A 57,671-nucleotide genomic window follows, 5' to 3' on the forward strand; every position below is an offset into this window, starting at 1 on the left:
ACAAGCCAGCAACACCGATTCGTATAATAAAATCAAAATCTACACTCACGGGCACTTCCCCCTTTCATTCATTATAGATAGATAAAACAAAAATTATCACAAACATCCATTTATCACCATGAAAGAATACCACTAAAATACACTTAATACTCCGACTGTTTTATGTTAATATTTTAAATATTAACATAAAATAAATAACTCCTGATTTTAAACCTTCACTAATTTTCTAAAAAACCAAAGGTGGATTGCATGAAATTAGGTTGAGAAATTTAAGAAAACGCTTTCATTTCGTTTCATAATTTTTTATAAAAAATACATAAATAAAGGAGCTTACTAACAATGAACGTCTCGTTACTTACACCTACTACTGATTTACAAGAAGAATACTTAGATTTCTATAACGAATGGAAAGATAGCGGTGAAACAATGATCCCGTGGGTTATCTCAAAAAATCCTGCCAACTTCCCAGCTATGGTTCAAGAACTTCTCGATGCGCATAACGGAATAAATATCCCTGAAACTTGGGTACCAGACTCTACATATTGGCTTGTTACAGATGAAAATAAAATTGTGGGAGCTGTTAATATACGTCATAGTTTAACCGAACATTTATTTAACGCTGGCGGTCATATTGGTTATGGCATTCGCCCTTCTGAAAGAAGAAATGGTTATGCTACGAAGTTACTAGCATTATCATTAGAAAAAACGAAGGAATTAGACATCACGAAAGTACTTGTCGTTTGCGACGCAGTGAATACCGCTTCTGAAAAAACGATTTTACATAACGGCGGGCTTCGTGATGATGATTTCACTGAGGAAGATGGGAATGTAGTAAGAAGATATTGGATTGAGCTATGAATGATCACAAATAAGCGAGAAAGTGATTATACACTTTCTCGCTTATTTTACACTGCTTCTATTTCAAACTGCACTGTAATACCACTTGGATCTACCACCACAAACCCATTTGTAGTTTCATTTATTTCATGTTGTTTTTCTATTAATCTTTCTTTCACTTCATCTAACGCTTCTTTATACGGTAGTACAATCGTATACACCTTTAGCCCAGTTGCATGTACTGGTGGGTGTGGATTGTTTACTCCGTTCCACGTATTTGCACCAATATGATGATGATATCCCCCTGCTGAAATAAATAAGCAATCCTCTTCACGCTGTTGTACTTCAAAACCTACTGTTTCCACATAAAATTCATGTGATTTCTCTACATCAGCTATTCGTAAATGTACGTGCCCAACGACAGTATTAGCAGACAAACCATCAAACTCATAATCAACGAGTGTTGCCAATTCTTTTAAATCAAGTGGTGTACTTCCTCCTGGCCCTTCTCCCCATTGATCACGCGGACGGTCTGCATAAATTTCAATACCATTCCCCTCTAAATCTTGCAAATAAAAAGCTTCGCTATATGTATGATCACTTGCACTATTAAACCTTGAAATTGGTAAAATTTCATTTGAATATGTATAACGCCCTTCTTGCTCATCCGGGCTGTCAATTACATTCTTATTACGAAGAACCCCAAATAGCGCAGAAGCAAAAGCTTCACGAGTCGGAACTAAAAAGGCTACATGATATATACCAGTCGTACGCGGTTCTTGCAGTACCCCGTCCTCTAACCTTTCAAGAACAAGTAACGCGTTCTTTCCACCTTTTCCAGATAAATATGCTTTATTCCCCTCTTGCTTAATTACCTCTAATCCTACAACATTCTCATAAAAAGCAATTTGACGCTCTAAATCTTTCACTTTAAATTCAACATGACCAATACGTGTTTTCGGATGAATTTGTACCATGAATAACTTCATCTCCTTATCCCTATATTTTCCCATTACATATAACCGTTACTATGAAGGATACAACTAAAATCATCCTATATAAATAAGAAAAGTCAGAATTCACATACATTTTTATTTTCATAATAAAAAGCCATCTTTTCTAACTTTTAGAAAAGATGGCTTTTTAACTCTTATCTCATTTTATGTACTTCAGCAACTAGCTTTCCACCCTGAATGCCCATATAAAGCTTCACAGGTGCATCATTCGTATTTTCAAATACTAAATCTAAGTATGGATATGCAATTGTAGCATCTCTTCCTTGTGGAACATAACCTACCGTTTTAGAATGTGTAGTTCTCTCCACCATTTTCAGACCAGCTTGATCTGCTGCATTGTATAAAGTTGAAGATGTTTGACAAACACCACCGCCATATCCATCTACTAATTTACCATCAACTATTTCTTTCCCTAATTGATATCCTTTATCTGGTGTTGTATCACCGATTAATGAATTAAAAGAGAAACGGTCTCCTTTTGCTAACACAACTCCATTTATGCTCGCTGCTGACAAACGAATATTCTCAATACGGCCACCTGTTGAACCACCTAAATTCGTTTCATATCTACCAATTACCGTACCATTTCCTTGCGCATCACTTAATGTTGCGACTGGTTTTTTCTCCACGATCGGCAACTGATACGTAGCATCCCACATACCAACATTTAACAATTTATCTACTAATTCTTTTTCCATTAATTCATAAGAAGGTTTTCCTTCTTGCCAACTTCCATCAGGTGCTATACGTGAAGGAACCATTTTTTTGTCGACGCTTTTTCCAACCTCACCAACAACCTTTGTTACAGACTTTTTAAATTTCGCTTCATCTTCAAAATAGCCTAAACTAGATAAATCTAATTTTTTCACTTCAGTACCAGTTCGACCATCAACTAAACTAATAGTATCCTGCACTTCTGCTTTAGCCTCTACAGTATGCCCACCAATATCACTTACCAATGCAACATCACTTACCTTTGCACCACAGCCACTCATTATAGCTACACATAACACCCCAACCAATATACCCTTTACTTTACGGAACAATATACTCTCTCCCTTTCCCCAACATCACTATTATGTATTTATTTCATTTTTATGTATGTTTTGTTACAATCATTTTACAATATGTTTATAAAATGTTACAAGTTATTTTTCACTCTATATAAATTACTCTTTTCTTTTATAAATGTCTATACATATTTACATAAAAGTTTGAGTTTGATAGAATTGTAACTTTTATGTAAACTTTCTCTTTTATCCAGTATATACCATTAAGCAAAAGAAATACAAATCAAAAACCCTCAAGCTATTTTTTATAAAGTGAAACTGTAATCAGTGGGGGTTTTACGGGCATCCCGATCTTCTTTGTTTCTGCTGAATTTTGACATGGGGGTCTTATTGCCCAGCAAATAGCGGGATAAAGAGAAATCCCGTCAACATAAATAGGTATTTGCCGTGCCACCACTCCGCTTTTGCACATACATTATGGTGAATTCAACCTATTTTAAAGAAATGGAGGATGTTATTATGTATCCCTACAATCCATATGATCCATATAATCAATATGCGTACCAACAACCACAGTATGACTTACAAACACAATATCAATCTTATATAGATCAAGCAGAGCACACGAATCCATATGACCAAAATAGACAATTCCAACTTCCAATCTCTTTTCCTGGCACTGGAAATCGTCAATTAGAAAGACGCGTAAATGAGCTTGAACAAAGAGTTCGTCAACTAGAAAATACAGTTGAGCGCCATACACGTAGACTAAACCGCTTAAACCAACGTTTACGCACAGTAGAAAACAGACTAAACATTCCATTCGCAGCATTAGAAGACGGATTTTAATCGAGAAAATAAAGATTATATAAAGGAAGGGGCTTCCCCTTCCTTATATAAATTGACGAAAGTTTTTTCCATCTCTATACTGATAAGAGTTAATGAAATGAAACAAGGTGATAAATATGGATTTTGAAATAAATTATCTTTCCTTTTATGTTGTACAAGTAGAAGGAAAAGGTGAAGCAGTTGATAAACGCTACAAACATTTTCAAACTTTAGACGCTGAAGAATATGAAGATAGTTCCTTAAAAGAATTTTTGAATGGTGAGTTATTAAAAATATCGAAGCGAAAAGTAGAACGTCATGCAAAAACAGAACAAGCCCCAACAAAAATTGGTCGCTTTATTGTAGAAGAAGGGCACGAACTTGATTCAAACCCTCATTACAACCTTTTTAATCGTATTCGCTTTGCAGAAACAAAAGAAAACTTTAAAGATATGAGCGAACCTCTCGTTTATACATATCTTGACACAAGCGCTGTACGTGGTGGTGTATTTTTAATTGCTCAGGCAAAACTACGCAAATACTTTGATGATCCATTCGTATTCGTAATGAAATGCGACTTTGAACCAAAGGTTGCTTCTATTTCTGATGAATCAACACTGATTCGTAACGTTGAAATGGCCATCACAACAAAGAATATGAAATCTATCCAATATCCGTACATGCCTGAAGAAGGTATGGTTGAAGTAGGCGAACTAAAAATACACCAAGCATCACATGCCCGCTACTTTGAAGACTTCTTAAAATTCGTCGAATATGAACGCTCTATGCCTGAAATTATGAAAACACAGGTAATGGACATGGTATACGACCAAATTGAAGATGTATTTGAAGAAGGTACGGAAGAACGCGAACAATTCGACCAAGCGATGGAAGTATGGGCTGCTAGTCCGAAGCGGGAAATTATGGAACAATTTTCAACCGAAGAAGTAATGGAAGCTACCGCTCAAATCGTCGAGCATGCTCCTGAAGTGGAATTAAAACTAAAAGCCGATCATATCTCTGTGAAGGCTTTGCTTGCTGATTTCGGGGATCAAATACATATTGCGAAGGTAAATGACCGATATGTACTTATGATTGAAGCAGACACACTTACATTTGAAAAAGGCTTCTCTCCGATTGAGTTTCTGAAGCCAGATGAGCTGCAGGATGTGATTGAGCGGATTGAGAATAAGCAGCAGTATTCGTTTGATCCGAGCGGTATTGAATAAAATGAAACTTTAATCAGTGGGGTTTTGTTCATCCCCCACTAATTATTACCCTCACCAATCGGGCTTTTACGGGATAAATACTTCCATATAACTGTTGTTACTGGGCGCTTATAATAAGCGCTCTTTTGTTTATATTAAAAACCGATTCTACTAAGAATCGATTTTTCTGCTTTATAATAAAACATGTTTATTTTCAAATTTTTTTGATGCAAGATGACATTTGTTGCAGAATCAAATACATCCCTTCCTTGTTATACAAGCTTATTTCCATTAGAAATATCTACTTCAATATTTCTAGTTGACCAAGACCTTCTATAAGTTGTTAAGATGCAAATTTCACTTTACTACCTCAAATTTATTGTACTCGTAAAAAGATAATTGAAAACGATATTCCGGATGTTCTCTCACCCAATCGTAGGCTTCTTCTAAAATTTCCATTTTGTTTTGCAAGTCATTAAGTTCACTACATTCGTCCCTTTTCTGTTTGCACAGAGGGCAGAATCCATTCACTATTTCCGCACTCGTCGCCCTAATAGTTTTACTTTCTAAATCAACTACTAGACGAAGAATAACAGAATGCTCTTCTTTTGTAGTCACCTTCATTTCAGCAATCCGATCCTCATTCCAAAAGACACCGTTTAATTCCATCTTTACTGTGACATCTTTAATATCCAAGTCTACCACTATCACACCTCCCTTGTACAAAACTCAATCTTACTCTTCTATTTTAAACTTTAATACACCACAACTTAAAGAGATATTAAGTTTTTTCCAATTCTTCTTTACTATGAAAGAAAGTGTAGTTAATGCTAATTGTGTGGTAAATATTATCCCAAAAACTAAAACAGTTAAAATGTTAAAGATCGTTTCCATTAAACTACACTCTTTTCTTTATATATATTTTTATTTTATTAATACGGTTTAAAACTCTTATTACGTCTTAACAATCCCAAAGCAATTATAATGCACAATCACAACAACAAGTTGATGCCTATTTAATATCAATACGCTGTTATTACATGTATGTAGTTAGAGGGGGAGGAGAAATTCATTTAACCTCTGTATTCTCCTCCATCTCAGCCAAATACCTAATCTGCCGTTCCGCTTTTCTCACTGCTGTACGAAAATGTTTTTTCAGGAGTTCCACTGTATTTTCACTTATATAATATCTTTCCGTTATACTTTCCCACGTGTCACCACTTTCAAATGTACTCCATTCAAAAGGGCGTTCTGTATTTTTCTTTAGTTCTTTAAAAACCCATTTTCGCATCTTTTTTTTCGCTTTTTCTGTTAGTTTTCCGTTTTTTACAAGTTCAAGTTCACCATGTCTTTTGTATCGCTTATTGATATCTCTCTCGCTATATACTTTAAGAAGTATATTTGCTGTATTTTCAGCATCTGCTAAAGCACGGTGCTGTTTTCCTTCCCACGTTAAAGCGAGCTGTTCTACCGCAAATTGTAAACTTGGCGTATGTTCAAATAATTCCTCATATGCTTGGAAAACAAATTTTTGCAAATCAATTCTATTTTCTTTTTCTATACTTGGGCATTCAACACCATATAATGTACAATCATGAGATAGAAAGCGATAATCTTCTTTTCCCCATGAAACAAATATAGAACCTTCGCCGATGAACTGAATAAATTTCTCTATAATTTGAGGGAATTTTTCTACACCCATTAAATCTTTTTTCGTAATACCGGTTAATTTTGTTGTATGACGAGTTAATCGTGCACTTGGTTTTACTAACTCCGAAAATTCTTCAATTATCTTCATTGTACCTATTTCTATTTTTACAGCTCCGATATCAACTATTTCTGATGGATCTTCTGATTTATACGGTCTGAAATTCCTTTCAATATCAAACACAATGAAATGTGTAGCGTTTTTCAATTTATTTACCTCTTTCTAAATTCCTTTTCACACAAACACTTTATTTTCAGTATTTATTTATTCATGTACTTTATACAAAAATACTCCGAATAAATAAATGAAAATTCAGTCTTGTTATGATATGTAAGTAGGAGGACATCTATAAAAATGCAAAAAAAAGAAGGGCGAGCCCTTCTTTTTTCAAAAATTACTTCTTGTTTACGTTAGTAGCTTGAGGTCCACGGTTACCTTGTTCTACTTCGAAAGTAACTTCTTGACCTTCTTCTAAAGTTTTGAAGCCTTCGCCTTGGATAGCTGAGAAATGAACGAATACGTCTTCTCCGCCTTCAACTTCGATGAAACCGAAACCTTTTTCTGAGTTAAACCATTTTACTTTACCGTTTTGCATGAAAAAAATCCTCCTACAATGTACCTATATGTACATATTCATTTTCAACCACCTTACAATAATAAGCCAGATATTAAAAAACTGCAACCCCTGAGGAGATTTAACATTGCTATCCTCCTCGGAAGTTACAGCTCATTTAAATCTCTATATTATTAAAAGTAAAATGGTTTAAATATACTATATCATATCAATATAATAAAAGTAAAGTTTTTTTCTTAAATTATTTTTTGTTCCCACTGCATTGCTTTTAATTCACCTGATCCGGCTACTACATAACCATCTTTTTGATTAACAATGCGCCATCCGTGCCCTTTAACTGAATCACATACTGTAACAATACCTTCTTCAAGAAGCACACGGCACACACTACTAATCCCCGCCTTATTTTGCGTTGAAGTTGTATATAAAACATGTTGATCCACACTTAAGTCTAAATAACTACTTGCTTTCTGCTCACTTTGACATGTATGCCAATATATTTTTTCACTTGCAATACTTTCATCTATTTTACAATAAGAAATATTTCCGCTAACTCCCTTGCACGATCCACTTGCCGCTACTAAATAAGAATTGTGTAAAGTCAACGCGGAGATCATTTGATTCATCGCAATTTTAATCCTCTTTAATTTACGTGTCTTCAAATCAAAGAGCCAAACACCACCATATTTAGCATGTATTTTCGTACCAATAAATAAGTAATGTTTATATAAAAATAATGATCGAATAGACGGTGCCGCACTGCCATACTCAAGAAACGGATGAATAGTTTCCCATGTCAAACCGAAATTATTAGAAAGATACAGCGTTTTTTCTCCATGAGCAACAACAGTTCCTTGTACATTGCTACATACATTCCAACTCGTTGCTTTTGTTGGAAAACGCTGAATTGTCCAGTTCTCTCCACCATTCATACTGCGAATAAAAATCCCTTCGTCACCTACACCATAAACTACATTATCTTCGCTATGTAAATCCCTAATTCGTTTTTGAAAACCATTTAAAATTCGTTTCCATTCTCCGTCTTGTTCAACAAATAAGCCATTATATGTAGTAGCTAACAACAGTTTTCCATCTCTTAACTTTGTAATAGCAGTTGCACTTAACATTGTCTCCACGTTGACACTCCCATTCTTAGAACTTCTCAGCAAATGCAATTGCAAAATTACTGCATTTTTCAACATCCTCTTCATCTTCTGGAGCTAATTCAATTTTCAGCCCTTCTTGTACAAGCTCTGCACCGCGTTCCACAAGACGTTCTTCAAATATCGTTACCGCTTCACAAAACAGTTCATACGCTGTATCACCCGATCCGAATACCGCTACCTTTTTCCCAGCTAAATCTATATTTTCTAAGTCATCATGAAAATCTTCCGCTTCAAATGGTAATTCACCATCGCCCCACGTATAAGATCCTAAAATGATTCCATCATAAGCTAATAATTCTTCAGCGTCCATGCCTTCCATTTCTTGCAATACTACTTCATGATCAAAAGCATCTAAACTAACTTTAATTAAATCAGCAATACTCTCTGTATTTCCTGACATACTTGCATAAGCTATTAAAATTTTTGCCACTTTGGCATCCCCCTCTAACAATAAATGATTCTCATTCTCATTATATTAATAATGAGAATCAATTTCAATTGATTTTTTCTACTTTTATTTACATTTCACATTACTTATTTCAAATAAGGTGAAACTTTAATCAGTGAGGGTATTCATCCCCCACCTAACTTCTTTGTTTCCGCTGAATTTTGAGGCGGGGGGGGGGCTTACTGCCCGGCAAATAGCGGGATAAAGTGAAAGTTTAATGAGTCCTCACCAATCAGGCTTTTTCAGACAACCCACAAAGAGCGGAATAAATAAAAAAGCACCGATGACTATACAATCATCTGTGCTTTTTTATTATTTTTTAAAAATACCAAAAGGCTTTCCTACTGGTAAAACAACTTTTCCGAAGTGTGTATTTAACACTGCTGCAGCTGAACCGTAGAAAGATAATAATGAAATAAGAAGTTCAGAATATGCTGCTAAATTATGCATTGCATGCGGCATAACACCTAAAGTACTTAATGAAAGACCGATAAATAAGAAATCAATAAGGACGAAAATCATAAATAATACTTTATGTGTTTCCATTGCACCAATTGTCATAAAGATTGTGAAAATCAAATATCCGATAAAGGCTACACCAAGCTGTTTTGAATCTGCAGCTTGTGCTAATTTTTCGCCAAATACTCCAAGTTGAATTAACCAAGTCATTCCAACACCTAGCCAAAATAGACCGTACGCACCGAATGCTGTTGTACCGAATGTATTGTTATGCTTTGCATCATGAATGCAAGCAAAGATTTGTGCAAATCCTCCTAAAAAGATTGCCCACGGTAATACAAGTGAAACGCCATCTGTTAAGCCTAACTTTTGAGATGATGCTACAAGTGTTACCATCGCTAATCCAAATAGACCAATTCCAGATGGATCCGCTGTTGTCATTTTCACATGATGTGTAGTAGTTTGATTGCTCATATAAACCTCCTGATTATAAACATACTCGAATACAATACTTAAATCAGAAGACTATGTCAATGGTTTTTTTTGTATGTTGTCAGACGTTATATTTTATAATGATTAAATATATTTCTGACCACTTCATAAGGTTTTATATTCACTTTTTCCAACTCGTTTATCGGTAACCATAACGGAATATAATTTCCCCTACCTTCCAGCTGAAATTCCTCAGCTGTTCCGCTTCCGAACACTCCGCCTGTAATATAGGCAGCATAATAATATTCATTTCCTTTATATTTTACCTTTGCAATAAGGTGCTCCACTTGTATATGTACCCCTAATTCTTCGTATACCTCTCTTTTCGTTGCCTCTTCAGGCGTTTCACCTTCCTCAATCCCTCCGCCAGGAAAAACATAATATCTTTCCTCTTCTCGAATACGTTTTATAAGAGCGATTTTTCCTTCCTGTACAATGATAGCGGCTCCGCGATTTCTTATCATTTTATTACCTCAATACGAATCGCAACTGTTCCCCACTCTTTTTCTTGTTCTTTCGTATATATTTTGTATGTACTTTCTAACATTTCCTCTAAACTATCATTTTCACAATCCAATAATTTTTTATCGATTTGTTCATATATAGCTTTAAAGCTCTCGTATCGCTTTATTTCCGTTACTTTTACCGTCATCATTTCTGTTGTCTTAAGATTCGTAAATACGATTTCATCGTCTTTGTTTATTAGTTGACGTTTTTTATCGTATAGGCGTACTTCATATACTTTTTTCCCTGATCGAATTGACTGAAACGGTTTATTATATAAACCCATTTCGTATCGCATACATCCCACTCCCTTTTGTTCATTTCACCTATTAATACAGTTCACATTACTACATCTTGCATATAATATTCCATACGTATCACTTAATTGAGAAAGGAGGCTGAAGAAGCATGTTATATTTAAATCAAAAACCTGAATATAATAAATATGATATTGGTGATTATACTTATAGTAAAGTAGGACCAACCATTTTTTCTTGGAACGATGAAACAAAATTGAAAATAGGTAAGTTTTGTTCATTAGCAGAAGAAGTCGTTTTCATACTTGGCGGTGAACATCGCGCAGACTGGATAACAACTTATCCATTTAATGCACTTTTTGATGAAGGAGCACATATTACTGGTCACCCTTCTTCAAAAGGTGATATCGTAGTTGGCAATGATGTATGGATTGGTTATCAATCCTGCATTTTATCTGGTGTTACAATTGGTAACGGTGCCATTATTGGTGCAAAAAGTGTTGTTACAAAAGACGTCCCTCCATATGCAATTGTGGCTGGTAATCCAGCAAAATTTATTCGATATCGTTTCCCGCAAGAAACAATTGACAAACTAGAGAATCTTGCATGGTGGGACTGGGACATTTCTGTTATAAAAGGAGCTATTCCATTACTACTTTCCGACAAAATCGACGAATTTTTCACCTCGCCCGAAAATGAATCTATATGATTAAAACAGAAAGAGCATCCAATTATTTTTCAGGATGCTCTTTCTGTTTTTATTTTTTATGTCCATGCAAATGATTACACGGAGAACATTGAAATGGAATCTTATCTAAGCAATTAAAGTTTGTTTCGCAAATTTGTTCAATCGTTGGAACAAATGGAATGACAACTATGTTACTTTCTACTATTTGTGTAACAGGTGGCAATACTGTGCCTACTTGATGTTCAAAACGAATACTCGCTTGATTTATATAATTTCCTGAACCATTTGGCGCGCTCTGTACTGCTACTTGGAACGAAACTGTCCTTGCTTCACCAGGATTTAAACTTCCGATAAGAAACCCTACTGCCGGGCTTACATTCGGCACTGGCGTATTATCAACCGTTACACTTCCAGGAACAAATCGAACACTACTATCTAACATATCTTGAAAACGAATATTTTGCATTACAGTATCACCCGTATTTGTGATGACTGTCGTAAACGTAATGACATCTCCAATTGTTGCTACCTGTAAATCTGCCGTTTTTACGACTGTCGTTGAGACATTTTGAGGAATAAACGGGATAACAACTGTATTACTATCACCTTCAACTACTACTGGCGGCTCATTCGGATTTACAGTTGCAAGCCCATTCGCTGTAGCAGTATTTGTAACTAAATTATTTACTTGCCCTCCTATTATTACAACTTGGAAATTAATAATTGCTGCATCATTTGGCTGAAAATCACCTAACGGAATACCAGTATTCGGATTAGCAAATGGAAGAGGTACATCATTTACCGTTACCGTACCATTTATAAATAGCGTATTCGGATCAATGATATCTGTTAACACAATATTGGTCACAGGAACTGTACTATCATTTATAACAGCGATTCCGTAAGTGACAACATCCCCTATCATTGCTACTTCAAAGTTTGCTCCTTTTGCAACAAATAAGATTGCAGTATTTACCGTCACTATAACTGTATTGCTTGTATCCATCACTGTAACTGGCGGCTCCCCTGGTACTAAAATATATTCTGCTAACGCCCCAGCAACGTTCACTACTGTACCACCATCCGGAAAACTTGTAATCGTAGCTTCATATGTTACAAGTGACGTCTCACCAACTGGTATATCAGGTATCGTAAATCCAATCTGCGGATTTAACCCCGGTTGCGGAACCCCATTTATCGTTACACTATTTGGAACGAAATCAGCTTCCTGAGATAGCACATCGATAAATTGAACATTCATTGCATCAGCAGTACCAGTATTTAATATACGAACAGTATACGTTACCGTTTCTCCTACACCAACAACTGAATGGTCTACTTCTTTTAGCATATCTAAGCTACCTCTATTTACCGGCGTAACCGTCGTATTACTTGAATTTGTAATTGTAGACGGAGGTTCTCCTGGAATCAATTCGAAATCACCCGTTACTCTTGCTGTATTCATAATGCTACTAGAAGGCGGAACTGCGATTACATTTACTTCAAATGTAATTAATACACTATCCCCTACTGCAAGATCAGGCAATGCAAAGCCTACAAATGGATCTAAACCTACTTGCGGAATCCCATTTATTTGTACACTTCCAGGAACGAATTCTAAACTAGGTGATGGAACATCGATAAACTGAACATTCGTTGCTGTTACCGTTCCCGTATTTGTAACTTGCACACTATACGTTAACGTATCTCCTAATCGTGTCGCTTCTTTATTTACAGATTTTATAACGCTGAATCGTCCTCTATTCACTCTAGTTATCGTCGTATTACTCGGCTCTGTTACTACAACTGGTGGTTCTCCTGGCACTAAAGTAAAGCTTCCTGTTATATTTGCAACGTTCGTAATTGTTCCTGATGACGGGATGTTTGTAACTGTCGCTTGAAACGTCACTATAACTGTTTCACCAACTGGGATATCTCCAACTCCAAATCCAGTAATCGGATTTAAGTTTGGTTGCGAGGCTCCATTTATCGTTACACTATTTGGTACAAATGACGCCCCTGCTGAAATGGTATCAACAAACTGAACAGCATTAGCTGTTACTGTTCCAGTATTTGTTATTTGAACCGTATACGTTAATATATCTCCAACGAGAGTAGCAACCCTATTTACTTGTTTAATAACATTAAATTGCCCTCTATTTACAGTTGTAAGTGTTGTATTGCTCGGCTCTGTTACTATAACTGGTGGTTCTCCTGGTACTAATACAAAACTTCCAGTTACATTTGCCGTATTGGCAATTGTTCCGTTTGATGGCGCACTAACAACGGTTACTTGGAAGATGACTTCTACACTTTCACCTGGGTTTATATCTGGAAGCGGGAATCCATTATTCGGATTGAATCCAGGTTGTAACACACCGTCTATCGTTACAGTGTTCGGCACGAATGCTATAGAGGAAGGTAATACATCACTATATTGAATATTCGTTGCTGGCACTGTTCCTGTATTTTGAACTACTGTTGTATATGTGATTGTATCGCCTACTGCAACAACCGGCTGACTCACTGATTTTAAAACATTCAAACCAGGCTCATTGATTTCTGTTAATGTCGTATTACTTGTCGTTGTTTCCGTAATAGGCGGTTCTGTTTCACTTACAGCAAATGTAGCTGTAACGTCTACAAAATTAACAATCGTTCCACCTTCTGGTATGCTTGTAACCACTTCCTGATATGTGACAAGTACAAAATCATCGACAGGTATATCTGGAACTGTAAAACCAATGAAAGGATCTAATCCTGGTGCTGGTACCCCGTTTATGCTCACACTTCCTGGTACAAATGCTACACCCGCGGAAGTAGTATCGATAAATTGAACATTCGTCGCTGGCACTGTTCCGAAATTAAAAATCAATACATCATACGTTAATATTTCTCCTACCGTCGCTACTTCTTTATCTACTAGTTTCAATGGAAAAATAAACGCTATATTAATTGTCGTAACGACTAAATTTGTTAATATCGTTTCCGTAATCGGTGGTTCCTGCGGATTTGGTTGTGAAGTAAATGTAACATCTGCATCATTTAATATGACTTCATTATCTGGAATTTCTGTAATCGTCACTTGGAATGTGACCTCAATACTTCCACCAGCGATTAATAATGGAGTAACTGTAAATCCTATTTCTGGATTTAAATCAAGTTGCTGCACTCCACCTATCGTTACACTATTGTCAACAAACGTCGTTCCTTCTGGTATGACATCTTGGAAGAACACATCTGTAACAGGGATAATTCCTACGTTTGAAATGAGCACAGTATACGTTAATACATCCCCAACGGCCCCAGTTGCAACATCAACTGTTTTTGTTGCAGTTACTTCACCAGGAGGAGGTAACGGTATTGTAACTACCGTTGTATTACTTGAATTCGTTGTTGTTACAGGTGGCTGTAAAGGATTTAATAAGAAAGTGGCTGTAGCAGATGCTGTATTTAATACCGCTCCACGTGTAGACGGTGCAACTACCGTAACTTGGAACGTTACTGTCAATGATGTTCCAGCTGCAATATTAGGAAGCGGGAAACCAACATTTGGGTCAAATCCAGGTTGTGGCGTTCCATTTATCGTTACACTATTTGCTACAAAAGTTGTTTCTAAAGCAATTGGATCAAGGAAAGAGACATTCGTTGCTGTTACTGTACCGTTATTTCGAATGACAACAGAATACGTGTAAGTTTCTCCAAGTGCTGCTTGTTGTACAGATGAAGATTTTTGTATATTTAACTGTGCTGTGTTTACTTGCGTCACTACAAAATTACTATTTGTAACAGTCGTTATTGGAGGGTTTGCTGGATTTATAAGAAAACTTGCAGTAACGTTCGATTGGTTTCTTATATTTCCACCGCTCGGAACACTCGTCACTGTAACTTGAAACGTAATCGTAGCCGTTTGCCCGACCGGAATATTTGGTACCGGGAAACCTAGCATAGGATCCGCGCCTTGCTGTACGACTCCATTTATCGTCACACTATTTGCTACAAAGGCAGTACCAGACGGAATTGGATCTTGAAAAACAATATTCGTTGCAGGAACAGTTCCTGTATTTTGAATAAGAATGGTATACGTTAACGTATCTCCTACACCGGCTTGTAGTGTATTTACACTCTTCATTACATTAAGTGATCCTACATTCACTCGCGTCACAACAATATTACTAATCGTTACAATTGTAATTGGTGGCTGGAGAGGACTTACTTGGAAATCAGCAGTGACATTCGCATTATTCGGAAGAACTCTATTTGGTGGTACACTCGTGATTGTCACTTGAAAAGTGACCGTCACCATTCCTCCTACTGGAATATTAGCAAGTGGAAATCCAGTTGTCGGGTTTAAACCTGGTTGAGGTGTCCCGTTTATTGTTACACTATTCGCTACAAAAGTGGTTCCAACTGGAATCGGATCAAGGAATGATACATTTGTCGCTGTCACCGTTCCACTATTTTGTATACGAACTGTATACGTTAACGTATCTCCTACACCGGCTTCAGTAGCACTTACACTTTTCATTACATTTAACCCTGAAGAATTCACGATCGTCATAACAGTATTACTTGGTACTGTTACAGTAATCGGCGGCTCTGTTGGATTTACAAGGAAATCTCCAGTTACATTCGCATTATTTACAACATTATTTCCTTGGGGAATTTCATCAATTAATACTTCAAATGTAACAATAACACTGGCGCCAGTAGGCAAATTATTTAATGGGAATCCAAGTTCTGGATCTGCCCCTTCTTGTAAAACACCATTCACAACTACACTATTTTCAATAAATAATGTCCCTTGGGGAATTGAATCTTGGAAAAATACATTCGTAGCTGGTACACTACCTGCATTTATGACTTCTATTGTATATACTAAAATATCCCCTACTGTTGCAACATCCGTATTGACTGCTTTCACAACTTCAAAGTTTCCTGATTGTACTGTCGTATTCACAACATTACTCGGTACATTGATTGTTACTGGTGGTTCATTCGGATTCACTTGAAAGCTTGCTGTTACATTTGCTTGATTTAAAATATCTTCATTTTCTGGATTCTGTACAATTACTACGTCAAATGTGACTACAACCGTTTGAGCCGCAGGAATATTCGGAAGAGAGAATCCTGTATTCGGATTTAGTCCACTTTGCTGTACTCCATTAATTGTTACAGAATTTGCAACAAATGAAACAGCAGAAGAAATAGGGTCTTGGAAAAATACATTTGTTAACGGAACATTCCCTGTATTTTGGACGGCAATTGTGTACGTTAAAGTATCCCCTACCGCCGCTTGCGTTGTATTTACTTCTTTTATTACATTTAAACCGCCTGTATTAACTTGTGTCACAACTGTATTCGTTTGTCTATTAATTGTTATCGGTGGCTGATTCGGAATAACGACGAAATTAGCAGATACATTTCCGCGATTCGCAATCGTACCTCCCGATGGTGTAGATGTTACTCGTACTTGAAATGTAACAGTCCTACTTCCGCCAGGAGATATATTAGCTACTGTAAACCCAGTCGCTGGATTTACCCCAGGTTGTGAAACCCCATCCACAGTCACACTATTTGCTATAAATGTCGTTCCAATTGGTATTGGATCTTGAAAAATAACGTTCGTTGCAAGTACATTTCCTGTATTTTGAATTGTTACCGTGTACGTAAGAACATCGTTAACCGTTGCAAAAGCTCTATCCACTGTTTTTCTCGTTGTTATATCAGCTATATTAATTGTCGTAACTACAGTATTACTTGTCGCTTGCCCTGAAACTGGTTGTTGACCAGGCACTGGAGTAAAGGTAAATGTTGCACTTGCACGGTTTGGAATTGGATTGACAAGAGGGTTCGATGTTACTCGAACTTGAAAGCGCACTACAGTCGTTTGCAAAGCATTAATACTTCCTAGATTAATACTACTTGCTGGATTCGCTCCTGGACGCGCTACTCCATTTACCGTAACGCTATTTGCGACAAATGTTGTTCCAGCAGGGATACTATCAACAAAAATAACATTGCTCGCAGTGACATTTCCATTATTTGTAATATTAACTGTGTACGTTAATACATCATTAAGCGTTGCCGTCTGTAAATCTACAGATTTCTGCATACTTATAGTTGCTTGATTCACTGTCGTTTGTACTGTGTTTGAAGAAGACGTACTTGTAATAGGAGGACTACCAACGAAAGGACGAAATTGATATGACACCATTGCACGATTTAAAATAGGATTGGGATTCGGGAATGATATTATTCGAACTTGAAATGTAACAATTCTTTGCGTGTTATTTGGGATTGTACCTAAATTAATTCCATTAGAAGGGTTTGCATTCGGCTGTGTTACTCCCCCTACCGTAACACTACCTGCAACAAACGTCGTTCCGTTCGGAATACTATCACGTAATACAACGTTTTCTGCACTTCCTGTTCCTGTATTTGGGACCGTAATCGTATAAGTGAGAATATCCCCTACCCCTGCGACTGTTCTATTAACTGATTTAACAGGATTAATAATTGGACCTGTTGCATCAATTTGAACACCAAAACCAGCTGCTGCGTATCCATCTCCATTTGTAACAAATCGAACCGTTGCTGATGTTTGACTGTTTACTAAAGATGAGGAGGCATCTACATTCGTAATATCCCACCCTTGTCTTCGGACGGCCAAAGCTACCCCTAACGGCTGATTCAAATCTCCAAACGTGCCGCTCGTATCTAAATTTCCACTATCATTACAAATTTGTGACTGAAAGAAATTATTCGCAGGATTTCTCGGTCCGAATAATGCAACTGTAGCATTTGCATTCGGCCCAAAGCGAAGTTGATCTCCAACAATGTTAGAATCACCTTCTTGAGCAGTTACGAGCACTCTTCCTGTAACAGCTCCTGTTGCCGGCGTAGCAAAACCTGAAATTGTAGCATCAACTGGCGGGGATGAAGCATCGATAATTTCTTGACCTGCATATACTGACAAATTTCGAAGTGGTAAACTTGCATTTTGATACACAACCTCAAGCGTCCATCCAGCTGAACGACTGATTGTCGGGTCGGCTGAAGTTCTTGCAGCTGGCACAGCACCCGTTGTATATGTGCCTGCTCCACCTGCACTAACAAGATTTGTTACATTGGCAGAGCGAGCATAATAAAACTGATTTCCTACTGAACCTTGCTGCGCGGTAGCAGGATCTGGCGTAACAGAAAACGTCCCTGCTGGCGTTGTAAATGTAATGTTATCATTTAAAAATGGTAACACATCTTCCGTATCAGTCCGGAAAGTACCAGCCCAAACTAATTCTGCATATAATACACTGCTTCCCGCTGGAAGATTTAAAATTGCACTTGAAGAATTCAATTGCCATTCATCTGTTGTCCCTGCTGGGAACCCTGGTACTTGCAATGCTGTATTTACTGTCGTAAACACAGCAAGTGTACCAAAAATATTACCTGGTGCAGGTGATGTAGGGCTAAGTCCCAGCGTATTCCCAGTAAACGTGACGGCACCAGGTACTGTTGTCGTAAACCTATTTATAAAAGGCACACAATCATCTCATTTCAATTATAGTAAAAAGTGCTCTATACTATAAAATGTAGACAAACTATACAATGTACGTTGTCCAACAAAATTCCGCACATATGAGAGGGGTTTATAAAACTATGCGCTACGTTATCATAACAGGAACTTCACAAGGTTTAGGTGAGGCAATCGCTACGCAATTATTAGAAAAAAATACAACTGTCATCTCTATTTCTAGAAGAGAAAATCAAGAGCTTACAAAACTTGCAGAGCAATATAACAGCAATTGCATTTTTCATTCCCTAGATCTTCAAGATGTACATAACTTAGAAACTAACTTTAAAGAGATCATTTCATCTATTAAAAAAGACAATGTATCCTCTATTCATTTAATTAATAATGCGGGTACAGTTGCACCTATGAAGCCAATTGAAAAAGCTGAAAGTGAACAATTCATTACGAACGTTCACATTAATTTACTTGCACCTATGATTCTTACATCTACATTTATGAAACATACGAAAGACTGGAAAGTAGATAAACGCGTTATTAACATTTCATCTGGTGCAGGAAAAAACCCTTACTTTGGCTGGGGCGCTTATTGTACAACGAAAGCTGGTGTAAATATGTTTACACAGTGCGTAGCAACTGAAGAAGTGGAAAAAGAATATCCAGTAAAAATCGTCGCTTTTGCACCTGGCGTTGTTGATACAAATATGCAATCACAAATTCGCGAAACAAATAAAGAAGATTTCATAAATTTGGACCGCTTCATTGCATTAAAAGAAGAAGGAAAACTATTATCACCTGAATATGTTGCGAAAGCTATTCGTAACTTACTAGAAACTGAGGACTTCCCTCAAGGCGAGGTTATTAGAATCGATGAATAACAAAAAGGCGTGCTAAAATAGCACGCCTTTTTGTTCTACTTCTCTAAAAATATAAGCACAGACTCCGCAATTTGCTCATAACCAATTTCTTGATAAATTTTATTCGATGTCGGATTCGCTAAATCAGTATATAACGTAGTCGTCTTGTACCCTTCATCTAACATATGTTGACTAAGTGCCGCTACACACTTAGATGCGTATCCCTTTTTCCTTGCTTCTTTCGGCGTATATACAAAATTAACTGTTATATTATTTTTAGTTGGTCTCGTTTTTGCAGCTACAGAAACGAGTTTCCCATCCACTTCCAAACCAAACAGTCGATTTGTAGTTATTAATGTATATGCAGTTTGTTTTGCTTCTTCTTTCGTAGTAGGAAGCTTTACATCTTCACAAAATTGATATATCCACTGTTCTATTAATGGTAATTCATCATTATTTACCGCTCGAAAAAGTCCATTCGCATTACACTTCTTCTTTACTCTGTTCAACTCATACACACCTTGCTCCATTGCAACATTCATTTTCTTATTTTCTAATACCGCAATCTCTTCCGCTAATTTCTGTACAATTTTCTTATTACCGATCAATCCAGGAATATCCGGATATACTTTCGTTAACTCTTTTGCAAGTTCCTCAATAGCTACTCCCGAAATTTCAGAAGTTGCAACAATGATTTGTTTCTTCTCTTCTGTTTGCAGAAATACAACCGCAATGTCTTCTCCTTGTTTCGCTATCCCCATAAATATCGGTCCTTGAACCATTTGTAATACACCTAATATGAGATTGTTTTCCTGCTCATTCTTTTCTAGAAATGGTGTAACATCTTCTTTAAAATGAAAAATCTCTTCATATACATGTAATTGAATCATCGACAATCTCTTCTCTCTATTTATATTTTAATTAAGTATTGGCGATTAATTCATTAAATCCCTCTTTTACGATTCAATAATATTCAAAGCTAATGTATTCAAGGCATTTTCAGCTTGTAAAATTCTCTGTTTTTCCTTTTCAAATACATCTTCTTCTTTTCGAAAGGACTCTTTTCGATTTTTAATCATACGCTTCATTTCTTTTTTACTCGGTCCACCGTATACATTTCTTTTTTGAATAAAAGCTTCTGGCGATATAATTTCTTTCCACTCTTTTTCTAATACATTTATTTTAAAATGTTCTTGCAAATACATATTTACATCTTTGAAGTGTAATTCATGTAGTTCTGTTTTCTGCTCCAATGACATATTTGCAATAGCACTTGCTGCATGATGAGCATGCCGAAATGGAATTTCATAATTTTTCGTTAAAACATCAGCGAAATCCGTTATCGTTATTGCATGTTTATAGGAACGACTTTTTAACGTTTCTTCTTCTACTTTCATCGTTAGGATCACTGCATTCATCATACAAAAAACACGAATCGCCTTTTCAATCCCTTTATATAAATATGGCTGCAAGTCATCTTCCGTATCGACAATATCACCAAATGGTGTATTATGAATCATTTGAAATACTGTAAATGCTTCTCCTAAAGCACTACTCGTAATTGCACGAGCGTGTTCAATTGAAACCGGATTTCGTTTTTGCGGCATAATACTACTAATTTGTACATATGGCTTTGCAACAGTAATACCGTCATATTCTTTCGTTGCTAACAACAAAAAGTCATGAATCCATCTACTCGTATTCGTCATCATTACCATAAGTAGCGAGCTAACTTCTAATAAATAATCCGCTCCGGCAACAGCATCATATGAGTTCTCAATTACAGTTGTAAATCCAAGTAGATGAGCAACTCGTTCTCGTTTAATCGGGAAACTTGTTGTAGAGAGTGCAGCCGCCCCCATTGGAGACTGATTTAAAAGCTGGTACGTTTTTTTCATTCGTTCTAAATCTCTTTGCATCGTATCATAAATTGCTAACGTATAATGACCAAATGTTGTTGGCTGTGCCGGTTGTGTATGTGTATAAGCTGGCATGATCGTTTCCTTATGATCATCAGCAAGTTGCAGTACGCTTTCTTGCAATAACAAATGCTGTTCTATCAATCGTAATACATATCGCCTTAAACTCATGCGATACATCGTTACGCCCATATCATTTCTACTTCTACCAATATGCATATTACTTACAAAATCGCATTTCGCTTCTTGAGAAATTAAATGTTCGACTAAAAAAAAGAGATCTTCATGCTGCTCTGTATAGAGCAATTGCTCTTCTGGAATTCCCTCTACCTTTTTTAATGCGTGCAATATAACTTTAGCTTCTTCCTTTTTCATTAAATTTTCTTCCGTCAGCATCGTAATATGTGCTTTATGCACTTGAAACATATCTTTCAATAAGTAATTTCGTTGAAAATCAAATACATGTTGTAATACACAATCCACATATGTTTTTCCAGGGAAATCAGCGCCTTCACTCTTTATAAACTCTTCCTTACTCTGTTTCATCACCTTTTCCCCTCTCACCTAAGTATTACTACCCATCATACCCATTGATAGAAAAAAAGTGCCTGTACATAAAAATAAACTCGGTGCTCTCTGCACCGAGTTTATTTAATAAAAGTCGCATCATACTTATCACTTTGCAACACTTGGAAATGTAAGTTTGCTAAATGTTTCCGTATTTCTGCACTATCGTCTTCATTTAAATTGTTCGCCAAAAACACAATTTCTGTACAGTTTCCACGTTTATCCATAGCGTAAACCGCTTTTGTAACCGTCCATGGTGTGTAACCATTCTTTTGCCCAGCATGTCTAAATGTTTTACGATATTTCTTAGCACTCATGTCTGTTTCAACGATATTTGCCCACACTTTTTCTTCAGCTTCTGTCAAGCCACCTTTATGGTTTGCCTTTTGAAGTAATACCATATAATCATTTGCAGAAGCTGCTGGTAATCTATCTGACCAAATTTTGTCGTAACGTTCCTCTAAATAAAGCGGAATTTCCTTCTGTAATAATGGTCCCTTCTTCTTTAAGCGTTCATGAATAATCATCGAATATTCACGATATTGCTCTTGAGACATTTCTTTTAACTTTTTCTCTATTTTATATTTTGGAACATGTAATTCTTTATGCAAATATCCCGGGATATACAAAGATGAAACGATTGGAAATAGTGGTTGATGTGCAGGAAGTGATAAACTTTGTAAATTTCGATTGATGTTATCTAATCCTAACAATTCCATTAAGTATTCAGCATTTGCATTCGAACTAAACTTAACCATTCCTTTTGCCACTTCTTCTAAAGAAACCGCTCCTTCAGTTATCTTGCCCGTCTTCTCCAAATACTTTTGCCATCTATCTTGCGCACCACCATCTGTATTCGGCACATAATAGCGATTCACATCATTAATCGACACGAAACTAGAAGAATCAATTTTCCCTTCAGTAACTTGTTTCGTATATTCAAGCGCCACAATTAATTTCATCGTACTAGCAACTGGCAATACAACATTTGGGTTTACAGAATAAACAACTTTATCATTTCTCTTTACTAGAAGCGCACTATTTTTTTCATCTTTATGTTCTTCAATAAAAGATGCAATATACTGTGCATCATCATTATTTGAACTCCACACTTTTTTCACTAAAAAGTTACCCGATATTAGCAAAACAAAAATACCCACAATTACTGCGCATACTATAGTTTTTTTCAAGTAAAATTCCTCTCCTATTGTGTAACTCTTCTCTATTTATCATTTAAAAACAAAATAATGGAGATGGTCATTTACATAACCATCTCCATTATTTTAACTTGTATGCTCCTATTATGTCTACGTCATAAATTTCACAAAATCCTCAAGAAACTTTTTATAATGTAACGACCAACCAATTCGCACCCAATTTTTTAATGCTTTTGCATCAGGTTGAGGCCGAAAATCAGCAATACTCTCTCCTTTTGCAATTCCAGCTGTATCTACATCGACACGACGATATACATAATCTAAAAGGGATGGATTTGCCGCAACCATCATTGTAACGACGTCATGTACTGGACTTCCTTTTATTTTCGGATTTAACTTTCTATAAGCTTTATAATAGTACGTAAATATCGGCTCGATTAACTTATTAAAACTCGTTTTAGAGTGTTTCGTAATATATTTTACCATTTCCGGTGTAATAATTGCTTCAGATGTAACGTTAAGTGGCACTAATGTCACATTTTTGGCATTTTGCATAACTAATTGTGACGCAATGGGATCACCATGAAAATTCGCCTCTGCGACTGGTGTTACATTGCCAGGCATTAAGAAAGCACCGCCCATTATATAATATTCTTTCACATACTTCATCATCGGCTTTTCTAAAATAAATGCTGTCGCTAATGTTGTCGATCTACCAGCATCGACTATTATTAATTCTCCTTTATATTTTTCAAGAAGATCAAAAAATGTACAAAAAGGCTTTATATTTGGTGAAAAAGTTTTTGGAGGTTTAATTGGCCCTAAACCGTCTGTCCCATGAATTTCTGGATAATACGTCGTAATATCTCCGGATAAAGGAATTTTCGCACCATTAATAACAGGTATATCTTCCCGTCCTGCCATTTGCAATAAATATGCGGCATTACTTGTCGCCTTTTCTTGTGTTACATTTCCATATCCCGTTACTACACCAACAATATCAATATCAGGATGCAACAATCCATACATAATTGCTAAAGAGTCATCAATTCCCGGGTCTCCTAAAAATAACACTTTTTTCATCGACCTCAACTCCATCCCCTCAGTTGTTATTAATTTATGAATAACCGTGGATATACAGAATAAAAAAAGAACAAATTCATACGAAAAAACGCAGTCTTATAAGGACTACGTTCTTCAGCTAACCTATACTGTTTTTTTTACAGCACTCATACTTCCAATAACATAAGCGATAAACGCAAAACAAATCGGGAAGACAACTGTATGTATACCGAACGGATTTGGATAGAAAAGATGAATACACATATATGAGCCTACCCCAACTAAAATAGACGCAAGCGCTCCTGTAGCATTTCCTTTCCTCCAATATAACCCTAATACGATTGGCCAAATGAATGCTGCTTCTAATCCACCGAAAGAAAATAAATTTAGCCATATTAAAAAATCTGGTGGTTTAATCGCCGCTGCATAAACGAGTAGTCCTACAATACCAGTAATCCACAAACTTCCTTTTTTTATCGTACTGTCTGCTGCATCTTTATTTATGTAATTTACATATATATCTTTAATAATTGACGAGCTTACAAGTAATAATAAAGAGTTTACTGTAGACATAATCGCTGCCATCGGTGCAGCTAAGAAAACTCCAGCTAACCAAGGAGGTAACACTTCCATCGCAAGTAGCGGCATTACTTTATCTGGTACCGTTATACCTGGAAGTACTACTCTTGCAAATACACCAGTTAAATGCATACCGATCATAATTGTGCCAACGACAACGGTTCCAATTATTAAAGCTTGATGCATCGCTTTTGAATTTTTATAAGACATGGCACGCACGCTAATTTGCGGTAAGCCGACAACGCCAATTCCAATTAAAATCCAAAATGATGTAACATATGATTTCGTTAAACTGCCATCTGCTCCGAATGGTGTAATTAACTTTGGATTAATTTGAACAAGTTCCTGCATAATCTTTTCAATTCCACCACCAGCAATGACAGTAGCAATTAAAATGATTGTCGTTCCAACTAACATAATGATTCCTAATAATGTATCTGATAGAGCAACTGCACGAAATCCACCAATTAATACGTACACAAGTACAGAAAAAGTAAATAAAAATAGTGCTGTTGTATACGATAGACCAGTTAGTGACTCGATTAATCGTCCACCACCGACCCACTGGGCTACTGTCGCTGAAAATAAAAAGATAATAATACATAACGCAGAAAGTATAACAACTGCTTTATTATTGTATCTCCCTTTTAAATAATCGATAAGAGTAATTGCTTCCATCTTCCTAGCGATAATTGCAAACTTTTTACCGATAACCGTTAAAACGATATAGCCTGTTACAACTTGAATCGCAGATAACAGTACCCATCCAAGCCCCATATTGTAAGCAATACCAGGGCCACCAATAAAGCTACTTGCACTACCGTACGTAGCAATCATTGTCATCGCTAATAATAAACCGCCTAGCTCACGCCCACCAAGAAAATATTCTTGTAAAAATTTATTATGAGCAGTTGCTTGCACACGTCTTGAAGCATATACACCAATTAAAAATACAACGATAAACGAAATTATCATTGGAATGATTACATACCAATTCATCTATTATTCCTCACTTTTTTCTTCCTCATCGAGTGAAATATCTTGAAATACAAAACGAACAACTAAACTAAGTAAAATAACCATAACGATAAATCCAACGATACAGCTATAAAAAAACCATGCGGGAAAACCTAATACATATGTATATTCATTCGGATTTTTACTACCAAGCCCATAAGCAAATCCGTACCATATTATAAAATTAATAATAGCAAGTCCAAGACCAATTAACGCTTCTCTATGGGCTATTCGAAAGCGTGGATCATCATGATAATCTTTCATTTTTACCCCTCCTCTCACGATGTATTATTGTACCATTGTTCTTCTAGTTTTTCCTACTAGAAAGCAAAAACAAGCAGGATTTTTTATAATCATATAGAAGATTCTCTTACATTACATATTTTTTACAATTGTAACACAAATGAAATTTGAATTTTCAGTATTTCTTAATTATGATTTTAATTAGAGGCTTTCCATCTAGTTTCCACATCCTTGATTTCGGAATAAGCGCCGTCTCGTACTGCGTTTACATTATATTTTCAAGGGGGTTATACAATGAGTCAACTAGCTGTAAATCTTCATGAAAAGGTAGAGAAATTTCTTCAAGGTACAAAAAAGTTATATGTGAATGGATCTTTCATTGAAAGCGCTTCCGGTAAAACATTTAAAACACCTAACCCAGCAACTGGTGAAACACTTGCCGTCGTTTCTGAAGCTGGTCGCGAAGATATTCATAAAGCTGTAGTCGCAGCTCGTATGGCTTTTGACGAAGGTCCTTGGTCTCGTATGAGCACCGCTGAGCGAAGCCGTCTCATGTACAAGTTAGCTGATTTAATGGAAGAACATAAAGAAGAGCTTGCACAGCTCGAAACATTAGATAACGGAAAGCCAATCCGTGAAACAATGGCAGCAGACATACCACTTGCAATTGAGCATATGCGCTATTACGCTGGATGGGCTACGAAAATCGTTGGTCAAACAATTCCTGTTTCCGGTGATTACTTTAACTATACACGCCATGAAGCTGTTGGTGTCGTTGGTCAAATTATCCCTTGGAACTTCCCGCTTCTTATGGCAATGTGGAAAATGGGAGCAGCGCTTGCTACAGGATGTACAATCGTTTTAAAACCTGCAGAACAAACTCCACTATCTGCTCTATACTTAGCTGAATTAATTGAAGAAGCTGGATTCCCGAAAGGTGTTATTAATATCGTACCTGGATTCGGTGAATCAGCTGGACAAGCTCTCGTTAATCATCCACTCGTTGATAAAATTGCATTTACCGGTTCTACTCCTGTCGGTAAACAAATTATGCGACAAGCATCCGAAACATTAAAACGCGTTACACTTGAATTAGGCGGTAAATCACCAAATATCATATTGCCAGATGCTGATTTATCTCGCGCGATTCCTGGTGCACTTTCTGGTGTTATGTTTAACCAAGGACAAGTATGCTCTGCTGGATCACGCTTATTTGTTCCGAAGAAAATGTATGATAATGTCATGGCTGATCTCGTCCTCTATTCTAAAAAACTAAATCAAGGTGTCGGTCTTAACCCTGAAACAACAATTGGCCCTCTCGTTTCCGAAGAACAACAAAAACGTGTAATGGGCTACATTGAAAAAGGGATTGAAGAAGGCGCTGAAGTACTTTGCGGAGGAAGTAATCCATTCGATCAAGGCTACTTCGTTTCTCCTACAGTATTCGCTGACGTAAATGATGAAATGACGATCGCAAAAGAAGAAATTTTCGGTCCAGTTATTTCTGCAATACCGTTTAACGATATTGACGAAGTAATTGAACGTGCAAATAAATCACAATTCGGCTTAGCGGCTGGTGTGTGGACAGAAAATGTTAAAACAGCACACTATGTTGCAAGTAAAGTACGTGCAGGTACAGTATGGGTAAACTGTTATAACGTCTTTGATGCAGCATCTCCATTTGGAGGATTTAAACAATCTGGTCTTGGCCGTGAAATGGGATCTTACGCATTAAATAACTATACAGAAGTAAAGAGCGTTTGGCTTAACTTAAATTAATGAGAAAGAACCTGACCTACCTGGTCAGGTTCTTTTCATTATGTATTCCTTTAAACTTGCAGTCCTCCGCTCACATTTAATACTTCACCTGTAATATAAGATGCGTATTCTGATGCTAAAAAGGCTGCTGCGTTCGCAATATCTTCTGGCGTTCCAATTCTACCAACTGGAATAGCGCCAACCATCTTTTCTTTCACTTTATCTGGTATCGTTTTGGTCATATCTGTATCCATAAACCCCGGACAAATCGCATTACAAGTAATACCGAAACTTCCAACTTCTTTCGCTGCTGTTTTCGTTAATCCTACAACTCCTGCCTTTGTAGCCGCATAATTTGCTTGACCTATGTTTCCTTCTCTACTAATTGAAGATATATTAATAATGCGTCCATACCCTTGTTGTCTCATGTAAAGAAGCGCGGGTCGCATACAATAAAAAACTCCAGTTAAGTTCACTTGTAATACTTGTTCCCAAGCAGACTTCTCCATTTTATGTAACATTGCGTCTCTTGTAATTCCAGCATTATTCACCAAAATATGTAATGTACCAAATTTTTGAACCGCATATTCAATTAACGACTTTGCTTCATTTTGATTACTCACATCACATCGATATGAGCACACTTCATATCCTTCATCTGATAACTCACGTGTCGTTTTTTGTAGATTTTCTTCATTTACATCGCTAATTAATACTTTCGCCCCTAGTTTTGCATAAACCCTTGCAATCTCTTTTCCAATTCCCTGTGCAGCTCCTGTTACAACAGCTGTTTTCCCATTTAAAAACTCCATTCCTATCCCCCATTTCTATTACTTATACTGTATATTTCGGCTCCTTGCTTTCCAATTCCTCTTTGTATAAAAAAGTCTATTTGTGTCAAACTAACTTTGCAACGTCGCATAAACGCAAGGAGATTGTGTCGAATGAACAAAAAGAATTTCAAACAAAGCAAAGCAACTGATGGCATTGATGTTGAGTTCTCTCGCGAACTCGCTGACCACAATGACTTAGAAGCAAACGCACGTGCAAATGCCGCTGATGCACGTCAAAAGCGCCAATCAACCGAAAAATAAGGTACATCACAACCTTATTCTTTTCAAAAGGGACCTACTACCCAACAAAATAAACCGAGAGACATCTCTCGGTTTATTTTCTATATTTTTTTGCATAATGAGCCAAAGTAAGCAATGGATATATATGAGCATAACTATGATAACGAATATAAAACCCACCTGGTAAACCTGTTCCAGTAGGATATTTTTCATTTATATAAGAGTTGGAGAGCAAATATGAAATACCTTTTCGAATGACTGGCGTTTCTTTATCATAGTAAGAAATGAGGGCATCTAACGCCCATGCTGTTTGGGATGGTGTACTAAATGGCAAAGTAACAAATCTTTTTTCCACACTACTTTGGCAAGATTCTCCCCAGCCACCATCTTCATGCTGTATATGTTCAAGCCATAAAGCTGCTCGTTTCACTGATGGATCGCTAGATGGTATTCCTAGTGACCGTAAACCAGTCAACACTGCCCATGTCCCATATATATAACAAATTCCCCATTTCCCATACCACGATCCATTTTCCTCTTGTACATTCATTAACCAATTTATCGCACTTTGTTTTTGTTTCTCGGGCAATTCATTTTGCGTATACGTTCCGAAAAATTCTAATACCCTTCCTGTAATATCTGGTGTAGAAGGATCTGTAATCATATCACTTGCATTTTCGATTGGTAAATTTGCTAATATACGGCTCGTTACCCCTTTTTCAAAAGCCCCCCAACCACCATCATTATTTTGCAATCCTTTAACCCAATTAACCGCTCGCTTCCAAGCAGTGTCTACATTTTCGTTCCCTCTACTTCGCGCCAATGCTCTTAACGCAGCAGTTGTATCATCAATATCTGGAATCGTCGTATTCACATCCGAAAAGCCCCAACCACCCGGGAAGAGATCCGGTGCATGTACACTCCAATCTACTTTCTTCGTTTGCTGTTTTCTTAGTAAATATGCTGATGCATTGTGAATCACTTTACTTGCTTTCGGAACTTGAGCTTCTTGCAAAGCATAACTGAGTAAAGCTGTATCCCATACAGTTGATGGAGAGTTTTGCAAATGGCTCCCTCTCTCCATCTTCCATATATAAGATGTGATTCCCGTTATAGCTTTTTGAATAATTGGTGATTGAATAGAATGTCCTAATGCAAGTAAAGCATAAATCATATAAAACGAGGCAGTTGCGTAGCTATATAATGTTCCATTTTCATCAATACGCTCTTTCATAAAACGTTCTACTTCCTCATATCCTTTATGATGCAAAGAAAGTGGATACGTTATAATTTTCTTCACGTCACTTACTAACGTTTGAAAAACTGGAGACCGGTCCTCCCGAAACCATTCTCCGCCCCCGCCTGCAATGTGATTTAAATTTGGCAATAACTTTTTCCCTACTCGAAATCTTTTATTTAAACACAACATCATCGGAATTAAATGAATACGTGCTGAGCTACTCAGTTCAAAAATACTGAGAGGGGAATCATTCTGCAGAAACATAATTGGTGTTGGCAAATGAAAGAGAGAAGGATATTCATATTCTCCATGAATCGCTAATAAAAACTTCGTCATAAAATGAGCACGCGCTACCCCACCGCGCTCATTTATAAACATTTCCGCTCGCTTCATATTCACATCTTCTTTTGTATATTTTTTCGATGCAAGTAAGGCAGCATAAGATTGAATTGTAGCAGATAAATTACCACCCACTTCATCTTCATACAATTTCCATGTTCCTTCATTTGTTTGGAGTGATGCTAATCTTTTTACAAACGGTTCTATCTCTTTATCTTTACCTAATAATTTTAATAAAAAAATCATATGACAATCTGTTAGTGGCGCTCCTTCAAAACAAAACCGCCACGTACCATCTTGCCGTTGCATTGTTTGAAGTGCAGTTGTTCTTCTCGCTATTTCTTCATGCACTTTTTCATATAATAACAAGTTGCTCACCCACCCTTTCGAAATCCGTATAACGATATTCAAAAAGGTAGCTGAATATGTATAAAAACAAAGAAAAGCAGAACATATAAAATGTTCTGCTCATAAACAATACCCTACTCCGACAATAATCCCTAATAAAGCACCGACTACTACTTCATACGGTGTATGCCCAACAAGTTCATTTAACTTCTTATATTCTGTTTCTCTACCGTGAAAAAAGTCATTCAATATTTTTGCTTGTTTACTTACTGCAAGCCTTACTCCTGAAGCATCATACATAACAATAATGGCAAAAATTGTAGCAACCGCAAACATCGAGCTTTCCACGCCTTCCACTACTCCAACTCCTGTAGCAAGCGCTGTAACTGTTGAAGCATGAGAACTTGGCATCCCACCTGAAGCAAAAAACTTTGCAAAATCAAATTCACCTGTTTTAACTAATTTGAAGACTACTTTCGTTAATTGTGCTAAAAACCATGAAATTACAGCTGCCATAAGCGGATCATTATGTAAAATTGTTTCCATGTTCTCAGCTCCTTACTGACTATAATGGAAATTCTATATAATATAAGTATAAAGAAAAATGCGTAGAAAATACTACGCATTATGATACTTTTGCTGATTTATTTTTTATAAATTTCGGTTGTTTCTGCACTAAAAACTTAGTCTTCGCTACCGAGAATACAAATAATGCAACCCATATACAGAAAAATGCAATCATATGAGTAGATGTGAAATGTTCACCAAATACGAATACACCTAAAATTAAGCTAATTGTTGGTGCAATATATTGTAAAAAACCTACCATATAAAGCGGAATAAGTTGGGCTCCTTTTGCAAAATAAAAAAGTGGTAGAGCTGTAACAATACCTGCTCCTATTAATAGTAATGTCGATAACATTGAAATAGATCCAAATGAGCCGAAACCATGGGCACCTGTCATAACAAGGTAAATGATTGCAAGCGGTGTCACTAACATCGTTTCCATCGTAAGTCCAATTGTAGCATCATAGTTTAACAGTTTTTTCGTTAATCCGTATAATCCAAATGAAAAGGCAAGTGAAAGAGAAACCCACGGAATAGATCCGAAACGCACTGTTAAAATGATAACCCCCACTCCAGCTAAACCAACTGCAACATATTGCCAGAAGTTTAACTTTTCCTTTAAAACGACTGTACCAAGTAAAATACTAATAAGCGGATTAATATAATAGCCAAGACTCGCTTCAATAACATGATTATGATTAACGGCCCATATGTAAACAAACCAGTTTCCGCTAATCAAGACTGAAGCTATTGTTAATGACATTAATAATTTAGGTCGTTTAAAAAGATTCACAAATTCCCCAATAAACTGACGAAACCTCTTCGTAACACCTAATACGAGTAACATAAAAACAAATGCCCAAACGATGCGGTGTGCTAATATTTCATCTGCTGGAACTTCCTCAACCCATTTCCAATAAATCGGTAGGATTCCCCACATCGTGTAAGCACCAGCCGCGTATAGTATCCCTTTTTTTTGCTCTGCTGATTGACTCCCCATCTTCCTTTTTCTCCTCTTCTCATTTTTTCTCCATTATACGGTCTCACATGCTCACTTTACCAATAATCAATCTGCATTTCTTTCGACATTTCTCATACAACGAATAATAAACATACCGTTATTACAACAAGTAACGGTATGCCGAAAACAAATTTCTTTTTATGAGTTTTATGATGAAACATATACATGCCGATCCAAGCTCCAACTGCTCCTCCAGCTGCCGCCGATAAAAACAACGTACTTTCTGGCGTTCTCCACTGTTTCTTCTTTGCTTTTCGTTTATCAAGCCCCATAAGGCTAAAAGCTATAACGTTAATAATAAGAAAATAAATCCATTTCATCGCTTTCTCTCCTTATGAAAAATTCGATTAATAGTAACACGAAAAAACGACGGAAACAACTGAAGAACTCTTTTTATCCAACTAGTTTCATTCCTTTTTCTTAATTAGTTACCTTCATATTTACATAACCAACTAAAATCGCAGTTAAAGCATTTAATATAGAAAAATGTTATGAGTAGAATCTTATATTTCATTACATTCATCCACTACCATATCATCAAAAAAATTGCTCTCAATCACTTTCTCATCAAAACGAAGAACTACAATTAGCCCTACATATAAAGAAACAAAATTTAGAAACCATTCCCCATTCTCATCTTTCTTAGCTAAGCATTTAAATATCTCTTGAAATTGCATACGCTCGTCTGCAGCAACAATGGGACGTACACCAAAATATTTCAATACAAGATTCAGCTTCAGCTGTACGGATAATGATAAAATATATTTTAATAGCTTCGTATACTCTGAACTATCTTTTTGACTATACAACTTCACAAGCTTTGGATGTAAATTCGAAATCGATAATTCCTCGTCAGTCACTCTAGTTACTTCTATCGTTTCAATCATCTTTTTCATATCCATCACATTCACCCCTTCTGAAAAAATTCTAAAGCCAAAGAGTACTTAATTCAAAATGTACAACAATTGTGCGTTTCTCGTCTCTCGTTCTTCCTCACTGACTAAATCATACTTTTTTAGGAGGTGAAAAACATCATTTAATAATTTCTGTGAATGAATACCTTGCAAAAAACTCTTTAACTCTTTAAAGATCCCTTCAGGTAAAAAATTCTTTTGACTTTCAAGCTTATTCATCACATCTTCAATAGAATGATCAATGTTACATGCCATACTAAACTTCCCCCTCTATCCTCTATAAATAATATCCTCAGCTAACGATGTAAACACTTCTCCAACAAGAGAATCTTCATCATATACAGATGAGCCATTATTTTCTTCACGTTTCGCAAAAGGTATTTTGGCAATTACTTCTGTTTGCAATTGTTCTGCAAGCATTTCGCCGCCGCCTTTTCCGAAGAGATAATTTTTCGATCCATCTTGTTCTTCATAATAAGCCATATTTTCCACAATACCTAAAATCTCATGCTTCGTATGTTTTGCCATTACACCAACTCTTGAAGCAACGAATGAAGCTATATTGTGCGGAGTTGTAACAATTATTTCTTTCGCTTGCGGAATCATCGCTGCAACATCAATCGCAACATCTCCTGTACCTGGTGGTAAATCAAGTAATAAATAATCTAATTCTCCCCAGTGCGTATTCGCAAGGAAATTTTGAATCCATTTATTTAGCATCGGTCCGCGCCACATCACTGGGTTATTTCCTTCTGTAAAGAATCCCATCGACATGATTTTAACACCGTGACTAATGACTGGAATTGCCGTTTGATCAATCATCGTTGGTTTCTTATTCGTTTCCATCATAGCTGGAATACTAAAACCATATATATCTGCATCTAATATCCCCACTTTTTTGCCCATACGAGCTAGTGCAGTTGCAAGATTAATTGTCACCGTTGATTTTCCAACTCCGCCTTTTCCGCTCGTTACCGTAATAAAACGTACTCCTGAATCCGGGCGAAGCATGCTCGGCATACCAGTTTCTGTTCTAGTATTTCGCTTTAACTTCTCTGTTAAAGCTGCACGTTCTTCTTGTGTCATAGAACCAAATGTTACCTCCACTTTAGAGGCACCAATTGCGTGAAGCGATTCTTCAATATCTTGTTGAATTTTTGCTTTTAACGGACAACCTTGGATTGTTAGTACTACTTCAAGTTTAACCTCTGTTCCGTTCATTTGTATATTTCTAACCATATTTAATTCTACAACACTTTTGTGTAACTCTGGATCCTCTACATGTTTTAATGCATTCATTATTTGTTCTTGAGTAAGCATAGAACTCATCCCTTCTCTTATTCTAATTTATATACAACATTTTCTTGGCACTTCATCTGGTGAAAAAGCTTATTATCCCCCGCTAACGGGTGGGATTAATGCGACTATATCTCCGGCTTTTATCATCTCTTCATTCATTACAAACTCTTCATTAACAGCCACCATCACTTTATCCAGCGATTGTAAACAATAGCTGGCTTTGAGCCATTCTTTTAATTGCTGCACTGTCATTTCTTGCTTTTCTGAAATTACTAATCGATCCGATCCAACTTCCTCACGCAAATTTGCAAACAGTAAAATTGTAATCATTTTCTCATTCTTCCTTCTTTGGTTTTCCTTCTGGATAAGGTGTGTTTTCAAGTTGATCTCCAACCCACATCGTTCCATCTTCCCAAAATTCTTTTTTCCAAATTGGAACGATTCGTTTTATACGTTCAATCGCGTACTCATTCGCTTCATAAGCTACTTTACGATGCGGTGATGAAACTGCAATGACTACCGCAATATCCATTATTTCTAGCCGCCCTACACGGTGCGTAATTGCTACTTTTGCATCCAGCCATCTTTCACTAATTTCTTCACCAATTCTCATAAGTTGTTTTACTGCCATCGGTTTATATGCTTCATACTCTAAATGTAGCGTTCGTTTTCCTTTTGTTAATTCTCTCACCGTACCAATAAATGTTGTAATCGCACCTGCTTCCCTTCTTGCGACTTTATTCGTTACTTCTTCAACTAAAATCGGTTTATCTACAATCTCAAATAGCACTTGTCCCATTAAAACCACCTCTCACTTTATGAAATGTCCAAGGCCATTCACTACCTTCGTTATCTTCTAATAAAAGAACATCGACAAACATATCTTTTTTATATCCTCTTGTCCCGCCCGGCAATACGATAAACGCGTTGGATTCTGCCAATGAAGAAACTGAGCTAGATTTATCAAACCCTGATGGATAAGCGATTAATTTCCCCTCATCATATTGCAATTTTGCTCGTACAAATCTTGTAAATGGATTCGGTTTTAGAAAATCTTCTCCTAATAACGCTTTTTCTCTTTTTAAATGTACTTTTTCACTAAACATATACGTCCGAATACACGGTCTTACGAATAATTCAAACCCTACGTAACAAGCTGATGGATTCCCTGATAAACCAAATAATAACTTGCCATTTAATTGTGCTACAGTCGTAACACTTCCTGGTCGCATTGCAACTTTATTAAAAAGAACAGATGCACCTAACTTTTCGTAAATAGCTGGTAAATAATCATAATCTCCTACTGATACACCGCCCGTTGTAATTAACATATCTACTTGGCCAAGCGCTTCTTTCACAGCTGTAAAACACGTATTAAAATCATCACTAAACTTCCCAAAATATTTTACTCTTCCGCCCGCTCTTCGAATTTGAGACAATATCATGTACGTATTACTGTTTCGGATTTTCCCTGGCTGTAAGGAATCATTGACATCCAGTAATTCACTCCCAGTCGCTAACAATCCAATTACAGGCTTTCTCGCAACTGGTACTTCACTATAACCGAATGTAGCAAGAAGAGCTGAAATACCTGGATTAATGTACGATCCCTTCTTTGCAAGAACGGTTCCTTTACGAGCATCTTCACCTTGAAAAGAAATATTGTCGCCCGTTTTGAATGATCGCTTCACTTCCATATAATTGTTGCCGTTCTTCTCATATTGACGAGTCAGCTCTAACATAACAACCGCATCACACCCATTCGGAATTTGTGCTCCTGTCATAATTCGAACTGCTTGAAATGGACCTACTTTCTCATGGAATAGCGATCCTGCACCAATTTCACCCACTACTTCAAATACAATTGGCGTTTCATAACTTGCTAAATTAGTATCTTCTGCTCGAATAGCAAATCCGTCATACGGCGAACGATTAAATGACGGTACATCATGGTCAGCTACTAAATCCTCTGCTAATATACGTCCATAAGCTAATTCAATTGGTAATAGCTCCTTTAAGCCCTTATCAGCAAATCCCATCACTTTACGAACAGCTTCTTCAACCGTAATTGGCACTCTTCTTTCCATTGTTGACACCCTCTCTATTAACCGAATACGCGATAATATAGTTGTTTCGCTTTCGAAATATCATTTGTACCATGAATAAAAACACGACCATCCCGAAAAAAAACGATGCGGTAATCATCGGATTGGCAAGATAGTAAATACGGATTCCGATCTACTTTTCCCAGTTTTTTTAATACTTTTTCTATATCATCAAAATTGTATTTCCTATTGTCTACTGTTCTAATTTGAACTGTATTTCTTCCGCATAGAACAGCTGCTTTCGTTTGATTTTCGTATGATAAATAAGGATAAGTTCGATTCAAACCGCATGAGAGACAAGCGTCTGTTTTTATTTTCCCTAATTTTATAAAATGATTTTGATTACTCCATATATCAAACATGAAAAATGTTTTTCTAATTGCTGAGAAATCTTCCACTAAAATTTTGAGCGCTTCTGCCACTTGATATGCTGCGACGATTTGAACAGTCGGGCTAATAATCCCAGCAGTATCACACGTCACACCTGTAACAGGGATATTTTTCAGCATACAATGTAAACACGGTGTCTCTTGCGGAATAATTATATAACTCATACCATATGATCCAACGCAAGAACCATATACCCACGGAATATTATGTTTTTGTGATAAATCATTTATTACAAATCGAATATCAAAATTATCTGTTGCATCAATGATTACATCTACATTTTTTAATAGACCTTCCATATTTTCTGAAGTTGCATCCATTACGAAAGCATGTATTTGTACTTCCGAATTAATTTGTTCTAGCCGATTTTTTGCAGCAATTGCTTTCGGCATTTTCTCTCTCGCATCTTGTTCAGAGTACAATTGTTGCCTTTGTAAATTACTCCATTCAACGTAGTCACGATCGATAATCGTCAACTTACCAACACCTGCACGTACGAAACTTTCGGCACTTGCACTTCCTAATGCGCCTGCCCCTACAATTAACACATGTTTATTTCGAATTTTTTCTTGTCCTTTACTCCCAATTGGTTTGAACAACTGTTGTCGTGAATACCGATCAGCCATTACATACCCTTCCTCTCAAGAACTCTATTTCATATTAGAATGTTGTTTCTGATAACAAGCAAAGTAAGCAAAACCAACAAACCCAGCTCCTCCAATTACATTTCCGATAAAAACAGGAACAAAATTTTTAGCCAGATCCATCCACGTTAGATGACCAGCAAAAATAACAGCGGAAATGACAAACATATTTGCTACTACTTGCTGAAATCCAATCACTACAAATGCCATAATTGGAATCCAAATTCCGATGATTTTCCCGACAAAATCACTCGTCCCGTAAGCGAGCCAAAGAGCAAGACAAACGAGCCAATTACAACCAATTGCTAAAATCAAAGTTCTCCCAAATGATTCATGTAACTTCCCTTCCGCTATCGCTACCGTTTTATTTAAATACTCTCCCTCTGTTAATCCGCCAAGATGTCCAAAGCAATACGCAACGAAAATTGCCCCAATAAAGTTCATGAGAGTAATCCAAACCCAGTTATTCAGTACACTTATCAATGTAATTTTCTTTGCATAAAGCGCCATAGACAGTGACATCATATTTCCCGTAATTAATTCTCCTCCTGCTAATACTACGAGCATGAGTCCAACAGGAAATACCGCTCCTCCTAAAACATTCACTAGACTTCCCCAGCGCTCAGGTAAATTCCCTAAAACTCGAATGTTAAGTAAAAAACCTATCGCAATAAACGCTCCTCCTAAAAAACCGAGAATAAGCATCGCTGGCAATGTCTGTCTTACTTTTTGAACACCGGCCTCAATGACAAGCTCAGCAATTTGTTCCGGCTTATGAAATGCCATTACCCATTCCTCCATTTTCTCCAAATAAAAAAGCAGCTTCAAAAAACCTCCTCAAAATAAAGGTTTTTGAATGCTGCTTAATTTCTCTGCACATCTTTTACAGAGATATCAATCATCACTTTTACTATAAAATAGAAAATCCACAACTCTTGTAAATTTTCCATTTTTCACTATGACGCTAGCTTTATATATTAACCACCGATATGTGACATTTCAATTTTAGGTATTGTTTTCTTATTTGTATGATTTAAGCGTTCATCTGAATAACGATCTTCCCTATTATTCCATATATCGCGTACTACATCTGTAATGTCCTCATCTGTATGTTCAGAACGAAGCAATTCTCTTAAATCATTTCCTTTAGAAGCAAATAAGCAAGTATATAATTTTCCTTCTGCAGAAATACGAGCTCTCGTACATGATGAGCAAAAAGAATCTGTTACTGATGAAATAATACCTATTTCCTCATCGCTTCCTATATAACGATACCTAGTAGCCACTTCACCAGAATAATTTGCTTCTATCCGTTCTAACGGCATAACTTGATGAATCGTATCTACTATTTCTTGTTTAGAGACGACCTCTTTTAAATCCCAACCATTATAATTTCCAACATCCATATACTCAATAAAACGAAGAATATGCTTATTTCCCTTAAAATATTGCGCCATCTGCAAAATGTCCTGTTCGTTTTTTCCCTTTTGAACGACCATGTTTATTTTAATTTTCATTCCAACTTCAGCTGCAGCCTGTATTCCTTCCAGAACCCTTTGCACTTTGCTCCTATTACCATTTAAATAGAAAAACCGCTCTTCTTCTAAGGAATCTAAGCTAACTGTTACACGTGATAGTCCCGCCTTATATAAATCAGGAGCAAACTTTTTAAGTAACGATCCATTGGTTGTTAAACCGATATCTTCTACACCATCAATTTTATTAAGGCGCTCAATAAGCTTTGGAAGCCCTCTTCGAAGTAACGGTTCTCCGCCTGTAATCCGTAATTTTCTCACACCTAAAGAAACGAAAATACGTGTTATCCTTTCAATTTCATCAAAAGATAAAATTTTATCATTAGACAAAAACGAGTAATCAGGACCAAATATTTCTTCTGGCATACAATATCGGCAGCGAAAATTACAGCGATCAGTAACTGAAATACGTAAATCCTTTAACGGACGTTGCAACTTGTCTAATGTAACTGATTTCATCTTCATTGCCTCACTTTTATTTTATATTTAAAACACGTTCTGGATGGGTATATACATTTAAGGAGTGATTACGAATAAATCCTATTGTCGTAATACCTAAATCTTCCGCTAGTTGCAAAGCTAACTCAGTTGGAGCTGATTTTGATAGTATAATTTCACAACCGATTTTTGCAACTTTCAATAATATTTCCGAAGAAATACGACCACTAAAAACAATGATTTTATCTTTTATAGAAATATCGTTTCTTAAACAATAACCGTAAATTTTGTCTAGTGCATTATGCCTACCAATATCCATTCGGCTTAAAATAATACCATTAACATCACATAAAGCTGCATTATGAACCCCACCAGTACGATGAAACGTATCCGCAGATTGCTGCATTTCTTTCATTAACCGAAAACAATCATCGGCAGCAACCTGTACATGGACACCCTTCATTTTTTTTGCACTTAGTGCATCATTTGCAAAAACAAACCCTTGCCTACTCATACCACAACAAGACGTAATATAGCGTTTATTTTGCATTTGTTCATAATACGGATTTACTTTTGTCGTTGTTACATGCACAAATCCTTCTTTCTCCTGCACCCATACACTATCAATGTCTTCATACTTCCGAATGATTCCTTCAGACGCTAAGAAGCCTATTACCATATCTTCTATATATTCTGGAGTACTAACCATTGTAACAAACTCCTGTCCGTTCATTTTAATGGTGACAGGAAACTCTGTTACAATGCTGTCCTCTATATGTTTAATTGCTCCTTGTTCATAACGAAAGATTTCTCTTTCTACCTGTATCGGTTTCACGATCAGTATCCTTCTCTCACGTTATATTTTTATCAAAAACAAATACAGAAACTGCAATATCTTCTTCTACTTTCATATCTGAAAACAAATTCACTAATTTCGCTCCAACAAGTTCCTCCAAATGTTCACGGGAATTCGCAGCATACACTTCTTGAATCATTTTCGTTCTAGCCATATGAACCATTTCCGCACCGTCCATCGTACTTGAAATAAATTTTTCAGTAGGTGTTAAGTTTCCATAAAGAGTCGCTATAGCCATATTTTCCGCAAAAACAGTATGAATTCGTTCTGGTCCTTTTCCGAAAAGTTCCTTTCGAAGTTTTCGTATCATATCATTAAATTCATGTACTTTTTTTGACATACAATTATACCTCCCAAAAGCCTCATTTTACTCTATTATATATTTTACCAAAATGAGCCTTCCGCCCAAACTATTTCCTACAAATATTTGGGCGGAAAGGTTCACTTCATGAAGTTTATTCGCCTTTTAACCCTTTCCCCATACCTTTTAAGAAATGAAGCCCAAACCCGATAGCACGGTTAATATCTGGGTCTTTCAATACTTTCATAAGATCGAATACCCCTACTTTTTTATTACTTTCTAGATGTTCATTACCTTCTTCTAGCCCGACTAATAAACTACCTATAAGCTTTTTCGTAAGTTCTGGGTCAAGTTCAGTTAACGCACCTGCAGCGCCCATCATATTATTAATTAAATTTGTAACAGGCTCACGAGTTACTTGACCTAGAACAATTTTCGCAATTGGTTCTTTCGCTTTTAGCATTGAATTTGCAGCTTCTAGCATTCCAATGTCATTTAATTCCCCTACTATATTAAACATCTGATTTAGAGCTTCTTCATTATTAGTTAGAAGCTCTTTTAAATCATCTAACTTTTGCTGTTTTATTTCTTCCTCAGTTAATTCTTGTTTTTGAATCATTTTTATAGGTGCAGCCATAGTTTTCTCCTCCTACTTATCCGTTAAATGCACATACCCTGGACGTGCCCACTTACGATGTACCTCAATTCCAGCTTGAGGGTGACGTTTTTTATTGCGTGGGTTCGCTTTTGGCATCGGATTTTCGCCATCAACTTCTAATACTTCCATACGTACTTTTGTTTGTTTATACGCAGGTGTATTCGTACGTACATCCACAGCAGGACCTGTTAAGAAATTAATTGCCGTTTCGTTATCTGTAGAGTTCATCGGTAAATATAACTCATTCGCTTTTACACGATCTGTAACGAGTGCACGTAATTTTAATGCTCCAAAAGGAGAGACAAGACGAACTAACGAACCTGTTTTTACGCCACGTTCTTTTGCAAGATCTGGAGAGATTTCAACGAAAACACCAGGTACTTTCGTTTGAATACCTGTTGATTTATTTGTCATATTCCCTTCATGGAAATGCTCAAGCATACGACCGTTGTTAATGTGAAGGTCAAACTCAGCTGGAAATTCAGCTGGACGTACCCAGTCAGCAATCGCAAAACGAGCCTTTTTATCTGGGAAGTTAAATCCGTCTTGGAACAGAAGTGGTGTATTCGTTCCATCAAAACTTCCCCAATGGAAACTGTTCCATCCTTCAAGCACTTCATAGTTCGCTTGCGAGAACAATGGTGATAAACTTGCCATCTCAGCAAAAATTTCACTTGGGTGGCTATAATTCCAGTTTGCACCTAGTTTATTCGCAACTTCCTGGACGATCCACCAGTCTGGTTTCGCATCTCCTAGCGTAGGAAGAACTTGATATAATCTTTGGACACGGCGCTCTGTATTTGTGAAAGTACCTTCTTTCTCAAGAGATGGCGCTGCTGGTAATACAACATCTGCATATTGAGCAGTTTTAGAAAGGAAAACATCTTGCACAACGAAGAAATCAAGGCTCGATAACACTTCATGTACATGATTTGCATTAGAATCTACAAGAGCCATATCTTCTCCGACAAGATACATTGCTTTCATTTTTCCTTCGTCAATTGCGTGAAGCATTTCGATATTATTAAGACCTGGTTCACTATCAATTTTCACTCCGTAAGCAGTTTCAAATTTCGCACGTTCCATTTCGTTAGTAACGTGCTGATATCCTGGAAGCCATCCTGGTAAAGTACCCATATCACAAGCACCTTGTACGTTATTGTGGCCTCGAAGTGGGTATGCGCCTGCTCCTGGACGACGGTAGTTCCCTGTTGCAAGAAGTAAGTTTGAAATTGCAGCGGAAGTATCAGAACCACCTGTATTTTGCGTTACCCCCATACCCCAAAGGATACATGTACCATCTGCATCACGAATCATTTCAGCCATTTGAATAAGCGTTTCTTTTGAAATGCCTGTTACTTCTTCTGCATATTCAAGTGTATATTCCTCTAGGCTTTCTTTGAAATCTTCAAAGAAGTTTACATTCTCATTAATGAATTCCTGATCATGCCAACCTTGATCAATCATATATTTCGTAACAGCCATTAACCAAACTTGATCTGTTCCTTGTTTTGGACTAATAAAGACATCTGATCGCTCTGCCATTTCGGTTTTACGAAGATCAGCTACAATTAACTTTTGTCCGTGTAATTTATGTGCACGTTTAATACGTGTAGCTAGAACAGGATGACCTTCTGTCGGATTACATCCTACAATAATAACAAGACCAGATTGCGCAATATCTTTAATCGTTCCGGCATCACCGCCCATACCAATTGTACGGAACAAACCATCCGTTGCTGGTGATTGGCAATAACGTGAGCAGTTATCAATATTATTCGTTCCAAATACTTGTCGAGCTAATTTTTGAATTACATAATTGTCTTCATTTGTAATTTTAGAGGAAGAAATAAATCCGATAGAACCTTTACCGTACTCTTCTTTAATAGCGCCTAATTTATTTGCAACTACATTCAGTGCTTCTTCCCATGTAGATTCAACAAACGTTCCATTTTTACGAATTAAAGGTTTTGTTATTCGTTCTTTAGAATTTACGAAATCCCAACCAAATTTCCCTTTTACACAAGTGGAAATTGCGTTAACTGGTGCATCTGAAGATGGCTGTACTTTAAGAATTTTACGCCCCTTCGTCCACACTTCAAACGAACAACCTACACCACAAAATGTACATACTGTTTTCGTTTTCTTCGTACGAGTATCACGCATGGCCGCTTCCACTTCTGATACCGCAAAAATACCGCTATATCCAGGCTCAACTTCTTTAATTAAATCTACCATCGGTTCAAGAATATCTGGTTTTAATCCCGTCATAAATCCAGCTTCACCGAGCATCGTTTTCTCCATTAAAGCGTTACAAGGACAAATCGTTACACATTGACCACAGCTAACGCATGAAGAATCATTAATATTTACTCCTTCATCCCAAATAACTCGTGGGCGTTCCGCTTCCCAGTCTATCGATAACGTTTCATTTACTTGTAAGTTTTGACACACCTCAACGCATTGACCGCATGCAATACATTGATTAGGATCATAGCGATAAAACGGATGCGTCATATCAACTTCACTTACATCTACTTTCGGTTCATACGGATATTTTTGATGTTCAATTTCCATTAATTCTGCTGTATTATGCAGTTTACAGTTCCCATTGTTGTTGTCACATACTGTACAGTATAATAAATGATTTTCTAGTAACCGATCCATCGCCTCTGTTTGTGCTTCTTTTGCGCGAACAGAAGCACGTTCAATGTTCATACCTTCCGTTGCTATCGTCGAACAAGAACGCATTAACTTTCCGTCAACTTCTACAATACAAGTGTCACATGTTTGAATAGGATCTACTTCTGGCACGTAACAAATTTGCGGATGTTCAATCCCGTTCTCATTAATAACACCCAATATCGTTGAACCGGGCTCCGCTGTATACTTTTTTCCGTCAATTGTAATATGAACCATGTTGTTATTCATGGTCTTTCCCCCTTTTTGAGAATAAAAAAACTCCACCACGAAAATATACGCACCACATTTCGGCACGTTATTATCATGGTGGAGTAGTTTATTAGCACATCTTGCTAAAATACCAATCCATTTATTCATAAATAAAACGATAGAGTCATAACAGGTCATATCACGATTCCATCTTTAACACTATAATTATAGCGTTAAAGTTAAAAATATACAATATAAAATTTAAACTACGCATATGTCAGCTTGTAACTATCCATAATAACCCATATAAAGTGAAACTTTAATCAGTGGGGGGTTTTCTTCATCCCCCACTGATTATCAGCCCTCACCAATCGGGATAAAACATAACAAGGAGTAAGCGAACAAATGGGGTCTTTTAATAAATGGATTCGTGGTGAAAAATCTCTTTCTACCCAAGAGCAAGCTGATTACGCATTAAATAAATCTATCTCTTCTTCCCTTTCCCTTAATTTAAAGCACTTGTCCAAACTGTTTAGCGGTATTCCAGAATTAATAACACGCACTTTTCCATTAAAAAACGGACAGGAAGCTGCACTCATATATATGGAAGGACTTGTAGACAAAACTGTTATTAACGTAAACATTCTTCGTCCTCTCTTATTTAAAGAGTGGAATGAAGACGATTTTTGGAAAGCCTCTGTTTCTATCGGAAATATTAAAAAAGTTCAACAGTGGGCAGACATTGAACAATCTCTTTTACACGGCAAAAGTATTTTATTTATAAACGGACAACTATCCGCTTTAGAGCTCGATACGCAAGCGGCACCAAAAAGGAGTATTGAAGAACCTACAACAGAGAGCTCCATAAAAAGCTCACACGAAGGATTTAATGAAGTAGCGAGCGACAGCCTTGCACTTATTCGTCGATATATTCCAAATCGCGAACTGAAAGTGAAGGAATTCACTGTTGGTGAACGAGCTACTTCAAAGGTTTTTTTGCTTTATCTAGCAGATGTTGCGAACGAAAATGTCGTAAAAGAAATGGCATCCCGTATCGAGTCAGTAAAAGTTGATGCGATTCTTACTACTGGTGAATTAGAGGGGTTTGTTGAAGATAATTCATTTACTCTCTTTCCGCAATTATCAATAACTGAACGCCCCGACACAACAGCACATCATATTCTTGATGGGCGAATTGCCGTTGTTGTAGATCGCTCACCAGGCGTATTAATAGGACCTATGACCTTTTCATCCTTTTTTCAGACGATAGATGATTACAGCTTCAGACCTATGATTCCATCTTTTATACGACTCCTTCGTTTCACTGGGCTATTTATTGCAATATTTGCTCCTGCTCTTTATATTGCTATGATTTCCTTCCATTATGAAGTGATTCCGCTCAAATTGTTGTTAACGATTGGAGAATCTCGAGCCAAAATTCCTTTTCCTCCCATATTAGAAGCTTTATTAATGGAATTAGTTCTCGAAATGCTCCGAGAAGCAGCGATTCGGCTTCCTGGACCTGTTGGGCAAACAATCGGCGTCGTAGGAGGAATTGTAATTGGACAAGCTGCCGTTCAAGCTGGGATTGTTAGTAACGTTATGGTTATCGTCGTATCAATTACTGCGGTTGCCTCCTTCATTATTCCTAACTTAGAAATGTCAGCAGGAATTCGGCTTCTTCGATTCCCAATGATGATAGCCGCCTCTTTATTTGGCGTCATTGGAATTATGGTTGGGATGGCGATCATTATTATTCATATACTTTCTATGGAATCTCTCGGTGTTCCTTATGGTAGTCCTTTTTCTCCGTTATTTGCTTCGGATTTAAAAGATACCCTTGTACGTTTCCCATGGAAAATTATGAAGAAACGGCCACTATCTCTACAATTAAAACAAGATAACCGGCAAAGAGATGTTGAGGAAAAGGAGGATAATAAGTGACAAAACGTGCAAAGAGGGAGATTAGTTTATTTCAATACATTTTAACGATTAGTGGTGTTCAAGTAGGATTCGGTGTCCTTACACTTCCGCGTGAAGTTGCACAAGGGGCAAATACAGATGGCTGGATGTCTATTATTATTGGATGTGCTCTCACTACTTTAGTCAGTTTATGTATTGTGAAAATTATGGAAAAGCATCCTGGATATACTTTACTCGATGTGCTAACTCGTTATCTTGGGAAGTGGCTAGGAAGAGTAGGAATGATTTTTTGGATTTTATATGCTGTCCTTGCAGCTATTTCCTTAATTTTTTCCCTCTTATACGTTATTCACATTTGGATTTTACCTAGAACTCCAATGTTTTTAATTATGATTTTACTATCTATTCCAATGTTAATGCTAGCATGTAAAGGCGTTCTTATTATAAGTCGCTATGCTGTTTTCACTGTATTTTTCACACTATGGATGCCTTTTCTATTGTTTATTCCGCTTAAAGATGGGCATTGGATTTATCTTCTTCCTCTTCTTAAAGAAGGCTGGATACCAGTTTTAAACACAGTAAAATCAACTATCATTGCGTTTCTCGGATTTGAGTTTGCATTTGTCCTTTATCCTTATCTCAGTAATAAATCATCTGCAAAAAAAGGAATTGTTCTTGCGAATTTGATTACGCTATTTATTTATCTTCAAGTCACCTTTGTCTCTTTTGTTTATTTTAGTCCAGATGGTATAACAAAGTTTTTATGGCCGACTCTTTCTCTTGTTACACCGTTTCACTTCTCATTTCTTGAGCGATTTGAAATTATCTTTTTGTCATTTTATCTCTTTATTATTTTTGATTCCTGTATTCCTTATATTTTCACTGCTTCAGATGGAATTAATCAATTTCTTAACAAAAAAGGCAGTTCATTACCTATTTATGTTTTATTATTCGGGTGTATTTTCATCTTATTCTTTTATATCCCTTCTTCTTATCAGATAAGTGCGTTGCGGGAATTTTGGGGAACTGCTAGTTATTTTATCGTTTTTCTATTCCCAGTCGTATTTCTCTTATACATGACACTTTATCAGCATTGGAAAAGGAGAAGAGTTTAAATGAGGCGCTTTATTCATTTCACTATACTTTACTTTCTCATAACCTTTTTAACAGGCTGTGGAGATCGACTCGACTTAGAAAAACAATCGATTTCATTAATTTACGGCTTTGACGCAAAAGCAAAAGGAAAATTAATTGTGTACCACGTGAATCCTATTTTTAATGAAGACGTAGAAAAAAAGTACGAAACACATGAAGCGAAAGTACGTACACCTCGAGAAGCAAAAGCAACGTTTAATAGCTCAAGTGGCGGTTTAGTATCTACAGAAAAGTTACAGCTCATTTTATTTAGCACAAATTTTTTAAAACAAGAAGGGGCTATGCCTTACCTTGATGTTTGGTATCGTGATCCTAAAAACACTGGAAACATGCGCATGGTTGCAGTAGACGGTCCAATTTCTTCAGTTATATATAATAACTTTAAAGATAAGCCTGCCCTTCCCGAGTATTTAACAGATTTAATTAATACGAACAAACTGTACAATCGGACCGTTTTTACGACATTCCATGAATTTCACAGGCAAACGTTTAATAAAGGTATAACACCTGCTATTTCAGAAATAAAAAAAGGTAAAAAGGATGTTATCGTTACTGGTTCCGCGCTATTAACTTCTCGCGGAATTTATAAAATGTCATTAAATCGTTATGAAAGCGCCCTTCTTCTTTTGTTACAAAAGAAAGCGAATACACCGGTTTCGCTTACATTGAAAATCCCTTCTACTTCAGTTGAAAGTAATAGTGATTTAAAAGATACCGATGGCGGCGATTTCGTAACAATAAATGTTCTTAGCATGAATCGTGATATCCATACAGATTATAGCGATAACCACTTCAAATTTCATGTTAAAATGGATTTGAAAATTGCTGTCTCTGAACTTACATTCAATATGGATATAGACAAAGATAGAAAGAAATTAACTTCTCTTATTACAAAACAACTAAACAAAGATTTGAACGATTTAATCCACAACATTCAAAAACAGCAACTTGATCCATTCGGATTTGGTGATTATGCGAGAGCGTTTCAATATAAAGAATGGAAACAAGTCGAAGATGATTGGCCGAGTGCCTTTTCAAAAGCTAATGTGAAAGTGGCACCAACTATTAAAATTTTAGAAAATGGGATTATTAAATAGAAAAAACACGCTACTTGTTCTTATATGAATAAGTAGCGTGTTTTCATTTCCATTACAAGTATTATTTCAATGGACTATACTTTATTTCTATTTCTAACATTACTATGTTTTTTAGCATATACAAAATATATGAAAACACCTACTATAATCCATGCAACAAAACTAATTAAAGTAAGCTTAGAAAGGTTCAAAGCTAAATATATACAACTTACTATCGAAACGATAGGTAAAAAAGGTACTAGAGGAGCACGGAATGGCCTCTTCATATTAGGATGTGTCTTTCTTAATACAATGACAGCTATAGATACAAACACAAACGCTGTTATCGTTCCCATATTCACTAAATTAGCTAATAAATTCAAATCCACTAATCCCGCTAATAAAGCTGCTAGTATACCTGTAACCCATGTATTAAAAAATGGAGTTTGTAAACGTTTATGAACACTTGAAAGTCTTTTTGGTAACAATCCATCTCGACTCATCGAGTAAGATACACGAACAAATGCAAACATAGCTACTAACAGAACTGTTGTTAGCCCTGCTATCGCTCCGACCGATAACAACCCAGCAATTCTATCTTCTCCTACAGTGCGCAACGCATATGCAACCGGATCAGCAACATTTAATTCCGTAAACGGAACCATTCCAGTTAACACGAATGAAACACCTACATATAGAACCGTACAAATGAACAAGGAAACAAGTAGCCCAATTGGCACGTTACGTTGTGGACGCTTCACTTCTTCTGCGGCTGTTGCAACTGCATCAAATCCTAAAAAAGCAAAAAATACAGTAGCAGCGCCTCCTACCACACCGTGAAAACCAAACGGTAGAAATGGTTGCCAATTCTCTGGTCTTACATATTGTGTCCCTACAACAATAAACCCTACAATAACAGCCAGTTTAATAATAACCATTATATTATTTATTCGTGCACTTTCTTTTGCACCACGGCTTAATAAAAATGTAACAACTAAAATAATAAGAACTGCTGGTAAATCAATGATTCCACCCTTCCCCATTCCTGGTGCCGAAGCAAAAATCGTAGGAATGTGAATATTAAAACCTAGTAGCAATGACTGAAAATATGCTGACCAGCCTGCTGCAACCGCAGAAGTCGCTAATAAATACTCCAGCATAACACACCAGCCAACTATAAATGCAAAAATCTCACCTAGTGTCATATATGTATATGAATATACACTTCCTGAAACTGGAACTGTAGATGCAAATTCAGCATAACAGAAAGCTACACATGCACATATAATTGCCGCTAATACAAAAGATAATACAATCGCCGGACCAGCATGTTTCGCTGCTACAATACCAGTTAATACGAAAATACCTGTACCAATAATTGCTCCAATCCCTAAAAGAGTTAGATCAATCGCTCCTAAAGTTTGATTCAATACTTTTTTCTTTTCTTCATCCATTGCTTTCTTTATGAAAAGACTCATTCTTTGAAACCTCTTTTTCAAGTTTATCTCTTACTTGTTACATTCTTTATTACTGTTCTATTTTAAAAATAAAAATATACATAGTTCACTTCCCCTATAGACTTAGTAACCCACCTCAAAAAAACAGAAAAATCAATCTCTTTATGCCGTATTGAATTTTCAAAATATTAATTGTACCAAAAAACCATTAAGAATGCTGATTGAATTTATCATACAATTAATTATATTGTCAATAATAAATCAATCAAAAACAATCGGTTGATTATGTATCAAATGTTATTTTTATACATAATTATTTTCTCAAAAACATTGTTGTTTTCCACCTTAATATTCATACACATTTTATTACATTGATTTTCATACAATTTTCATTACATACAATGCAATAATAATTCATTTGAGGTTATTTTACCATTTTAATACTAACAAAAAAGTGCAGATTTTCATCTGCACTTTTTTTATTCTTCCGCTTCAGCTTCTGCACTACTATTTCCAAGATGCTCCTTCTGAGCTTCCTCTTGCAGCTCCGCTGAAATCATCCCATAATAAAGTTCCGGATATAACCCAAATATTTGATATACACTTCCTAAAAACGGCATCAGAATCCCTCTTTTCTAAAGTTGTATTGCCACTTTTAAGGATTCCCTTTTCATTCATTATACATTCGTTTTTGACGTTTCTTCTTCATCTTGAACACCTAATAAATTTTGCCATTTTTTATACGGAGCGCTATTTGGATCTACATATCCTTTCGCATGCGAGCGATCCCACAATTGTTTAATAAACATTTCTTTCTCTTTCTTTGCCACCATATCGGCACCTGTACCGTAATAGTTCTGGAAATACAACTCGATTTCATCAAGGAATAGTCTTAATAATTCATCTGATGTTTCTTCTAACGTCGGATCATACTTCGCTTCACGATCATACATTAAAATCATATCTAAAAGATTGTGGACATGTTCTTTTCTAAGCCATCTTACATCTTGGGCTCCTAATACGAACGGATGTGTATATAAATGTCCACCTTGTATCATCGCCTTTTCTTGCTCTTCTTCAAATCGTGACAAGATGTTTTCATAAATAAACGGATTATGAAGCAACGCTCTGTGTAATTTATAACTTTCGCTTGAAATATTTTTCCCCATTGACTGAATTAAAAAGCTACGTCCTACACCGTTATATTGATACACAAACTGTCCATCAACAGCAACTAAACTAATCCAGCGATACATATATGCGTATAGTAATGCACGATTACATTTATCATAATCTAATTTTGTTTGAGTCGCATTTAAATCTGGCATAAAGGCTGGTAAGTGCCAATACTTATCTAAATGCGGCGTTAAACTAGATTTTTTACTATTTAATTTGTTTACACGGCGATAATACGATTGGAAATAGTCACCTTTATCATTCATAAATCCATTTGAAATATGTCCTGATGATAATTTAGGAAAGTCTTGCAGCGATAAGCCGTAATGCGCTCGATAACAGATCACTTCAAATGGCGAAAAGGCTTCATGTACTGTATCTTTTTCTTTAAACATTTCTTGAATTAATTCCTCTTGCAACTCTTTCTTTAAAGAAGGATGTATACCCCAATATTGTAATTCCCTATGATGAGCAACTTTCGGAACGAATGGACTAGCTAAATGGAACAGGTCTTCAATTTTTTCACGAACGTATTCATCGCGATCACGTTTCTTATAATCTGCTTCTTTTCGCAACGCTTCAATAATATTCAGTTCTAATTTATCACGATAGCGTACTTGCAGTTCGTCATAACAATAGCTCAGTATATGTTCTCGGTAGAAATCCTCTACCTTTTTCGACTGAATCTCTTCTGTTTTCGCATCACGACAATATTCCCCGTACAAACTCATGTAAATTTCCGCTGATATATCTTTCGGTAGTACACCTAAATTTAAATGTTGCTGCATATCTTGCCATATCTTTTCTTGCAGCTGTTCCTCAGCTAATACATATACATTCGTCGGGTTTGTTTTCCCTTCAAATTCCTTACTGCGCTTTTGGATTTCAAACAGTAAATTTTCACGTGTTTCATGTAAATTATCAAAAAACCTTTCCCAATATTGAATCATTTTATTAACTGCTTGATATAGCGATTGATATACAAGTTCTAATAGCATTTCTTTTCGATATTCATTTAATTTGTGTACATATTGCGTTACGATGTCTTCAAATTCTCTTTTGAATAAACGTTGCTGATTATTAATCATTTTTCCGAACCAGCCTTGTTGTTGAGCAATTTCTACTCGGCGTACAGCCGTTACCGTTCCATCAATATTACCCACATTAAATTTTTTATCGTAATTTTGAATTACATTACGCTTTTGTTCATTATTTTCATGTAGTCGATTCATTTTTTCTACTAACTGCTTTCGGATTTCATATAACATAAAACGCGCTGCTACTGGGTGAACGGGATCTGTTTTCTTTAAAAACCATGTATTTAATTGATAGGACTGCCCTTCAGAACCACTTGGTGAAAAGCGGTCTGATTCAATCATGTCATATAAAAGTGTCGTTACATGTTCATGTACCCGGCTCGGAATCGCATACGCATATAAACGCACCGCATGATCCACTCTTGCCACTTCACCCTTCATCTGTTCCATCATTTTCAGTTTCGTAGCTGAAATTTTACACTCATGTTGCAGACGATTTAATTCCTCATCTTTTTGCACCGTTCGTTGTACATAACTTTCTACAGCTTCTAAAAACAGTTTTGATTTCGCAACTCCGAGCTTACCACCCTCTGCTCCTTCACGTGTTTCATTGTACATTTGTCTATAGAAAATATGAGCTTGCTCTGGACGGGTAGCAAGATGCTCCAAGTCCTCTAAATAACTTTTACCTCTCTCCGGCTTTTCACGTTGCATCCCACGTTTTACATCTTGATCGTATCTTTGCTTCTTCTCTTGAAACAGTTGATCTAAATGAAGCCACGATTCATCTAAACCTTGCACGGCCCATTTTAAAGCACAATATTTTAACACATGCTCATATGGATAAATAATCTTTGCCGTTCCGGCCCCGCAATATCGTCCTTTTCCGCTTGATTCTGCTAATTGCTGAATTTGATTGTCTTCCTGTGCAAAATGACTTGTGGACATCGGGCTAAATAACTGTAAATAAATTGTATTTGCCATCTGTTCCATATAGTCTGATAAATTGTGTAAATGGTGTCCATGTAGGTTTTCGTAATCGTATAAGAAACAATAATTGTACGGTAAATGATGTTGTTTAATTGTATGATTCGTTCTTCCGTCTTCATCTACTTGATCAGGGCGATACTCTAATTCAATTGTTACACCGCCGCGTTTTGATAATTCTCCAGTAGACCCGAGCGTAATAGCATGTAATTCTTTTAACGATGCATAGCCATTTGCTTGCACCGTTTCAAATTCTTTCGCGCTAACCGTTCTCGTCTTTACTAAAACATCCGGCATTAAAAACGCACCGCGTATTAAAATGTTATGATGCTGCAATTTCTTCCGAAGCATTTCACGTAAATATAAAGCAATTTGCAGAAACATCCCTGAACCTGTTCCGCCTGCTAGTGATGTTACTATAATGACACGCACACCATATTCCGTTTGATCACTTGTAACCGGAAAGATTTTCTCGATTTCTTGCCAAAAAGACGTCAATTTATCTTCTTTCATCGCAGCACGTAACGCTAAACGTGAAATGACGCGTAACTGTCCTGCTCCTTCTGTTAATGGTTTATCAAGTATAGTCGGATCCATCGGAAACCACTCTGGGATCGTTGGATCTCCCGCAATATACTCCCTAGGCGTTTTACTAGAACTTGTTTGTGTCTTAAACTTTCGAATATGATCGAATTTACTTAATGTATTCACATCTGTATCAAATACGTGCATTGCTACCTTTTTCCGGCGCTCTTCAGGCAGTTTTTCATATATTTGATGCGTCACAGTACTACCGATTCCACCTAAACCAATTAATATTGTTGGAACTTGTAATGTCATGTGAACCACCTTCCTATTCTTGCTTGTTGGAAAAAAGGGAAAGAGGATTAATACTCCATCCCCTTCTTATCCCTACCTACTATTCACACTCGTATTTGTAAATCTCCTTACCATATCCTCTATCAATTACTAAAAGTTCATTTGGATATAGTGTCTTATGTTCCATTCCAACCTCATCCTCTGTTATAAACATCCCATCAATAATCATTCCTACTACTTGTGACTCTTTCGCTACAAATATCGATTTCGATCCTTTCTTTGCTATAAACGTAACGGATTGCACAGTCTTTCTTTCTGCTCTATACGGAATACCAAAATAATGTTTCCACCATTTATTTTTGAGTAACTCTGGCTCAGATTGATATAACCAATCTTTCGCTACCTCTTGATCCCATTCGTAATACAATAATGCTTTCCGGTGAAATCTTGGACGGACAATCCATCCTAAAACGATTATTCCTACTATTAACAGTAATAAAGTGATAGGAATAACAAACTTAAAAATAAGCGCATACTTTTCATAAAACGGCGCATTTTGAATATGGAGTGTTATATCTTTCTTTACTTTTGGTAATTTTGAATCCTGCACTACGATGGTAGCTTCTACGGTGCCGGTATCTGTAAAATTGAATGTGTCGGAGTAATGCGGTCGAGGATAAATGTAAATTTGATTACCATGCTGTTTTATTTCATAGTTGATTGATTGTTTAGATGTGACACCAGTAGATTTTAATAGTTTTTTTACAGCCTCTTCTGTCATCGGCTTATCATCTAACTGTGGTTGTATAATAAATGGTTTACTATTCTCTAAATTTGTTACTTTTTCTTCATAATCTTTCGTGACAGTTTGAAGTGATAATTTAGGCTTTTTCGTTGTTTCGATTTTAAATTCTTTCGTCTGTCTGTAAAACCCCTTTATGTTCATATGAACTTTCCCGCGTACTAATCCTTTAGTAAGCTTCGTTTCGTAATAAAATACATGTCTTTTATCGTCCCACTTCATCGCATATTGCTTCCCGTCCATTTCTACTTCTGCCTGAAAGTAAGAAGACTGAACTGGCAACTCAGTAGGTTTTGCTTCAATAACAGCTGTCACATCTTCATACATCTCCTCAACATTTTTTCTATCCTTATCCTCTTTGTCATAAGTAGAAACAGTATAATTAAGTGCCGGTTCGACTAGTACTTGTAATCCTTCTTTCTCAATATCTCGGTCCACTTCTATCGTATACGTTCCTGGTTTAATAACTTCTTCATTTTCCGTACTGATATGAACTATATTTCCGAACAATTTCGCTTCACCTGGTGCATGTATGGAAAAAGAAGATTGTAATTGTAATGGTTTAGAAATTTGTGTGACCTGATAATCGGGCAAAGAAGGCGATTGTCGTACAAGTGTCATACGTTTTAACGGAAATGGTGTTGTAATCTCTACTTTCTTCCCTACTACTTTCGTTTTTACAATCGATTCAACGGAAGAGAACGGATCACGATTTGCAACTAATGCTGCCACTTGATTTACACTTTTTACAATGCCATCTTCTCCGCTTGACGGCATCGTAACGCCATTTATCTCTTTCTTCCATATTTCCTTGAACGTATTTAGTTGTTCTTTTTCTTGTTGTCCTAAATCTTCTTCCATCGTAATTAAGACTGGATGTAACGATATCTTTTTTGCATCCATTTCTTTCTTAAACTGGGCTAATTTCCACAAAATTTGTTCTTTTCCGCCAACCTTATCTTTTTCTAAATCATTAAATGCCCCGTCAGTTAATACAATAAGCCAAAATTCACGTTTTCCATCTATATCTGCTTCCTTTTTTATAGATTGCATCGCCGTTTCTACCGCGCTAAATGGAGTATTTAAATACGTTTTCCACGCTCCAATTCCCTCAATTTCTGTTTGCCTTTTATCCTTCGTTAACGAAATGTTTAATGGATCATTCGGCTTACTCATTGGAACGTAAGAAAATTTATCTTTTTCATCCAATAGCGCAACTAAACTTTGCAAAGCATAATTGGCATATTTCCAGCGATCGTTATTTCTCATGCTGCCCGAATCGTCATATACAAGTGAAACGACCCTTTCCTTTGCCTCCTCTCCTTTTGCAAAAGCTGATAAAGGTAAACATATAAATAGAAACAACATGAACGTGGCACAAATTCGGATTTTCATGATGAGGCTTCGCCACCTTTGTAGACAAATTCCTATGTTTAAATTTATGAGAGGAAACAAGATATATGACTTGTATTTTAGGACAACTAACCCACCATAACTTTATTATGTAAACAAATCAGACACTTGGTAATATTTCTTCTAGCATTCTCTATCCAATTATATAAGTAAAAAAGCCTGTTTAAGCTCCACGCTTAAAACAGACTTTTCCTACTTTTTATTTTAAAAACACATGACAAAAAGTTTGATTTTTAACTTAACACATCACTTCTATTGTAAATCCACCAGGTGCTTCAACGTAAAACGTATACGCATGGGCATGCTTAGGAGGCTCGACCAAAAATCCATCTTCCTTCAATCTTTGATTTATCTTATCTACTTGTTCTTCACTTTCTTGTGGAAATCCTACATGAAATGTTTTTGGATACTGAACTTCTTTTCCTTTCATTAACGTTAGTATAAATCCATCATTATCACGCATAACTGCAAAGGCATTCCCCCTTGTTCCACTACAAGTTAAGCCAAAATACTTTTCTAAAAACTCTCTTGCAGCTACTACATCTGCAACTGTTAAATTAAGATGTTTAATTCCCAACTCATCACCTTCTTTCTTAATTTTCTAACATTTTATCATACAATTAAAAAACACGCCTTTCACAGCGTGTTTCCTTGCTTTACATACACTTCAACAATCGGATTCTCTTTATGATCCGCATGCAAGCGTATATTCTCTTCACTTGTATTATAAATACTAGCTAATAACATTATCGTTAACACATTAGGTGTCTTCGCATCACTTCCGTATTTTCTCTCAAGCGCTTCCTTATATTCAAAATCTAAATCCCCCTGCACATATGTATACACTTCAAAACCATCTTCTAAATTGCAAACTACTGTATCAATAATATCTGCCCCTACTTGCTTCTTCATTTCCTCTCGCAACGCTTCAATAAATTCTTCCCACGGTACTTCGTATGTCTGAAACTGATCTGTAGATTTCATGCCTTTTCCTCCTTATATATCCTCTTCTTATATTTCCCCTTTCCTATAACAATTATGATAGATAGGGCATTCGTACAAGCCGCACTTGTCCCCCTTACATATCGTATTACTGTAATGCGGAAGGAGGAAAGAACATGCATAGACAAAAATGTTATGATACATGCCGACGTTACTTCGGAAAAGTTGTTCGGATTGAAGACCGTGATGGCCGTATACATTTAGGGAAAATAATCGATGTGACACAAAGCTCTGTATGGATTGAACCGGTGCAACAGCGCTCATCTTTTGATTCAGGATTCGGCTACTATGACGCTTATGCAAACGGTGGTTGTGACCT

Annotated in this window: 53 protein-coding genes (2 of these 53 cut by a window edge); 11 read left to right on the forward strand and 42 right to left on the reverse strand. The window is 36.5% G+C overall.

What is annotated here, in order from left to right; genetic code table 11:
* Window positions 1–49, reverse strand: partial view of an MgtC/SapB family protein gene (locus BLT20_RS16935; RefSeq protein WP_000109728.1) — the 5' end (the start) only. 629 nt of this gene lie to the left of the window's left edge; the window shows 49 of its 678 coding nt (coding positions 1–49); its start codon is at window positions 47–49; its stop codon lies off the left edge, out of view.
* A gap of 290 nt (window positions 50–339) precedes the next feature.
* Between BLT20_RS16935 and BLT20_RS16940 the strand changes: the two genes are divergently transcribed.
* Window positions 340–858: a GNAT family N-acetyltransferase gene (locus BLT20_RS16940; protein WP_001103120.1), complete on the forward strand. Its 519-nt coding sequence runs from the start codon at window positions 340–342 to the stop codon at window positions 856–858.
* A gap of 47 nt (window positions 859–905) precedes the next feature.
* On the opposite strand, the gene BLT20_RS16945 is transcribed toward BLT20_RS16940, so the two are convergent.
* Both BLT20_RS16945 and BLT20_RS16950 read right to left on the reverse strand, forming a co-directional pair.
* Window positions 906–1,814 (reverse strand): VOC family protein, encoded by a 909-nt coding sequence (locus tag BLT20_RS16945; RefSeq protein WP_000249879.1) that lies wholly within the window; start codon window positions 1,812–1,814, stop codon window positions 906–908.
* A 173-nt stretch (window positions 1,815–1,987) separates the two neighbouring features.
* Entirely contained in the window at window positions 1,988–2,899 is a 912-nt protein-coding gene (locus BLT20_RS16950; protein WP_000488973.1) for a VanW family protein, read from the reverse strand.
* Window positions 2,900–3,382: 483 nt separating this feature from the next.
* On the opposite strand from BLT20_RS16950, the gene BLT20_RS16955 reads away from it, so the two are divergent.
* Both BLT20_RS16955 and BLT20_RS16960 read left to right on the forward strand, forming a co-directional pair.
* Window positions 3,383–3,712 (forward strand): hypothetical protein, encoded by a 330-nt coding sequence (locus BLT20_RS16955; protein WP_000283715.1) that lies wholly within the window; start codon window positions 3,383–3,385, stop codon window positions 3,710–3,712.
* A 116-nt stretch (window positions 3,713–3,828) separates the two neighbouring features.
* On the forward strand, window positions 3,829–4,920 hold the full coding sequence (locus BLT20_RS16960; protein WP_000345046.1) for a DUF3900 domain-containing protein: 1,092 nt from the start codon (window positions 3,829–3,831) through the stop codon (window positions 4,918–4,920).
* A gap of 336 nt (window positions 4,921–5,256) precedes the next feature.
* Here the strand turns inward: BLT20_RS16960 and BLT20_RS16965 are convergent, their stop codons facing one another.
* The 8 genes from BLT20_RS16965 to BLT20_RS17005 all read right to left on the reverse strand — a co-directional run bounded on the left by BLT20_RS16965 (window position 5,257) and on the right by BLT20_RS17005 (window position 10,548).
* Entirely contained in the window at window positions 5,257–5,604 is a 348-nt protein-coding gene (locus tag BLT20_RS16965) for a hypothetical protein (RefSeq protein WP_000227983.1), read from the reverse strand.
* A gap of 364 nt (window positions 5,605–5,968) precedes the next feature.
* Complete coding sequence (locus BLT20_RS16975; RefSeq protein WP_000786417.1) at window positions 5,969–6,814, reverse strand: exonuclease; 846 nt, start codon at window positions 6,812–6,814, stop codon at window positions 5,969–5,971.
* 187 nt (window positions 6,815–7,001) lie between these two features.
* The gene (cspB, locus tag BLT20_RS16980) at window positions 7,002–7,202 is read right to left on the reverse strand and encodes a cold shock-like protein CspB (RefSeq protein WP_001179150.1); all 201 of its coding nucleotides are present in this window, start codon (window positions 7,200–7,202) and stop codon (window positions 7,002–7,004) included.
* A gap of 215 nt (window positions 7,203–7,417) precedes the next feature.
* Complete coding sequence (locus tag BLT20_RS16985; RefSeq protein WP_000449496.1) at window positions 7,418–8,317, reverse strand: WD40/YVTN/BNR-like repeat-containing protein; 900 nt, start codon at window positions 8,315–8,317, stop codon at window positions 7,418–7,420.
* A gap of 16 nt (window positions 8,318–8,333) precedes the next feature.
* Window positions 8,334–8,777, reverse strand: coding sequence for a flavodoxin (locus BLT20_RS16990; protein ID WP_001062752.1), 444 nt, complete (start codon window positions 8,775–8,777; stop codon window positions 8,334–8,336).
* Window positions 8,778–9,107: 330 nt separating this feature from the next.
* A complete protein-coding gene (locus BLT20_RS16995) occupies window positions 9,108–9,728 on the reverse strand; it encodes an acetate uptake transporter (protein ID WP_000070938.1) in 621 nt (206 codons plus the stop codon).
* An 86-nt stretch (window positions 9,729–9,814) separates the two neighbouring features.
* A complete protein-coding gene (locus BLT20_RS17000) occupies window positions 9,815–10,210 on the reverse strand; it encodes an NUDIX hydrolase (RefSeq protein ID WP_000620822.1) in 396 nt (131 codons plus the stop codon).
* Complete coding sequence (locus tag BLT20_RS17005; RefSeq protein ID WP_001268367.1) at window positions 10,207–10,548, reverse strand: ASCH domain-containing protein; 342 nt, start codon at window positions 10,546–10,548, stop codon at window positions 10,207–10,209. The genes BLT20_RS17000 and BLT20_RS17005 overlap by 4 nt, the downstream gene beginning before the upstream one ends.
* A 110-nt stretch (window positions 10,549–10,658) precedes the next feature.
* On the opposite strand from BLT20_RS17005, the gene BLT20_RS17010 reads away from it, so the two are divergent.
* The gene (locus BLT20_RS17010) at window positions 10,659–11,216 is read left to right on the forward strand and encodes a CatB-related O-acetyltransferase (protein ID WP_000966303.1); all 558 of its coding nucleotides are present in this window, start codon (window positions 10,659–10,661) and stop codon (window positions 11,214–11,216) included.
* Between the two features lie 49 nt (window positions 11,217–11,265).
* Here BLT20_RS17010 and BLT20_RS17015 read toward each other — a convergent pair whose 3' ends face one another.
* A complete protein-coding gene (locus BLT20_RS17015; protein ID WP_001115925.1) occupies window positions 11,266–18,738 on the reverse strand; it encodes a DUF7507 domain-containing protein in 7,473 nt (2,490 codons plus the stop codon).
* Between the two features lie 116 nt (window positions 18,739–18,854).
* Here BLT20_RS17015 and BLT20_RS17020 point away from each other — a divergent pair, with 116 nt between their 5' ends.
* The gene (locus BLT20_RS17020; protein ID WP_001271070.1) at window positions 18,855–19,604 is read left to right on the forward strand and encodes a (S)-benzoin forming benzil reductase; all 750 of its coding nucleotides are present in this window, start codon (window positions 18,855–18,857) and stop codon (window positions 19,602–19,604) included.
* Window positions 19,605–19,639: 35 nt separating this feature from the next.
* Here BLT20_RS17020 and BLT20_RS17025 read toward each other — a convergent pair whose 3' ends face one another.
* The 6 genes from BLT20_RS17025 to BLT20_RS17050 form a co-directional block, all read right to left on the reverse strand.
* Window positions 19,640–20,473: a GNAT family N-acetyltransferase gene (locus tag BLT20_RS17025; protein ID WP_000615381.1), complete on the reverse strand. Its 834-nt coding sequence runs from the start codon at window positions 20,471–20,473 to the stop codon at window positions 19,640–19,642.
* A gap of 66 nt (window positions 20,474–20,539) precedes the next feature.
* Window positions 20,540–22,048 carry an argininosuccinate lyase gene (gene argH / locus BLT20_RS17030; protein WP_000813965.1) on the reverse strand — a complete coding sequence of 503 codons (1,509 nt, stop codon included), beginning with the start codon at window positions 22,046–22,048 and terminating at the stop codon, window positions 20,540–20,542.
* 101 nt (window positions 22,049–22,149) lie between these two features.
* On the reverse strand, window positions 22,150–23,259 hold the full coding sequence (locus tag BLT20_RS17035) for a serine hydrolase (protein WP_000751368.1): 1,110 nt from the start codon (window positions 23,257–23,259) through the stop codon (window positions 22,150–22,152).
* A gap of 117 nt (window positions 23,260–23,376) precedes the next feature.
* Window positions 23,377–24,309 carry a nucleoside hydrolase gene (locus BLT20_RS17040; protein ID WP_000756458.1) on the reverse strand — a complete coding sequence of 311 codons (933 nt, stop codon included), beginning with the start codon at window positions 24,307–24,309 and terminating at the stop codon, window positions 23,377–23,379.
* 123 nt (window positions 24,310–24,432) lie between these two features.
* Window positions 24,433–25,866, reverse strand: a complete 1,434-nt coding sequence (gene panF, locus BLT20_RS17045) for a sodium/pantothenate symporter (protein WP_001104820.1) — start codon at window positions 25,864–25,866, stop codon at window positions 24,433–24,435.
* Window positions 25,867–25,869: 3 nt separating this feature from the next.
* Window positions 25,870–26,148 carry a YhdT family protein gene (locus tag BLT20_RS17050; RefSeq protein WP_000656239.1) on the reverse strand — a complete coding sequence of 93 codons (279 nt, stop codon included), beginning with the start codon at window positions 26,146–26,148 and terminating at the stop codon, window positions 25,870–25,872.
* A 273-nt stretch (window positions 26,149–26,421) separates the two neighbouring features.
* Between BLT20_RS17050 and dhaS the strand changes: the two genes are divergently transcribed.
* Entirely contained in the window at window positions 26,422–27,906 is a 1,485-nt protein-coding gene (gene dhaS / locus BLT20_RS17055) for an aldehyde dehydrogenase DhaS (RefSeq protein ID WP_000080281.1), read from the forward strand.
* A gap of 50 nt (window positions 27,907–27,956) precedes the next feature.
* Here dhaS and fabG read toward each other — a convergent pair whose 3' ends face one another.
* Window positions 27,957–28,697 carry a 3-oxoacyl-ACP reductase FabG gene (gene fabG / locus BLT20_RS17060; protein ID WP_000395039.1) on the reverse strand — a complete coding sequence of 247 codons (741 nt, stop codon included), beginning with the start codon at window positions 28,695–28,697 and terminating at the stop codon, window positions 27,957–27,959.
* Window positions 28,698–28,829: 132 nt separating this feature from the next.
* Here fabG and BLT20_RS17065 point away from each other — a divergent pair, with 132 nt between their 5' ends.
* Window positions 28,830–28,979, forward strand: coding sequence for a YfhD family protein (locus tag BLT20_RS17065; protein ID WP_001035815.1), 150 nt, complete (start codon window positions 28,830–28,832; stop codon window positions 28,977–28,979).
* Between the two features lie 73 nt (window positions 28,980–29,052).
* Here the strand turns inward: BLT20_RS17065 and BLT20_RS17070 are convergent, their stop codons facing one another.
* The 17 genes from BLT20_RS17070 to fdhF form a co-directional block, all read right to left on the reverse strand.
* The gene (locus BLT20_RS17070) at window positions 29,053–30,906 is read right to left on the reverse strand and encodes a terpene cyclase/mutase family protein (RefSeq protein ID WP_000928147.1); all 1,854 of its coding nucleotides are present in this window, start codon (window positions 30,904–30,906) and stop codon (window positions 29,053–29,055) included.
* A 99-nt stretch (window positions 30,907–31,005) separates the two neighbouring features.
* Window positions 31,006–31,431: a divergent PAP2 family protein gene (locus BLT20_RS17075; protein WP_000447820.1), complete on the reverse strand. Its 426-nt coding sequence runs from the start codon at window positions 31,429–31,431 to the stop codon at window positions 31,006–31,008.
* Between the two features lie 79 nt (window positions 31,432–31,510).
* A complete protein-coding gene (rarD, locus tag BLT20_RS17080; protein WP_000535539.1) occupies window positions 31,511–32,452 on the reverse strand; it encodes an EamA family transporter RarD in 942 nt (313 codons plus the stop codon).
* Window positions 32,453–32,544: 92 nt separating this feature from the next.
* On the reverse strand, window positions 32,545–32,793 hold the full coding sequence (locus BLT20_RS17085) for a DUF1294 domain-containing protein (protein ID WP_000871349.1): 249 nt from the start codon (window positions 32,791–32,793) through the stop codon (window positions 32,545–32,547).
* A gap of 183 nt (window positions 32,794–32,976) precedes the next feature.
* Window positions 32,977–33,375 carry a hypothetical protein gene (locus BLT20_RS17090; RefSeq protein WP_000367303.1) on the reverse strand — a complete coding sequence of 133 codons (399 nt, stop codon included), beginning with the start codon at window positions 33,373–33,375 and terminating at the stop codon, window positions 32,977–32,979.
* Window positions 33,376–33,417: 42 nt separating this feature from the next.
* Complete coding sequence (locus tag BLT20_RS17095; protein ID WP_000752375.1) at window positions 33,418–33,642, reverse strand: hypothetical protein; 225 nt, start codon at window positions 33,640–33,642, stop codon at window positions 33,418–33,420.
* Window positions 33,643–33,657: 15 nt separating this feature from the next.
* Entirely contained in the window at window positions 33,658–34,707 is a 1,050-nt protein-coding gene (locus BLT20_RS17100; protein ID WP_000957508.1) for a P-loop NTPase, read from the reverse strand.
* Window positions 34,708–34,779: 72 nt separating this feature from the next.
* The gene (moaD, locus tag BLT20_RS17105) at window positions 34,780–35,016 is read right to left on the reverse strand and encodes a molybdopterin converting factor subunit 1 (RefSeq protein WP_000628500.1); all 237 of its coding nucleotides are present in this window, start codon (window positions 35,014–35,016) and stop codon (window positions 34,780–34,782) included.
* A gap of 4 nt (window positions 35,017–35,020) precedes the next feature.
* Window positions 35,021–35,485 (reverse strand): molybdopterin synthase catalytic subunit MoaE, encoded by a 465-nt coding sequence (gene moaE / locus BLT20_RS17110; RefSeq protein WP_000531881.1) that lies wholly within the window; start codon window positions 35,483–35,485, stop codon window positions 35,021–35,023.
* Window positions 35,466–36,773, reverse strand: a complete 1,308-nt coding sequence (glp, locus tag BLT20_RS17115; protein WP_000442200.1) for a molybdopterin molybdotransferase MoeA — start codon at window positions 36,771–36,773, stop codon at window positions 35,466–35,468. Before glp ends, moaE begins: the two co-directional genes overlap by 20 nt.
* Before the next feature lie 17 nt (window positions 36,774–36,790).
* Complete coding sequence (locus BLT20_RS17120) at window positions 36,791–37,807, reverse strand: molybdopterin-synthase adenylyltransferase MoeB (RefSeq protein WP_000785261.1); 1,017 nt, start codon at window positions 37,805–37,807, stop codon at window positions 36,791–36,793.
* Window positions 37,808–37,831: 24 nt separating this feature from the next.
* Window positions 37,832–38,611, reverse strand: a complete 780-nt coding sequence (locus BLT20_RS17125) for a formate channel (protein ID WP_000863998.1) — start codon at window positions 38,609–38,611, stop codon at window positions 37,832–37,834.
* 191 nt (window positions 38,612–38,802) lie between these two features.
* Window positions 38,803–39,819, reverse strand: a complete 1,017-nt coding sequence (gene moaA / locus BLT20_RS17135) for a GTP 3',8-cyclase MoaA (RefSeq protein ID WP_048655750.1) — start codon at window positions 39,817–39,819, stop codon at window positions 38,803–38,805.
* 16 nt (window positions 39,820–39,835) lie between these two features.
* Window positions 39,836–40,633, reverse strand: coding sequence for a formate dehydrogenase accessory sulfurtransferase FdhD (fdhD, locus tag BLT20_RS17140; protein WP_000802695.1), 798 nt, complete (start codon window positions 40,631–40,633; stop codon window positions 39,836–39,838).
* Between the two features lie 16 nt (window positions 40,634–40,649).
* Window positions 40,650–40,994 carry a Na-translocating system protein MpsC family protein gene (locus BLT20_RS17145; RefSeq protein WP_000039582.1) on the reverse strand — a complete coding sequence of 115 codons (345 nt, stop codon included), beginning with the start codon at window positions 40,992–40,994 and terminating at the stop codon, window positions 40,650–40,652.
* Between the two features lie 115 nt (window positions 40,995–41,109).
* On the reverse strand, window positions 41,110–41,592 hold the full coding sequence (locus BLT20_RS17150; protein WP_000729898.1) for a helical membrane plugin domain-containing protein: 483 nt from the start codon (window positions 41,590–41,592) through the stop codon (window positions 41,110–41,112).
* A gap of 12 nt (window positions 41,593–41,604) precedes the next feature.
* The gene (fdhF, locus tag BLT20_RS17155; protein WP_001063637.1) at window positions 41,605–44,544 is read right to left on the reverse strand and encodes a formate dehydrogenase subunit alpha; all 2,940 of its coding nucleotides are present in this window, start codon (window positions 44,542–44,544) and stop codon (window positions 41,605–41,607) included.
* A gap of 366 nt (window positions 44,545–44,910) precedes the next feature.
* Here fdhF and BLT20_RS17165 point away from each other — a divergent pair, with 366 nt between their 5' ends.
* From BLT20_RS17165 to gerSC, 3 genes are read left to right on the forward strand one after another with little or no spacing between them, the layout of a single operon-like run.
* Window positions 44,911–46,449 (forward strand): spore germination protein, encoded by a 1,539-nt coding sequence (locus BLT20_RS17165; RefSeq protein WP_000534525.1) that lies wholly within the window; start codon window positions 44,911–44,913, stop codon window positions 46,447–46,449.
* The gene (locus tag BLT20_RS17170; protein ID WP_000166517.1) at window positions 46,446–47,543 is read left to right on the forward strand and encodes an endospore germination permease; all 1,098 of its coding nucleotides are present in this window, start codon (window positions 46,446–46,448) and stop codon (window positions 47,541–47,543) included. Before BLT20_RS17165 ends, BLT20_RS17170 begins: the two co-directional genes overlap by 4 nt.
* On the forward strand, window positions 47,544–48,680 hold the full coding sequence (gene gerSC / locus BLT20_RS17175) for a spore germination protein GerSC (RefSeq protein WP_001252213.1): 1,137 nt from the start codon (window positions 47,544–47,546) through the stop codon (window positions 48,678–48,680). It abuts the gene before it with no gap.
* A gap of 74 nt (window positions 48,681–48,754) precedes the next feature.
* Here the strand turns inward: gerSC and BLT20_RS17180 are convergent, their stop codons facing one another.
* From BLT20_RS17180 to BLT20_RS17205, 6 genes are all read right to left on the reverse strand, one after another.
* Window positions 48,755–50,137, reverse strand: coding sequence for an APC family permease (locus BLT20_RS17180; RefSeq protein ID WP_000051656.1), 1,383 nt, complete (start codon window positions 50,135–50,137; stop codon window positions 48,755–48,757).
* A 458-nt stretch (window positions 50,138–50,595) separates the two neighbouring features.
* Entirely contained in the window at window positions 50,596–50,736 is a 141-nt protein-coding gene (locus BLT20_RS17185; RefSeq protein WP_001116195.1) for a hypothetical protein, read from the reverse strand.
* 57 nt (window positions 50,737–50,793) lie between these two features.
* A complete protein-coding gene (locus BLT20_RS17190; RefSeq protein ID WP_000175104.1) occupies window positions 50,794–54,156 on the reverse strand; it encodes a tubulin-like doman-containing protein in 3,363 nt (1,120 codons plus the stop codon).
* Window positions 54,157–54,235: 79 nt separating this feature from the next.
* On the reverse strand, window positions 54,236–56,332 hold the full coding sequence (locus BLT20_RS17195; protein ID WP_000702068.1) for a vWA domain-containing protein: 2,097 nt from the start codon (window positions 56,330–56,332) through the stop codon (window positions 54,236–54,238).
* Between the two features lie 256 nt (window positions 56,333–56,588).
* The gene (locus BLT20_RS17200; protein WP_000511515.1) at window positions 56,589–56,927 is read right to left on the reverse strand and encodes a VOC family protein; all 339 of its coding nucleotides are present in this window, start codon (window positions 56,925–56,927) and stop codon (window positions 56,589–56,591) included.
* Window positions 56,928–56,986: 59 nt separating this feature from the next.
* Entirely contained in the window at window positions 56,987–57,334 is a 348-nt protein-coding gene (locus BLT20_RS17205; RefSeq protein WP_000842902.1) for a hypothetical protein, read from the reverse strand.
* Between the two features lie 134 nt (window positions 57,335–57,468).
* On the opposite strand from BLT20_RS17205, the gene BLT20_RS17210 reads away from it, so the two are divergent.
* A protein-coding gene (locus tag BLT20_RS17210; RefSeq protein WP_000555000.1) for a hypothetical protein crosses the window boundary here: on the forward strand, window positions 57,469–57,671 show its 5' portion. The gene runs 193 nt beyond the window's last position; the window shows 203 of its 396 coding nt (coding positions 1–203); its start codon is at window positions 57,469–57,471; its stop codon lies off the right edge, out of view.

The organism is Bacillus sp. cl96, from assembly GCF_900100505.1.
Classification (GTDB): Bacteria; Bacillota; Bacilli; order Bacillales; family Bacillaceae_G; genus Bacillus_A; species Bacillus_A cereus.

Excerpts from the sequence above, each read along its gene's own strand:
- dhaS (WP_000080281.1), top strand. The coding sequence starts at position 26,422 with ATGAGTCAACTAGCTGTAAATCTTCATGAAAAGGTAGAGAAATTTCTT.
- BLT20_RS17075 (WP_000447820.1), bottom strand. The coding sequence starts at position 31,431 with ATGGAAACAATTTTACATAATGATCCGCTTATGGCAGCTGTAATTTCA.
- moaD (WP_000628500.1), bottom strand. The coding sequence starts at position 35,016 with ATGATTACAATTTTACTGTTTGCAAATTTGCGTGAGGAAGTTGGATCG.
- BLT20_RS17000 (WP_000620822.1), bottom strand. The coding sequence starts at position 10,210 with ATGATAAGAAATCGCGGAGCCGCTATCATTGTACAGGAAGGAAAAATC.
- fabG (WP_000395039.1), bottom strand. The coding sequence starts at position 28,697 with ATGGAGTTTTTAAATGGGAAAACAGCTGTTGTAACAGGAGCTGCACAG.
- BLT20_RS17100 (WP_000957508.1), bottom strand. The coding sequence starts at position 34,707 with ATGCTTACTCAAGAACAAATAATGAATGCATTAAAACATGTAGAGGAT.
- BLT20_RS16940 (WP_001103120.1), top strand. The coding sequence starts at position 340 with ATGAACGTCTCGTTACTTACACCTACTACTGATTTACAAGAAGAATAC.
- moaA (WP_048655750.1), bottom strand. The coding sequence starts at position 39,819 with ATGAAATCAGTTACATTAGACAAGTTGCAACGTCCGTTAAAGGATTTA.
- panF (WP_001104820.1), bottom strand. The coding sequence starts at position 25,866 with ATGAATTGGTATGTAATCATTCCAATGATAATTTCGTTTATCGTTGTA.
- BLT20_RS17010 (WP_000966303.1), top strand. The coding sequence starts at position 10,659 with ATGTTATATTTAAATCAAAAACCTGAATATAATAAATATGATATTGGT.
- BLT20_RS17090 (WP_000367303.1), bottom strand. The coding sequence starts at position 33,375 with ATGGATATGAAAAAGATGATTGAAACGATAGAAGTAACTAGAGTGACT.
- BLT20_RS17120 (WP_000785261.1), bottom strand. The coding sequence starts at position 37,807 with ATGGCTGATCGGTATTCACGACAACAGTTGTTCAAACCAATTGGGAGT.
- BLT20_RS17205 (WP_000842902.1), bottom strand. The coding sequence starts at position 57,334 with ATGAAATCTACAGATCAGTTTCAGACATACGAAGTACCGTGGGAAGAA.
- BLT20_RS17165 (WP_000534525.1), top strand. The coding sequence starts at position 44,911 with ATGGGGTCTTTTAATAAATGGATTCGTGGTGAAAAATCTCTTTCTACC.
- BLT20_RS16960 (WP_000345046.1), top strand. The coding sequence starts at position 3,829 with ATGGATTTTGAAATAAATTATCTTTCCTTTTATGTTGTACAAGTAGAA.
- BLT20_RS17050 (WP_000656239.1), bottom strand. The coding sequence starts at position 26,148 with ATGAAAGATTATCATGATGATCCACGCTTTCGAATAGCCCATAGAGAA.
- BLT20_RS17180 (WP_000051656.1), bottom strand. The coding sequence starts at position 50,137 with ATGAGTCTTTTCATAAAGAAAGCAATGGATGAAGAAAAGAAAAAAGTA.
- BLT20_RS17195 (WP_000702068.1), bottom strand. The coding sequence starts at position 56,332 with ATGAAAATCCGAATTTGTGCCACGTTCATGTTGTTTCTATTTATATGT.
- fdhF (WP_001063637.1), bottom strand. The coding sequence starts at position 44,544 with ATGAATAACAACATGGTTCATATTACAATTGACGGAAAAAAGTATACA.
- rarD (WP_000535539.1), bottom strand. The coding sequence starts at position 32,452 with ATGGGGAGTCAATCAGCAGAGCAAAAAAAAGGGATACTATACGCGGCT.
- BLT20_RS17085 (WP_000871349.1), bottom strand. The coding sequence starts at position 32,793 with ATGAAATGGATTTATTTTCTTATTATTAACGTTATAGCTTTTAGCCTT.
- BLT20_RS16945 (WP_000249879.1), bottom strand. The coding sequence starts at position 1,814 with ATGGTACAAATTCATCCGAAAACACGTATTGGTCATGTTGAATTTAAA.
- BLT20_RS17185 (WP_001116195.1), bottom strand. The coding sequence starts at position 50,736 with ATGCCGTTTTTAGGAAGTGTATATCAAATATTTGGGTTATATCCGGAA.
- BLT20_RS17020 (WP_001271070.1), top strand. The coding sequence starts at position 18,855 with ATGCGCTACGTTATCATAACAGGAACTTCACAAGGTTTAGGTGAGGCA.
- BLT20_RS17095 (WP_000752375.1), bottom strand. The coding sequence starts at position 33,642 with ATGGCATGTAACATTGATCATTCTATTGAAGATGTGATGAATAAGCTT.
- BLT20_RS17065 (WP_001035815.1), top strand. The coding sequence starts at position 28,830 with ATGAACAAAAAGAATTTCAAACAAAGCAAAGCAACTGATGGCATTGAT.
- BLT20_RS17005 (WP_001268367.1), bottom strand. The coding sequence starts at position 10,548 with ATGCGATACGAAATGGGTTTATATAATAAACCGTTTCAGTCAATTCGA.
- argH (WP_000813965.1), bottom strand. The coding sequence starts at position 22,048 with ATGAAACAGAGTAAGGAAGAGTTTATAAAGAGTGAAGGCGCTGATTTC.
- gerSC (WP_001252213.1), top strand. The coding sequence starts at position 47,544 with ATGAGGCGCTTTATTCATTTCACTATACTTTACTTTCTCATAACCTTT.
- BLT20_RS16995 (WP_000070938.1), bottom strand. The coding sequence starts at position 9,728 with ATGAGCAATCAAACTACTACACATCATGTGAAAATGACAACAGCGGAT.
- BLT20_RS17040 (WP_000756458.1), bottom strand. The coding sequence starts at position 24,309 with ATGAAAAAAGTGTTATTTTTAGGAGACCCGGGAATTGATGACTCTTTA.
- BLT20_RS16955 (WP_000283715.1), top strand. The coding sequence starts at position 3,383 with ATGTATCCCTACAATCCATATGATCCATATAATCAATATGCGTACCAA.
- BLT20_RS17190 (WP_000175104.1), bottom strand. The coding sequence starts at position 54,156 with ATGACATTACAAGTTCCAACAATATTAATTGGTTTAGGTGGAATCGGT.
- BLT20_RS17145 (WP_000039582.1), bottom strand. The coding sequence starts at position 40,994 with ATGTCAAAAAAAGTACATGAATTTAATGATATGATACGAAAACTTCGA.
- BLT20_RS17150 (WP_000729898.1), bottom strand. The coding sequence starts at position 41,592 with ATGGCTGCACCTATAAAAATGATTCAAAAACAAGAATTAACTGAGGAA.
- BLT20_RS17025 (WP_000615381.1), bottom strand. The coding sequence starts at position 20,473 with ATGATTCAATTACATGTATATGAAGAGATTTTTCATTTTAAAGAAGAT.
- glp (WP_000442200.1), bottom strand. The coding sequence starts at position 36,773 with ATGGAAAGAAGAGTGCCAATTACGGTTGAAGAAGCTGTTCGTAAAGTG.
- cspB (WP_001179150.1), bottom strand. The coding sequence starts at position 7,202 with ATGCAAAACGGTAAAGTAAAATGGTTTAACTCAGAAAAAGGTTTCGGT.
- BLT20_RS17125 (WP_000863998.1), bottom strand. The coding sequence starts at position 38,611 with ATGGCATTTCATAAGCCGGAACAAATTGCTGAGCTTGTCATTGAGGCC.
- moaE (WP_000531881.1), bottom strand. The coding sequence starts at position 35,485 with ATGGGACAAGTGCTATTTGAGATTGTAGATAAACCGATTTTAGTTGAA.